The organism is Clostridium sp. UBA7339, from assembly GCF_002470865.1.
GTDB lineage: Bacteria > Bacillota > Clostridia > Clostridiales > Clostridiaceae > Clostridium_J > Clostridium_J sulfidigenes.
Genome location: NZ_DKPI01000012.1, coordinates 334,808 through 392,478 on the forward strand (window position 1 = coordinate 334,808; position 57,671 = coordinate 392,478).

At 31.2% G+C, this 57,671-nt stretch carries 48 protein-coding genes and 2 tRNA genes (2 of these 50 running past the window's edge); 28 read left to right on the forward strand and 22 right to left on the reverse strand.

Going from position 1 to position 57,671, the window contains the following annotated elements:
* Window positions 1-1,811, reverse strand: the 5' portion of a protein-coding gene (locus B2S02_RS13405; RefSeq protein ID WP_346920871.1) for a S8 family peptidase. The gene continues 49 nt to the left of window position 1, outside the view; the window shows 1,811 of its 1,860 coding nt (coding positions 1-1,811); it begins with the start codon at window positions 1,809-1,811; its stop codon lies beyond the left edge, outside the window.
* Window positions 1,812-1,935: 124 nt separating this feature from the next.
* Window positions 1,936-2,022: transfer RNA gene (locus B2S02_RS13410), tRNA-Leu, on the reverse strand.
* 158 nt (window positions 2,023-2,180) lie between these two features.
* Between B2S02_RS13410 and glsA the strand changes: the two genes are divergently transcribed.
* The 11 genes from glsA to B2S02_RS13460 all read left to right on the forward strand — a co-directional run bounded on the left by glsA (window position 2,181) and on the right by B2S02_RS13460 (window position 11,846).
* Window positions 2,181-3,095: a glutaminase A gene (glsA, locus tag B2S02_RS13415; RefSeq protein WP_346920872.1), complete on the forward strand. Its 915-nt coding sequence runs from the start codon at window positions 2,181-2,183 to the stop codon at window positions 3,093-3,095.
* Between the two features lie 35 nt (window positions 3,096-3,130).
* The gene (locus B2S02_RS18270) at window positions 3,131-3,238 is read left to right on the forward strand and encodes a DUF554 family protein (RefSeq protein WP_414632897.1); all 108 of its coding nucleotides are present in this window, start codon (window positions 3,131-3,133) and stop codon (window positions 3,236-3,238) included.
* A 345-nt stretch (window positions 3,239-3,583) separates the two neighbouring features.
* Window positions 3,584-6,217, forward strand: coding sequence for a DNA polymerase I (gene polA / locus B2S02_RS13420; protein ID WP_346920931.1), 2,634 nt, complete (start codon window positions 3,584-3,586; stop codon window positions 6,215-6,217).
* A complete protein-coding gene (gene coaE / locus B2S02_RS13425) occupies window positions 6,204-6,809 on the forward strand; it encodes a dephospho-CoA kinase (protein ID WP_084178163.1) in 606 nt (201 codons plus the stop codon). Before polA ends, coaE begins: the two co-directional genes overlap by 14 nt.
* A gap of 13 nt (window positions 6,810-6,822) precedes the next feature.
* Window positions 6,823-7,401 carry a lytic transglycosylase domain-containing protein gene (locus B2S02_RS13430; protein WP_346920873.1) on the forward strand — a complete coding sequence of 193 codons (579 nt, stop codon included), beginning with the start codon at window positions 6,823-6,825 and terminating at the stop codon, window positions 7,399-7,401.
* A 155-nt stretch (window positions 7,402-7,556) separates the two neighbouring features.
* Window positions 7,557-7,642, forward strand: a tRNA-Leu gene (locus B2S02_RS13435).
* Window positions 7,643-7,862: 220 nt separating this feature from the next.
* Window positions 7,863-9,230 carry a sodium:alanine symporter family protein gene (locus tag B2S02_RS13440; protein ID WP_346920874.1) on the forward strand — a complete coding sequence of 456 codons (1,368 nt, stop codon included), beginning with the start codon at window positions 7,863-7,865 and terminating at the stop codon, window positions 9,228-9,230.
* Window positions 9,231-9,436: 206 nt separating this feature from the next.
* Window positions 9,437-10,789 (forward strand): replication-associated recombination protein A, encoded by a 1,353-nt coding sequence (locus tag B2S02_RS13445; RefSeq protein WP_346920875.1) that lies wholly within the window; start codon window positions 9,437-9,439, stop codon window positions 10,787-10,789.
* Between the two features lie 149 nt (window positions 10,790-10,938).
* A complete protein-coding gene (locus B2S02_RS13450; protein ID WP_035133681.1) occupies window positions 10,939-11,178 on the forward strand; it encodes a DUF1292 domain-containing protein in 240 nt (79 codons plus the stop codon).
* Between the two features lie 53 nt (window positions 11,179-11,231).
* Window positions 11,232-11,429 (forward strand): hypothetical protein, encoded by a 198-nt coding sequence (locus tag B2S02_RS13455; RefSeq protein WP_035133679.1) that lies wholly within the window; start codon window positions 11,232-11,234, stop codon window positions 11,427-11,429.
* 159 nt (window positions 11,430-11,588) lie between these two features.
* A complete protein-coding gene (locus B2S02_RS13460) occupies window positions 11,589-11,846 on the forward strand; it encodes a DUF1292 domain-containing protein (RefSeq protein ID WP_035133677.1) in 258 nt (85 codons plus the stop codon).
* Between the two features lie 94 nt (window positions 11,847-11,940).
* On the opposite strand, the gene B2S02_RS13465 is transcribed toward B2S02_RS13460, so the two are convergent.
* The 11 genes from B2S02_RS13465 to rsxC all read right to left on the reverse strand — a co-directional run bounded on the left by B2S02_RS13465 (window position 11,941) and on the right by rsxC (window position 23,608).
* Entirely contained in the window at window positions 11,941-13,431 is a 1,491-nt protein-coding gene (locus tag B2S02_RS13465; protein ID WP_346920876.1) for a Na+/H+ antiporter NhaC family protein, read from the reverse strand.
* A gap of 322 nt (window positions 13,432-13,753) precedes the next feature.
* The gene (locus B2S02_RS13470) at window positions 13,754-15,244 is read right to left on the reverse strand and encodes a Na+/H+ antiporter NhaC family protein (RefSeq protein ID WP_346920877.1); all 1,491 of its coding nucleotides are present in this window, start codon (window positions 15,242-15,244) and stop codon (window positions 13,754-13,756) included.
* Between the two features lie 477 nt (window positions 15,245-15,721).
* Window positions 15,722-17,176, reverse strand: a complete 1,455-nt coding sequence (locus tag B2S02_RS13475) for a Na+/H+ antiporter NhaC family protein (protein WP_346920878.1) — start codon at window positions 17,174-17,176, stop codon at window positions 15,722-15,724.
* A 235-nt stretch (window positions 17,177-17,411) separates the two neighbouring features.
* Entirely contained in the window at window positions 17,412-18,080 is a 669-nt protein-coding gene (deoC, locus tag B2S02_RS13480) for a deoxyribose-phosphate aldolase (RefSeq protein WP_346920879.1), read from the reverse strand.
* Window positions 18,081-18,196: 116 nt separating this feature from the next.
* Window positions 18,197-18,613, reverse strand: a complete 417-nt coding sequence (locus B2S02_RS13485; protein ID WP_035133667.1) for a SoxR reducing system RseC family protein — start codon at window positions 18,611-18,613, stop codon at window positions 18,197-18,199.
* Window positions 18,614-18,681: 68 nt separating this feature from the next.
* Complete coding sequence (locus B2S02_RS13490) at window positions 18,682-19,569, reverse strand: RnfABCDGE type electron transport complex subunit B (RefSeq protein WP_346920880.1); 888 nt, start codon at window positions 19,567-19,569, stop codon at window positions 18,682-18,684.
* Window positions 19,570-19,583: 14 nt separating this feature from the next.
* Complete coding sequence (locus B2S02_RS13495; protein ID WP_343828112.1) at window positions 19,584-20,162, reverse strand: electron transport complex protein RnfA; 579 nt, start codon at window positions 20,160-20,162, stop codon at window positions 19,584-19,586.
* Between the two features lie 15 nt (window positions 20,163-20,177).
* Window positions 20,178-20,795 carry an electron transport complex subunit RsxE gene (gene rsxE, locus B2S02_RS13500; protein WP_035133661.1) on the reverse strand — a complete coding sequence of 206 codons (618 nt, stop codon included), beginning with the start codon at window positions 20,793-20,795 and terminating at the stop codon, window positions 20,178-20,180.
* Window position 20,796: 1 nt separating this feature from the next.
* Complete coding sequence (locus B2S02_RS13505; RefSeq protein ID WP_346846544.1) at window positions 20,797-21,342, reverse strand: RnfABCDGE type electron transport complex subunit G; 546 nt, start codon at window positions 21,340-21,342, stop codon at window positions 20,797-20,799.
* Window positions 21,342-22,277 carry an RnfABCDGE type electron transport complex subunit D gene (locus tag B2S02_RS13510; protein WP_346846545.1) on the reverse strand — a complete coding sequence of 312 codons (936 nt, stop codon included), beginning with the start codon at window positions 22,275-22,277 and terminating at the stop codon, window positions 21,342-21,344. Before B2S02_RS13510 ends, B2S02_RS13505 begins: the two co-directional genes overlap by 1 nt.
* 11 nt (window positions 22,278-22,288) lie before the next feature.
* Entirely contained in the window at window positions 22,289-23,608 is a 1,320-nt protein-coding gene (gene rsxC / locus B2S02_RS13515) for an electron transport complex subunit RsxC (protein WP_346876960.1), read from the reverse strand.
* A gap of 399 nt (window positions 23,609-24,007) precedes the next feature.
* Between rsxC and B2S02_RS13520 the strand changes: the two genes are divergently transcribed.
* Together B2S02_RS13520 and B2S02_RS13525 are read left to right on the forward strand one after the other, a co-directional pair.
* A complete protein-coding gene (locus B2S02_RS13520) occupies window positions 24,008-25,096 on the forward strand; it encodes a PfkB family carbohydrate kinase (protein WP_035133655.1) in 1,089 nt (362 codons plus the stop codon).
* The gene (locus tag B2S02_RS13525) at window positions 25,096-26,013 is read left to right on the forward strand and encodes a pseudouridine-5'-phosphate glycosidase (RefSeq protein WP_035133652.1); all 918 of its coding nucleotides are present in this window, start codon (window positions 25,096-25,098) and stop codon (window positions 26,011-26,013) included. The genes B2S02_RS13520 and B2S02_RS13525 overlap by 1 nt, the downstream gene beginning before the upstream one ends.
* 233 nt (window positions 26,014-26,246) lie before the next feature.
* On the opposite strand, the gene B2S02_RS13530 is transcribed toward B2S02_RS13525, so the two are convergent.
* From B2S02_RS13530 to B2S02_RS13540, 3 genes are all read right to left on the reverse strand, one after another.
* Window positions 26,247-27,998 (reverse strand): ATP-dependent metallopeptidase FtsH/Yme1/Tma family protein, encoded by a 1,752-nt coding sequence (locus B2S02_RS13530; protein ID WP_346920932.1) that lies wholly within the window; start codon window positions 27,996-27,998, stop codon window positions 26,247-26,249.
* Between the two features lie 336 nt (window positions 27,999-28,334).
* Window positions 28,335-29,501 (reverse strand): amidohydrolase, encoded by a 1,167-nt coding sequence (locus tag B2S02_RS13535; protein ID WP_346920881.1) that lies wholly within the window; start codon window positions 29,499-29,501, stop codon window positions 28,335-28,337.
* Between the two features lie 38 nt (window positions 29,502-29,539).
* Window positions 29,540-30,154, reverse strand: coding sequence for a 3'-5' exonuclease (locus B2S02_RS13540; RefSeq protein WP_346920882.1), 615 nt, complete (start codon window positions 30,152-30,154; stop codon window positions 29,540-29,542).
* Window positions 30,155-30,589: 435 nt separating this feature from the next.
* Here B2S02_RS13540 and B2S02_RS13545 point away from each other — a divergent pair, with 435 nt between their 5' ends.
* Window positions 30,590-32,482, forward strand: coding sequence for a glutamine synthetase (locus tag B2S02_RS13545; protein WP_035133645.1), 1,893 nt, complete (start codon window positions 30,590-30,592; stop codon window positions 32,480-32,482).
* Window positions 32,483-32,555: 73 nt separating this feature from the next.
* Here the strand turns inward: B2S02_RS13545 and B2S02_RS13550 are convergent, their stop codons facing one another.
* Both B2S02_RS13550 and B2S02_RS13555 read right to left on the reverse strand, forming a co-directional pair.
* On the reverse strand, window positions 32,556-33,908 hold the full coding sequence (locus B2S02_RS13550) for an NCS2 family permease (RefSeq protein WP_035133642.1): 1,353 nt from the start codon (window positions 33,906-33,908) through the stop codon (window positions 32,556-32,558).
* A gap of 77 nt (window positions 33,909-33,985) precedes the next feature.
* Window positions 33,986-34,801: a hypothetical protein gene (locus B2S02_RS13555; RefSeq protein WP_035133639.1), complete on the reverse strand. Its 816-nt coding sequence runs from the start codon at window positions 34,799-34,801 to the stop codon at window positions 33,986-33,988.
* Between the two features lie 188 nt (window positions 34,802-34,989).
* On the opposite strand from B2S02_RS13555, the gene B2S02_RS13560 reads away from it, so the two are divergent.
* Window positions 34,990-35,427: a LysO family transporter gene (locus B2S02_RS13560; RefSeq protein ID WP_346846553.1), complete on the forward strand. Its 438-nt coding sequence runs from the start codon at window positions 34,990-34,992 to the stop codon at window positions 35,425-35,427.
* A 1-nt stretch (window position 35,428) separates the two neighbouring features.
* Window positions 35,429-36,028: a lysine exporter LysO family protein gene (locus tag B2S02_RS13565; protein WP_035133637.1), complete on the forward strand. Its 600-nt coding sequence runs from the start codon at window positions 35,429-35,431 to the stop codon at window positions 36,026-36,028.
* Window positions 36,029-36,173: 145 nt separating this feature from the next.
* Here the strand turns inward: B2S02_RS13565 and B2S02_RS13570 are convergent, their stop codons facing one another.
* From B2S02_RS13570 to nuoE, 3 genes are read right to left on the reverse strand one after another with little or no spacing between them, the layout of a single operon-like run.
* Window positions 36,174-37,907: an NADH-dependent [FeFe] hydrogenase, group A6 gene (locus B2S02_RS13570; RefSeq protein WP_346876957.1), complete on the reverse strand. Its 1,734-nt coding sequence runs from the start codon at window positions 37,905-37,907 to the stop codon at window positions 36,174-36,176.
* Between the two features lie 22 nt (window positions 37,908-37,929).
* Window positions 37,930-39,825 carry an NADH-quinone oxidoreductase subunit NuoF gene (locus B2S02_RS13575; RefSeq protein WP_346920883.1) on the reverse strand — a complete coding sequence of 632 codons (1,896 nt, stop codon included), beginning with the start codon at window positions 39,823-39,825 and terminating at the stop codon, window positions 37,930-37,932.
* An 18-nt stretch (window positions 39,826-39,843) separates the two neighbouring features.
* Window positions 39,844-40,320 carry an NADH-quinone oxidoreductase subunit NuoE gene (gene nuoE, locus B2S02_RS13580; RefSeq protein WP_035133630.1) on the reverse strand — a complete coding sequence of 159 codons (477 nt, stop codon included), beginning with the start codon at window positions 40,318-40,320 and terminating at the stop codon, window positions 39,844-39,846.
* Between the two features lie 411 nt (window positions 40,321-40,731).
* On the opposite strand from nuoE, the gene B2S02_RS13585 reads away from it, so the two are divergent.
* The 4 genes from B2S02_RS13585 (at window position 40,732) to xdhC (ending at window position 45,893) form a co-directional block, all read left to right on the forward strand.
* Window positions 40,732-42,048 (forward strand): amidohydrolase family protein, encoded by a 1,317-nt coding sequence (locus B2S02_RS13585; protein WP_346846556.1) that lies wholly within the window; start codon window positions 40,732-40,734, stop codon window positions 42,046-42,048.
* 103 nt (window positions 42,049-42,151) lie between these two features.
* The gene (gene xdhA, locus B2S02_RS13590; protein ID WP_346920884.1) at window positions 42,152-44,443 is read left to right on the forward strand and encodes a xanthine dehydrogenase molybdenum-binding subunit XdhA; all 2,292 of its coding nucleotides are present in this window, start codon (window positions 42,152-42,154) and stop codon (window positions 44,441-44,443) included.
* A gap of 104 nt (window positions 44,444-44,547) precedes the next feature.
* Window positions 44,548-45,405, forward strand: a complete 858-nt coding sequence (xdhB, locus tag B2S02_RS13595) for a xanthine dehydrogenase subunit XdhB (RefSeq protein ID WP_346876955.1) — start codon at window positions 44,548-44,550, stop codon at window positions 45,403-45,405.
* Between the two features lie 14 nt (window positions 45,406-45,419).
* On the forward strand, window positions 45,420-45,893 hold the full coding sequence (xdhC, locus tag B2S02_RS13600; RefSeq protein WP_346879198.1) for a xanthine dehydrogenase subunit XdhC: 474 nt from the start codon (window positions 45,420-45,422) through the stop codon (window positions 45,891-45,893).
* Window positions 45,894-46,014: 121 nt separating this feature from the next.
* Here the strand turns inward: xdhC and B2S02_RS13605 are convergent, their stop codons facing one another.
* Complete coding sequence (locus B2S02_RS13605) at window positions 46,015-47,388, reverse strand: nucleobase:cation symporter-2 family protein (RefSeq protein ID WP_346846560.1); 1,374 nt, start codon at window positions 47,386-47,388, stop codon at window positions 46,015-46,017.
* Window positions 47,389-47,803: 415 nt separating this feature from the next.
* Between B2S02_RS13605 and ygeW the strand changes: the two genes are divergently transcribed.
* The 8 genes from ygeW to thrC all read left to right on the forward strand — a co-directional run.
* Window positions 47,804-49,000 carry a knotted carbamoyltransferase YgeW gene (gene ygeW / locus B2S02_RS13610; protein ID WP_346846561.1) on the forward strand — a complete coding sequence of 399 codons (1,197 nt, stop codon included), beginning with the start codon at window positions 47,804-47,806 and terminating at the stop codon, window positions 48,998-49,000.
* A gap of 86 nt (window positions 49,001-49,086) precedes the next feature.
* Window positions 49,087-52,119 (forward strand): putative selenate reductase subunit YgfK, encoded by a 3,033-nt coding sequence (gene ygfK, locus B2S02_RS13615; RefSeq protein WP_346920885.1) that lies wholly within the window; start codon window positions 49,087-49,089, stop codon window positions 52,117-52,119.
* 48 nt (window positions 52,120-52,167) lie between these two features.
* Window positions 52,168-53,496, forward strand: coding sequence for a putative aminohydrolase SsnA (ssnA, locus tag B2S02_RS13620; protein ID WP_346879197.1), 1,329 nt, complete (start codon window positions 52,168-52,170; stop codon window positions 53,494-53,496).
* Between the two features lie 16 nt (window positions 53,497-53,512).
* A complete protein-coding gene (gene yqeC / locus B2S02_RS13625; RefSeq protein ID WP_346846564.1) occupies window positions 53,513-54,337 on the forward strand; it encodes a selenium cofactor biosynthesis protein YqeC in 825 nt (274 codons plus the stop codon).
* A 12-nt stretch (window positions 54,338-54,349) separates the two neighbouring features.
* Entirely contained in the window at window positions 54,350-54,931 is a 582-nt protein-coding gene (gene mocA / locus B2S02_RS13630) for a molybdenum cofactor cytidylyltransferase (protein WP_346876950.1), read from the forward strand.
* A gap of 16 nt (window positions 54,932-54,947) precedes the next feature.
* Complete coding sequence (yqeB, locus tag B2S02_RS13635; RefSeq protein WP_346846566.1) at window positions 54,948-55,769, forward strand: selenium-dependent molybdenum cofactor biosynthesis protein YqeB; 822 nt, start codon at window positions 54,948-54,950, stop codon at window positions 55,767-55,769.
* A 195-nt stretch (window positions 55,770-55,964) separates the two neighbouring features.
* Window positions 55,965-57,227 carry a YgeY family selenium metabolism-linked hydrolase gene (locus B2S02_RS13640; protein ID WP_346920886.1) on the forward strand — a complete coding sequence of 421 codons (1,263 nt, stop codon included), beginning with the start codon at window positions 55,965-55,967 and terminating at the stop codon, window positions 57,225-57,227.
* A gap of 77 nt (window positions 57,228-57,304) precedes the next feature.
* Window positions 57,305-57,671 carry the 5' end (the start) of a threonine synthase gene (gene thrC, locus B2S02_RS13645; RefSeq protein WP_346846568.1) on the forward strand. It continues 872 nt past the right edge of the window, so the window shows 367 of its 1,239 coding nt (coding positions 1-367); the start codon lies at window positions 57,305-57,307; the stop codon falls past the right edge of the window.

Consider the following 57,671-nt stretch of genomic DNA (forward strand, 5'->3'; position numbering starts at 1 on the left):
TTAGTAGTATATACAATATAATCATCATTTTTATTACATTCATCGCAAGTGTTTGTTCTGTTAAGAGATATATCTGTAGAATAGGATCTACTTATAAAGTTAAAAACACCTAATAGGTCTAAATATCCATATCCTAATTCCTGATTAGGAAAACGGTAATAACTGCTCCTAGCAGCACCATGCATTAGATAACTTCTAATTTTTTGAGAATATATAGTTTGATCATTGCCATTAATAATTCCCCATTCTAATAATATTGCACAGGCTCCTGCAACTATAGCAGTTGCAGCAGAACTACCAGACATGGTGGTAGTACCACCAGTAACTTTGGTTGTTAAAATATTTGTGCCTAAAGTAGCTATATCAGGATTGATTAGGTTGTTGGTATTAAAACCTCTTCCAGAAGTGGAAATTAAAGCATTATCTTCACCGTAATAAGAAACAGTAACAACATTAACAGCTGTGGATGGTTCAGTTAGTGTATTTAATGGGTTAGGTTGAAGAAATTCGGTACCGTCAGGTAAAGTATTATGGGGTTGTAGCCAAATATCATATCGACCATCAATTAAATATTCTCCTATTAGTCTAAAAGTCCATATGCCAGGTTTTATGTCATAAAATTCTACATGGATAACTTCATGGCCAGTAAAATGTTCAGGATTAAAATATAGAACTCTTGATCTAGTGTTTAAGAATACGAATTTAGTATTCTGTTCATTAACATCCTTGGATTTTAATAGGCTAGAGCTTTCACCAGTAGGAGATACTATGACCAAAGAAGCTCTGTTTGGCTTTTTAACCCATATGTTAAATGTGAAAAATTTCATTTCTTTTGTTATTCTAAGCTCTAGGGATGATGGGTCAGTTTTGTTTTTGATATAACCAGTAGCATGGGTTTGAGCAGCTCCTTCATTTCCAACGCCTGAGACTAAACATATTCCTCTAATAGTACCTATAGAGGATACATATCTGGAAATCAAGCTAGTTCCATCGTGGCTACTTTCTGTAGAACCTAAGCCTAAATATATTACCATGGGTCTTTTAAGTTCAATAGCAACATTTTTTAAATATTCGATTCCAGATACGATTTCACTGGCATTATATACTGGGGTATACTCTACACCATTTTCTAATAAGGCTTTTCTAAAATTAGTAGATTCAAAGAGCTTTACAATTACAAAGTCACTGTCATTGGCTATACCTCTTACATCAGAGTTATTACCTCTGGCACCTATAATCCCTGCAACCTGTGTGCCATGCCCAATAGTATCTTTAGATGGCACAATGGTATAAGGATCTTCATTGTTTCTATAGGCTTTAATTGCTGCATTAATTTGTTCATTAGAATAAGTAGTACCCATATAGGTGCTAGAACTATTGTTTGAGATAGTTTGATCCCATAGGCTAACTATTCTTGAGGTATCATCTTCTCTAATAAATTCATTATTAAGATAATCTATACCAGTATCTACAATACCTATTAGAACTCCTCTGCCAGTTAAATTCAAATAAGGATTTATTAATATGGAATTTATATTACCCACGGAAGGAGGGGAAGTAGATTTTGAAGTTTCACCTAATACAAACATTTTTCTAAAGTCGAAAAAAATAATTTGGGGAACTTCTTTTAACAATCTATTCATTTCTAAATGGGACACTGCTACTACAGCTAGATTATCTGTAATTACATCACCACAAGCATAGGATATTTTATCTATTTGTTTTTTAAACTCATCTTTATTTTTATATTGAACAAGAAAATTAGATACATTTTCATCGTAATATAAACTACAATCTCTTGAATTAATCATAGATACTCCCAATAATAGTACTTTATATTATTATTATATTTCAGTTTAAATATTTCATGATATCATTTGCTAAAATAAGTTTATAATATAAAAAAACCTCTTGATTAATCAAGAGGTTTTTTACTGGTGCCGGTGACCGGGGTCGAACCGGTACGGTGTTGCCACCACGGGATTTTGAGTCCCGCACGTCTGCCAATTCCATCACACCGGCTAGTACATTTAGTATTTTACCACAATATCCTAAGGATTACAATAGTATTTTTATCTTAGATAAGGATAGTGTAGAAGTTGATACTTAAGTATTGAAAAATAGGTACTTGATTAATATAATAAAACTGTAAGTAATTAAATCAGAGGGGAGACATGATAATGAAGAGGATCTTGGAAAATATAATTGAAGATTGTAGAAAATGGACAAGTAAAGGTGAAGTGGCTTTATATATACCAGAACTTGCAAAAGCTAATCCAGAAGCTCTAGGTATTTGGGTTACCAATTTAGGTGGTGAAGAATATTTTGCAGGTGATTGGGATATTAAATTCACAATACAAAGTATGTCTAAAGTAATAACCCTAATGTTAGCAATCCTAGATAATGGTACAGAATACGTTTTCACTAAAGTGGGAATGGAGCCTACAGAATCAGGATTTAATTCTATAACTAACTTGGAAACTCATGAACAAAAACAACCATTGAATCCTATGATAAACGCAGGAGCAATTGCAACAGTGTCTTTAATTAATGGAGAAACAGCTGATGAAAAAATAAATAGAATACTTAACTTTACTAGAAAAATAACTGGAAATGATGAGATAGGTATAAATTACAATGTGTATGAGAGTGAAAAGAAAACAGGAAATAGAAACAGAGCATTAGCTTATTACATGAAGGGTAATGGTATAATAGAAGGAGATGTAGAGGAAATTTTAGATGTCTACTTTAAAGCTTGTTCTATGGAGATAACTTGCAAAGATATAGCTAGGATAGGAGCTATGCTTGCCAATGATGGAGTTCTTATAAATAATGAAAGAGTTATATCCAGAGAGGCATGCAGAATAGTTAAAACCATAATGGTTACTTGTGGCATGTATGATGCATCTGGAAAGTTTGCTGTACATATAGGAATTCCAGCAAAGAGTGGAGTTGGTGGAGGAATAATGGCTGCAGTACCTAGAAGGATGGGAATCGGAGTTGTAGGTCCTGCTCTTGATACTCAGGGAAATAGCATAGGTGGAATCAAGATTCTAGAAAAATTATCCCATGAATTAGATTTAAGTATATTTTAGAAGTTGAAAAACAATGTAAGGGTAAAAATACATCTATTGCAGAAATGACTTGTGCTGGTTCACTTTTAATTATTGAATTAGCCTTAAATATGATGAAGATATCAAGATTTAAAGTTAAGAATTATTTACCAGCAATTTTTTGATTAGTTATTATTTATTTGTTTATATAAATACTTAGTTGTATTTAGAAATATATTTTTGCATTTAATAAACCTTCTAAGATANNTATCTTAGAAGGTTTATTAAATTAGATTTTATTAAATAAAATCTATATTATACTTATAATGAAGATGAATGAAAACTTATATTTAAAAATTACAAGTTTTATTGTTAATAACATGAAGTAATGATATAATCATTTATCAAAAGAATCCTGTTTATTTACTTGACTTTAGGCTCAAAAAAGTAAAGAATAATATAGGGGATAATAAGAAAAAATGAAGGAATTCAATAAAAGTGATTAAATAATTTGAATGGATGTGATTAAAATTAATAGAGAAAGCTTAGCTGTTTTAGATGGAAATAGCTTACTATATAGAGCATTTTATGCTATACCAGAACTTACAACAAAAGAAGGCGTTTATACTAATGGAGTATATGGGTTTTTAAATATGCTTCTTAAAATTAAAGAAGATATAAATCCAGATTATATTGTAGCTGCCTTTGATAAATCTTCTAATACATTTAGACATAAGGAATATGAAGATTATAAAGCAGGAAGGAAGAAAACACCTCCAGAGCTTTCCATGCAATTTCCTATAATAAGAGAAATATTATCCAAGATGGGAATAAGCGTATTTGAGTTAGAGGGATATGAGGCAGATGATTTAATAGGTACTATATCTGTTTTAGCAGAAGAAGAAGGTATGGAAGTTTATGTGGTAACAGGAGATAAAGATGCTCTTCAACTAGCTACAGATAACGTTAATGTAGTTATAAATAAAAAAGGAATTACAGAAAAAGAGATATATAATAAAGAAAGATTTATTGAAGATTTTGGGGTAACACCTACTCAATATATAGATGTGAAGGGCCTAATGGGAGATAAATCAGATAATATTCCAGGAGTTCCGGGGATAGGTGAGAAGACTGCATTTAAGTTAATTAAGGAATATGGTAGCATAGAAGATGTTTTGATGAATATATCTAATATCAGTGGTAAAAAACTCAAAGAGTCTCTTCAAGAGTATAGTGAACAAGCAATTTTTAGTAAAAAGTTAGCTACAATTATTACTAAAGTTCCTGTAGAAATACCTATGGAGCAGTTAAGAACTAAAGGAAACTTTAACAATTGTGAAGTTAGAGATATGTGTCTAAAATTACAATTTAAATCTCTTCTTAATAAATTTGAAAATCTTTCACAAGATAGTTCTGAAACTCCTGAAAATCAAAGATTAGAAGTTGTTGATTATAAAGTTATAAATGAAATTAAAGATTTGAATGATGTTATACCTAATATAAAAAATAGGGTTTTTGTAAAGTTATATGTGGAGGATACAAGTAATTTTGCCAAAATTATGGTAAAGACCATAGGAATATTGTCAGAAGGTCAGGTGTATCTACTTTATTGTGATAAATTGCTAGAAGAAGATAGAAAAGGCTTTATAAATGCAATGAAGATAATTTTTCATAATTCTAGCCTTGAAAAAATTACCCATGGTATTAAATATGGATATACTGCTTTTTTAAAGCTTGGTATTGATTTAGACCTAGTAAATTTTGATGTGGAAATAGCAGCTTACTTATTAGATTCATCAAAATCAGAGTATTCCATAAAAACACTTTACGAAGAAAGGCTAGGAAAGACATTTGACGGAGATGAAGACTCCCTTAAAGCCAATGAAATTGTAGCTCTTGAGAAAATATATACAATCCTAAAAGAGGAAATTAAAAAAGAAGATATGGAAGAACTACTGTTTAAAGTAGAACAACCGCTTACTAAGGTTATATCATATATGGAATATGAAGGGTTTAATATCAATAGAAAAGAATTGGAGAATCTAGGAACTAAATTTAGTGGAGAGATTGATACTCTTACAAAAGAGGTATACCATTTGGCAGGGGAAGAATTTAATATAAATTCTCCTAAGCAGCTTGGAAAAATATTATTTGAAAAACTAGACCTACCAGTAATAAAGAAAACTAAAACAGGTTATTCCACCAATGCGGAAGTACTCGATGCTTTAAAGGATAAACATGAGATAATAAATAAAATTTTATATTTTAGACAAATTACAAAACTATACTCTACCTATATAGAGGGACTTAAAAATGTAATAGATGAAGATGGAAGGATACATTCCAACTTTACTCAAACTGTAACTACTACTGGCAGATTATCTAGTACAGAACCTAACCTTCAGAATATACCAATCAAAAATGAGAATGGAAGATCAATAAGAAAAGTTTTCATACCACACAATGAAGATTCAGTAATTTTGTCGGCGGATTATTCACAAATTGAACTTAGAGTTCTTGCGCATATTTCTGAAGATGAAAATATGATAAAAGCTTTTAGAAATAGTTTAGATATCCATACTTCTACAGCATCAGAAGTATTCAATGTGCCAATTGAAAATGTAACTAAGACAATGAGAAGTAATGCAAAGGCTGTTAACTTTGGAATTGTTTACGGAATAGGTGATTTCAGCTTGGCTCAAGATTTAGGGATAACACGAGGAGAGGCTAAAAAGTATATTGATACATACCTTGAGAGATATGGGAATGTACAAAAGTATATGGATAGAGTAATTGAAGAAGCAGAAGAAAATTCTTATGTAACAACACTTCTTCATAGAAAAAGATATATTCCAGAAGTAAAATCTTCTAATAAAATTGTAAAAGCTTTAGGAAAAAGATTAGCTATGAATGCACCTATTCAAGGTAGTGCAGCAGATATTATAAAGATTGCCATGGTGAATGTTGCTAATGAGCTTAAATTAAAACAACTTAGGAGTAGATTAATTTTACAAGTTCATGATGAACTTATACTTAATGTATATAAGGATGAACTTGACTTAGTAAAGGATATAGTTAAGAAGGAAATGGAGAATGTACTAGATCTTAAAGTTCCCCTAGATGTAGATATTTCTATAGGAGACACTTGGTATGAAGCAAAATAATATATTAAGAGTAGGTTTAACAGGGGGCATTGGTTGTGGAAAAAGTACCATAAGTATGATTTTTAGGGAAAATAATATTCCGGTTATTGATGCAGATAAAATTTCTAGAAAAGTACTTGTGAATCATCCTAATATTTTATTAGAAGTAAGAAGAGTTTTTGGTGATGAATATTTTGATGAAAATGGTGAGTTTCTAAGGCGTAAAATGGGAAATCTAATATTTTCTGATAAAAATAAAAAAGCTCAATATGAAAATATAATAATGCCTCATATTTTTCATGATATATTTAGTGAAATAAATAAATATAATGATATAGGAGAAGAAATGTGCATAGTTGATGCACCTACATTAATAGAAAGTAAACTTCATACTTATATGGATAAGATAATAGTTGTTATTGCCAGCGAAGAAATACAGTTAGAGAGAGTTATGAGACGAGATAATTTTTCAATGGAAGAAGCAACTATAAGAATAAATAATCAAATGAGTACAAAAGAAAAATGTAAGTTTGCAGACTTTATCATTGATAATAGTGGAAATCTGCAAGAAACTAGGATTAAAGTGATGAAAGTAATAAGCAAGCTTAAATAGATTAGGGGGAAAAATGACTTATAAATCTAATAAAAGGACCAGGAAGAATATATTGATAATAGTTATAGCTGTAATTATTATTGTTAATTTTAAAGTTATATTAAAAAGCTTTTTTCCATTAGAGTATGAAAAAAGTATTATTGAATATAGTGAGATGTACAATGTAGATCCGAATTTAGTAGCAGCAGTAATTAATACAGAAAGTAAATTTGCAGTAGATGCAAGCTCATCAAAGGGAGCAATAGGATTAATGCAGATAATGCCAGATACGGGAAAGTGGATTGCAGAAAAACTAGAATTAAGTAACTTTAATGAAGAAATAATAGCAGATCCTGAGATTAATATAAGAATGGGAACTTGGTATTTGAAAAAATTGAGTGAGGATTTTAACGGGGATTATATTCTTGTATTAGCGGCTTACAATGGTGGTCCTGGAAATGTTACTAAGTGGCTTGAGGATGAGAAATATTCTAGCGATGGAAAAAAACTTCATAAGATTCCATTTAAGGAAACTAAAAGTTATGTTCAAAAGGTTAAATTTAATCATAGAATATATAAATATCTATACAATTTAGGTCAAAAGGCAGAGTAAAACATATATTGCAATAATTATAGTAATAAACCCAATTTAATTTATTATAAATTAAATTGGGTTTATTTATTAAATTGATTTAAACTAAGTTGATTTTAGTTGTTGAATCTAGTAATAGATGATGATATAATAATTAAGTAAAATTATATTATTATGCAGATGTGGTGGAACGGCAGACACGCTATCTTGAGGGGGTAGTGAGAGAATTCTCGTGCGGGTTCAAATCCCGCCATCTGCACCAAAAAAAACAATGGGAAGGAGCCTAATGCTTTTCATTGTTTTTTTATTTATTTTTAATATTTTATAAGATTATATGATAATTTAAATCTTATCTATTTAAATATCAAATAGTATCATTACATATTCCAATATACAAGGTTGTTCGAAATTGTTGAAAAATTCACAAAATAAACTTACAATGAATATAAGGTAGTAAACTGTAACATCATGGGGAGGATATTATGGATAATTTACTAGAGATAGTTAAGAGTATCAACGGAGTTATTTGGAACTATGTATTGATTTTTTTACTATGTGGAACAGGAATTTATTTTACATTTAAATTAAAGTTTGTTCAAGTTGTAAAATTTGGTGAAAGCGTTAAACTTGTTTTTGGTAAAATAAAATTTGGCAAAAAAGCAGGAGCAGATGGAATGTCTTCATTTCAAGCTTTAGCTACTTCAATCGCTGCGCAAGTAGGTACAGGAAATTTAGCCGGAGCTGCTACAGCTATTGCAATGGGTGGACCTGGAGCAATTTTTTGGATGTGGGTTAGTGCATTCTTCGGAATGGGAACTATATTCGCAGAAGCAACTTTAGCTCAGCAATACAAGACTGTAGTAAATGGACAAGTTACTGGTGGTCCAGCTTATTACATTAAAAATGGATTAAAGAATAAAAAAATAGCAAAGGTACTATCTGTGTTTTTTGCAATAACTATTATACTTGCTCTTGGTTTTATTGGAAATATGGTACAAGCAAACTCCATAGGAAGTGCTTTTAAAGAATCCTTTGGTGTTGATGCTAGAATAGTAGGTGTGGTAGTCGCTGTATTAGCTGGTGTTATTTTTATAGGTGGTGTTTCTCGTATAGCATCCTTTACAGAAAAAATTGTTCCAGTAATGGCACTATTATATATTATAGGTAGTTTATTTATAATAGTAATGAACTATGCAAATATATTACCTGCTTTAAAAATGATTGTAGTTGGAGCATTTAATCCTCAAGCTATAGCTGGTGGAGTTGTAGGAGTAACTATTAAACAAGCAGTTAGATATGGTGTTGCTAGGGGATTATTTTCAAATGAAGCAGGAATGGGGTCAACTCCACATGCTCATGCAGTAGCAAAGGTTAATCATCCGTCAGAGCAAGGATTAGTTGCCATGATGGGAGTATTTATAGATACTTTCATTATATTAACTTTAACAGCTTTTGTAATATTGACTACTGGAGCATTAGATAGTGGAGAGACTGGAATTATATTAACTCAAAAGGCGTTTGCTGCAGGGATGGGTGGAGAAGTTGGAGGAATATTTATATCAGTAGCATTATTCTTCTTTGCCTTCTCTACAATTATTGGATGGTATTTCTTTGGGGAAGCTAATATAAAATTCTTATTTGGTGATAAAGGAATAACCCCTTATAGAATATTAGTAATGATATTTATATTCTTAGGTGCTGGTATGAAAGTTGATTTAGTTTGGGAGCTTGCAGATACTTTTAATGGATTAATGGTATTCCCTAACTTACTTGCCCTTTTAGCGTTATCTGCAGGGGTTAAAAAGTGTTTAGATGATTACAATGAAAAGAAAAGCAAAAACTTACTATAATTAATAATTAGTATTATAATTATTAATTATAATACTAGATTACTATATCAAATATGCAGATTATTACCTTAATGACTTTTAATAGAGATAATAGCCTTCCAGAGTTAAAGATTTTATTCTGGAAGGCTTTATGTTATATTTAATATATTATAGAATGAATTTTAGTTTTAAATGATATGATAAGTATTTATTGAAGGATGATGTAAATGGAAAGAGAATATAATATCTCATTATTTGATTTAGAAGAAACAAAAGAAAAAAAAAATAATATAGATTTAAATAGTAATGAACCTTTAGCACAAAGACTTAAACCTAGTAATTTAGATGAATTTGTAGGGCAAGACCATATATTAGCCAAGGATAAACTATTATATAGAAGCATTAAAGGTGATAGAATTACATCTTTAATATTTTATGGACCTCCTGGAGTTGGAAAAACAAGTCTAGCAAAAATTATTGCTAAAACTACAAAGTGTAACTATGTTGAGTTAAATGCGGTAACTTCTGGAATTAAAGATATAAAGAATGTAATAGATGAAGCAACAAGAGAAATTTCTATGAGTGGAAAGAAAACTATACTTTTCATAGACGAAATACATAGGTTTAATAAAACCCAACAAGATAGTTTATTACCTCATGTAGAAAAGGGAATAGTAACCTTAGTTGGTGCTACAACAGAAAACCCCTTTTTCGAAGTTAATAAAGCACTTTTATCTAGATCAATGATTTTTAAATTAGAGCTTTTATCAAAGGAAAATATAGTGTCATTATTAAATAGAGCACTTAAAGATAAAAAGTTTGGCTATGGAAGTATTAATATAAAGTTATATAAAGAAGCAGAAGAGTTTATATGTAATAATGCTGGTGGTGATGGGAGAAGAGCATTAAATGCTTTAGAATTAGCTGTTTTAACTACTAATAAAAGGGAAGATGGTATAATACATATAACTCAAGATGTAGTAGAAGAATGTATGCAAAAAAAACAAGTTACTTATGATAAAAGTGGAGATTATCATTATGATATAATATCTGCCTTTATAAAGAGTATTAGAGGAAGTGATCCTGATGCTTCAGTGCATTATCTTACTCGAATGCTATCAGGTGGTGAAGATCCTGAATTCATAGCTAGAAGACTTGTAATATCAGCATCAGAAGATATAGGCAATGCAGATCCATATGCGCTTTTAATAGCTAATGCGGCTCTAAATGCAGTGAAGTTTATAGGAATGCCAGAAGCTAGAATACCTCTAGCTCAGGCAACTATATATTTAGCTGGAGCACCTAAAAGTAATGCATCTTATAATGCTATTAATTTAGCTCTTGAAGACATTGAAAAGGAAGAGATAGGCAGAGTTCCTTTACATCTTCGAGGTAGTAATTATAGCGGATCTAATGTTTTAAATGAAGGATCAAGATATAAGTATCCTCATGATTATGAAAATCATTATGTTAGACAGCAATATATGCCTAAGGAGTTACTTAAGAAAAAATATTATACTCCAACATCAATGGGGTATGAAAAACGTATAAAGGATAGATTAGATACCTTAAAAAAATAAAATTTAAAACATAAATAATTTTTTGTATTATGCACATCTTATAGATAGGTAATATATTTTAAAAATAAACTGGGGTTAAAAGCTAAAAATGTATAACTTAAAATTTATATATTTTTACTAAAGATTTAAAAATAGTTGGAGGTTATAAGATGAGCAATAATAAGTGTATAAAAGTTTCAGGGGAAGATGGAAGAATAGTAGAATTAGAATTTATTGATGTGGTTAATGTAGGTAAAAATGAATATGTAATTGCAGGTCCCAAGGATTCAGATGAAGCTTGTGCATATAAGGTTGTAAGTAGAGAAAATGGTATGGTTGAATATGCTTCTATAGGAGCAGGTAAAGAGTTCAATCAAGTTTTGACTGCCTATAATGCAAAAAATGATTAACCATCCTTTGTCTTAAATAATTTGTATTATATAAGAAAGGAAGGTGAAATAACATGAGTAAATCGAATAAGAAAAATAAAAAGAATAATGAAATTAAACCATCACAAAAGAGTACTATAGATCAAGTACAAATTTTAAATAGAGATGTGCAGGATGCCCACCATATTGAAAGTGCTACTTTAATAAATGGATTATTTGGTGTAGAAATAAAAGATAATCTCATAGACCCAGATACTAGATTTTATATTTAAAATTTATGTAAAAATAATATATACATGTCTACTAATAAATAGTACAAATTAGATAGTAATACGATTAAGTTTTATATTTTTAATATGGCATTGTTTTATAGGTTTATATGCTATATAATGAAATAAGATTTATTTGAAAGAATTTAGGAGGACATGAAAATGGAAGAAATGAATATAATAACACTTACTGACTCTGAAACAATGGAAAAGGTAGAACTAGAAATAGTTGAAGATTTAACTATAGATGGAGAGCACTATGTTATTTTAGCACCACTTGAAGAAGAAGAGGAAGCTTATGTATATAAGGTAATTGGAGAAGGTGCCACAGCTTCATATGAAATGGTTGAAGATGAAGCTGAATTTGATAAAGTTGTTGCAGAATATGATAAAATATTTGAAGAAGAGATGAGAAAGTAATAAGAGATAAATTATCTGTGATTATAAACATATATAATTTATAATTAAATGAAAAAAGATAACCTTAATTTATAAGGTTATCTTTTTAATTTATTTATATTGCTGCATTTTTATCAGCATTTAAATTGTTATTTCCTTTTTTAAGTCTAACAGCAGGTTCACTTGGTAGACCAAACTTAGGAATAAGTCTATCCAATCCAGTTAGAGTAAGTAGTAGGATTGAAAATACAGCTACAAAAGCCATAAAGTTATATTTAATTATATCTGTAGCTACAAATTTGTGTAATGGATATACTGAAGAAGCGATTCCTACATAGAAACCAATGTATACGTGCCAAGGAATTAATTGAGATCCAAATACTCCAAGAGCATCACCAAAGGTTGCATTTCTAAGATATAGTTTGTACATATCCTCTTGGCTTCCTTCAACGTTTTTATCAACTAATTCTTTAATGATAGGTCCGATAGTTACTATTTGAGCCATCTCATCAGCAAGGGCAGCGTTACCACCTATGCATAAAACACCATTCCAGAACATTAATTGTCTTACATTTCCAGATATTTTTAGAACAAGAGCTGATATTGGAGCAAAAGCATCCATTTTAGCCATTACACCACCGAAGGCACCAACCCACATCATCATTACAATAACCCAAGAACCAGCCTCACCAAATCCGCTTTCAACTAAACCTAAGAAAGAAGGTAAGCTTTCTACAGTTCCTGCAAATGTACCAAAGATAAATGAAGAAGCAATTCCTAAGAATAAGCAAAGTAAAGTAGGAACTCCCATAACAGCAACAATTATAACAAGTATTAGAGGAATTACCATATAGAAAGGTACTCCAGTTTTAACTTGATTTAAAAGTTCTACAGCTGCTGGTTTTTCAGCCTCAATAGCAGACCAAGCTTCTGGTGGAATAGCATCAATAGCTAATTTTGCATTAGCTACATCTGTAGGTAGTTTCATATATAAACTAACACCGAATATAATAATTGCAGTTATAATCGCACATGCTATTGACCAAATCCCTTGAGTTCTAATTCTATCAATAACTTCAACCTTTTGAATACCAGAACTTACAACTGTTGTATCAGAGATAAGACCGATATTATCACCAAAGCAAGCACCACCAGCTATAGAAGCTGTAGTAAGAAGAATATTTCCTCCAACTATATGGTTAAGCCATAAGAAAATAGGAGCACATGCAGCAAATGTTCCCCAAGAAGTTCCAGTAGCAACTGACAGTATGCAAGTTACTAAGAAGCCACATACAGCTACAGTTCTTGCATTTAATCCAAGAGTTAGGGCCATATTAACTATAGAAGCACCAACTCCTGTTGACATGAAAGCGTTTGCCATTGCATAGGCAAACATTAGTATAAAGAATACTAAAATAAGTTCCTTTACATTATCGACTGCTGCGTCAATAAGTTCACTGAATTTAACTTTTTCTGTGATGTAGGCTACAATACATGCAAATATAGTTGCAATTGGTGCAGCTGTAAGCACGTCTACCTTCATCATCATAAGTCCGGCCAATACAAATATTGGTACAAACTTAAAGGTTGCTTTTAAAAATTTCATTTTTATATCCCCCTATAAAAAATTTACTAGAAAAACTAGTTATTTATTTAACTAGTCTTACTATAAAATTAGTTTAAAACGTTTTCTCAAAAATATCAAGTATTTTTCAGAAAAAACGCATAAATTAAATAATTTAATGTAGAATGTTAGGAGTATTTGCTAATATATGTATTATAAAAGAATAATTGTTATTATGTGTAAAGGGTTTTATGGTTATTATTAGTAAATAAATATGAAGTTTTTGGAATGAACATTAATTTGTATAACTATGATATATAAAAAATCTCACAATAGTNNACTATTGTGAGATTTTTTATATTTATTATGCACAAATTTCTTTATCAGAATTGACCTCAGAAGTTTGATTCTTAAGTTTAACTTTAGGTTCTCTTGGTAAACCAAACTTAGGAATAAATCTATCCCATCCAGTAATAGTAAGAAGAAGTAATGAAATTACGGTTACAAAAGCCATGACATTATATTTAATAATATCTGTAGCTATAAATGTATGTAATGGATATACTGAAGAAAGTATTCCTACATAGAATCCTATGTATACATGCCAAGGAATTAATTGAGATCCAAAAACACCTAATGAACTTGAGAAGGTAGCATTTCTAAGACGAAGTTTATAAAGATCTTCTTCGCTTCCTTCAACATTTTTATCAACTAATTCTTTAATAATAGGTCCAATAGTTACTATTTGAGCCATTTCATCAGAAAGAGCAGCATTACCACCTATACTTAAAACACCATTCCAGAACATTAACTGTTTTACATTTTTAGATATTTTTAAAACAAGAGCTGATAGTGGAGCAAAGGCATCCATTTTAGCCATGATACCACCAAAGGCACCAACCCACATCATCATTACTATAACCCAAGAACCAGCCTCGCTAAATCCACTTTGAACTAATTCTAAGAAAACTGGTAGGCTTTCTACTGTTCCTGCAAAGGAACCAAGGATATAAGAAGAAATAATTCCTAGGAACAAACAAAGTAGAGTAGGTATACCCGTAACAGCGACACCTATAACAAGTAATAGCGGAATTACCATATAGACAGGTACTCCATTTTTAACTTGATTTAAAAGTTCAACAGCTGCAGGCTTTTGAGCTTCAATAGCAGACCATGCCTCTGCTGGAATAGACTCAATTGCTAGTGCAGTATTAGCAGCTTCTGTAGGCAGTTTCAGTGCTACACTCATACCATAAATAATAATTGCAGACACAACAAGACAAAGGACAGACCAAACAACTTGAGATTTTACTCTTTCAAGTATCTCAACCTTTTGAATACCAGAACTCACAACTGTAGTATCGGAAATAAGACCAATATTGTCTCCAAAGCAAGCACCACCAGCTATTGAAGCAGTAGTAAGAAGAATACTTCCTCCCAATATGTGGTTTAGCCACAAGAAGATAGGAGCACATGCTGCAAAGGTTCCCCAAGAGGTACCGGTAGCAACAGAAAGTATAGCAGTTACTAAGAAACCGCATACAGCAACACTTCTTGCATTTACTCCAAGAGATAGTGCTATATTAACTATAGAAGCACCCACTCCAGTTGACATAAATGCATTTGCCATTGCGTAGGCAAACATTAGTATAAAGAATACTAAAATAAGTTCCTTTACATTTTCGATGGAAGCATCGATAAGTTCATTCAGTTTAATTTTTTCTGTGATGTAGGCTACAAGGCAAGCAACTATTGTTGCTATAGGTGCTGCCGTAAGTACATTAACCTTAAGCATCATTAGACCTGCCAATACAAAGATTGGTACAAATTTTAAAAATCCTTTAAAAATTTTCATTTAAGATCCCCCTATAAATAAATTAAAATGAAAATATAGTTATTTTTTTAACCATTATTTTCACATTACTAGTTTAAAACCTTTTCAAAAAAATATCAAGTGTTTTTCCAGAAAAAATACATAAATTTTAGAACTTTTTATAAAAAAATTAAAAATATTGAGTTAATTAATGAAAACGATAAATTAAAAAGTAGAAATAGGTAGAAATAATATTGAAGATAAAAATATTTGCATATATTCCATGTAAATGTTTACTAAAAATAATTTCAAAAAATTTAGTATATAAATAATATTATAAATAAAATTTACATTTTAGTATTTATAACTTGAAGTATTATAGAATATTTAGATATGTGTGTTAAAAAAATAACAAATATTATGAAAAAAACATGCTATTAATATCTTATGATATCAATAGCATGTTTTAAGAATTATTTACTTATAATATAGAATTACTTCATTATCAGTGTTATATATTTATTTCTTTTTTAATCTAACAGCAGGTTCTGTTGGTAGACCAAATTTAGGAATAAATCTGTCCCATCCAGTAAGGGTAAGTAATAGGATTGATCCTACAGCTACAAAAGCCATAAAGTTGTATTTAATTATATCTGTAGCTACAAATTTGTGTAATGGATATACCGAAGAAGCAATTCCTACATAAAAACCAATGTATACGTGCCAAGGAATTAATTGAGATCCAAATACTCCAAGAGCATCACCAAAGGTTGCATTTCTAAGATATAGTTTGTACATATCCTCTTGGCTTCCTTCAACGTTTTTATCAACTAATTCTTTAATGATAGGTCCGATAGTTACTATTTGAGCCATTTCATCAGAAAGAGCAGCGTTACCACCTAAACATAAAACACCATTCCAGAACATTAGTTGTCTTACGTTTCCAGAAATTTTTAAAACAAGAGCTGATAGTGGGGCAAAAGCATCCATTTTAGCCATTACACCACCGAAGGCACCAACCCACATCATCATTACAATAACCCAAGAACCAGCTTCGCCAAATCCATCTTGAACTAAAGATAAGAAAGCAGGTAAGCTTTCTACAGTTCCTGCAAAGGAACCGAAGATGTATGATGAACCAATTCCTAAGAATAGGCAAAGTAGAGTAGGAATACCCATAACAGCAGCAACTATAACAAGTATTAGAGGAATTACCATGTATACAGGAACTCCGGTTTTAACTTGATTTAAAAGTTCAACAGCTGCTGGTTTTTGAGCCTCAATAGCAGACCAAGCTTCTGGTGGAATAGCATCAATAGCTAACTTTGCATTAGCTACATCAGTAGGTAATTTCATTGCTAGGCTTACTACAAAGATAATAATTGCAGTGATTATCATACAAGCAAGAGACCAAACACCTTGAGTTCTAACTCTGTCTATAACCTCTACATCTTGAATACCAGAGCTTACAACTGTTGTATCAGAGATAAGACCAATATTATCACCAAAACAAGCACCACCAGCGATAGCAGATGTAGTAAGAAGGATATCTCCTCCAACTATATGGTTAAGCCATAAGAAAATAGGTGCACATGCTGCGAAAGTTCCCCAAGAAGTTCCAGTAGCAACTGATAGTACGCAAGTTACTAAGAAACCGGTTACAGCAACAGTCCTTGCATTCAACCCAAGAGATAGAGCTACATTAACGATAGAAGCACCAACTCCTGTTGACATAAAGGCACTTGCCATTGCATAAGCGAACATTAATATAAAGAATACAAGTATGAGCTCCTTTACATTGTTTACAGCAGCATCAATTAGTTCATTCATTTTAATTTTTTCTGTGATGTAGGCTACAAAGCAAGCAACTATTGTTGCAATTGGAGCTGCCGTAAGTACGTTGACCTTCATCATCATTAGACCTGCCAATACAAAGATTGGTAAAAATTTGAATAGTCCTGTTAAAAATTTCATTTTTATATCCCCCTATAAAAATATTTGATAGAATTGATTAAATTTTCTATCATGTCTTAATTTTAAACATTTTGTGACTAATTTCAATATATACGACAAAGCTTTAACAAAATTAATTTTCTTAACAAGAACTTAACAAAAAAGTCGAAAAATAAATAGATAAACTTCTAGAATTTACAGAAGTTTACCTATTTATAAAATGTATTTTAATTAATTTGTAAAATGAAAATAAATTCTAATAGTCAGAATCTGAATTACATAAATTATTTACGATTGCGATAGATGCACTGGCACCAAGTCTATTTGCACCAGCATTTATAACCTTCAGGGCATCTTCGGTAGTACGAACACCACCAGAGGCTTTTACTCCCATATTAGGTCCAACAACCTTTCTCATTAGAGCAATATCTTCAGGAGTTGCTCCACCTGTACTAAATCCAGTTGAAGTTTTTACAAAGTCTGCACCTGCTTCTTGTGATAATTCACAAGCCTTGATTTTTTCTTCTTCAGTTAATAGGCAAGTTTCTAAAATAACTTTAACTATAGCCTTTCCTTTAGCCGTATCAACAATTTCCTTTATATCATTTCTCACAAAATCGTAATCCCTATCCTTTAAAGCTCCTACATTGATAACCATGTCTATTTCATTTGCTCCAAGTTCGATAGCTCTAGCTGTTTCGAAAGCCTTAGATTTAGTATCCATAGCTCCTAGAGGGAAACCTACCACTGTGCACACAAGTACTCCAGAGTCCTTTAGTTCCTTTGCTACTAACTCAGTATAACAAGAGTTTACACATACTGACTTGAATTTATATTCCTTTGCTTCTTTGCAAATTTTTATAACCTGATCCTTGGTTGTTTCAGCTTTTAAAATAGTATGATCAATCATTGATGCTATGTTCATTTTTATACCTCCTAATTGGTTATAATTGATTTTGTATGGTCTATATGTGAATATTATTAACTTTATATAGTAAAATATATCTTTATTAATATAACTTTCATCACATTTTAAAAAGTTTAATTTAACTTTTTAATCATCTTAAAAGAATACTTATCTTGTTTTTTATTTAGTTTAGAACTAAGTACATAAGAAATTACCATGGCTACTAAAGCCAGTAGCACTGAATATACTTCAGAATTAGCTAAATTAAGCTTATTAAATATGTATAGACATATTATAAGAGTAATTACTGTAATAATGGTAGGGAAGGCATAGGCCCAAAATGTCATGTTGCTAAAAACCTTATTATCCATTGATACTAAAACTCTTTCACCAACAGTAGCGTGTTCTGTATTTTTTAATTCTACCAATATAGTATCTTTAGGACATCCAGATTTACAAGAGGAACATCCACCACCACAACCACCTTTTTTTACAAAAGCAACAGTAGCTATATCTCCATTAATTTTCTTTATAATACCTTCTTCTTGCACGAAATCACCTCCAAATAAATATAGAAGGCTAAAAAGCCTTCTATATTATAACATAAAATTAAATTTATTTATACTGTAGCATTGTTATTTTCAGAAGAAGTAGCTTCACTAGCTGGCTTAGCAGGAGATGGTACTGCTTCTTTTTTTAATACAGGTTTTCTAAGGTTTAATATGGAGTTCTTTGGACATTTATTTGCACATATTCCACAACTAACACATTTTGTGTAATCAAATACTGGAATATTATTTACTATCTCGATTGCATCTTTAGGGCAGTTTTTCATACAGATACCACAACCGATACATCCTACATCACAAACATCCATAACTTCTTTACCTTTATTTTTGTTATTACAGTCTATTCTAACCTTAGATTTTTTAGGTACAAGATGAATTAATGTTTTTGGACAAGCTGATATACAAGCACCACAAGCTACACATTTTTCTTCATCTATAGAAGCTACACCATTAACTATGGATAGTGCACCGAATTCACAAGCCTTCACACAAGAACCTAGACCTAAGCATCCGAATTCACAAGCTTTAGAACCACCACCAGGGGCTACGGAAGCTTGGTTACAATCTAGAATTCCTACATAGTTATATTTTTCTCTTGCAACATCAGAAGTTCCTTTGCATCTTACAAAAGCTACCATTGGTTCAGCTGTTGATGCTTCAACTCCAAGAATTGAAGATATCTTTTCAACTGCCTCAGCACCTCCAGGGCTACATTTGTTAGTTGCAGCTGTACCCATAACTACAGCTTCTGCATAAGCATCACATCCAGCGAATCCACATCCACCACAGTTTGCACCAGGTAAACATTCTCTTACTAGAGGGATTCTTTCATCAACTTCTACTTTAAATTTGTTGCTTGCATATCCTAATAGTGCTCCAAATACTAATCCAAGACCACCAAGGCTGACTACAGGAGCCACTAAATTTGATAAATCCATTTAAATTCCCTCCTTTAAACTAGACCACTGAATCCGTAGAAAGCAATAGCCATTAATCCAGCTGTTATTAGAGAAATTGGTAATCCTCTAAAAGCAGCTGGCATATCAGTATTATCTTCCATTCTCTCTCTTAAACCTGCAAGGATTACTATAGCAAGTACATATCCAAGAGCTGATCCAATAGTATTAGATAGTGATTGAGCTAATCCATAACCTTTATCTATATTTGTAACAGCAACACCAAGTACTGCACAGTTAGTTGTGATAAGAGGTAAGAAGATACCTAGAGATCTATAAAGACCTGGTTGGATTTTCTTAATAACAGTCTCAACAAATTGTACTAATGCTGCTATAACAAGAATAAAAGCTAATGTTGATAGATATTCCATATGGAAAGGAATTAAAATTAACTTATTTACCACGAAGGTAATAAGAGTAGCTAGTAACATTACAAAGGTAACAGCTGCACCCATACCTTTAGCAGTTTCTGTTTTTTGAGAAACTCCAAGGAAGGAACATATACCTAGAAACTGCCCTAATATTACGTTGTTAACTAAAAGGGCTCCTATAAATATAGTAAATAATTCTTTCATTAAACTTCACCTTCCTTATTTTGTAGTTTCAGATTTTTTAGCTTTTGAAATCTTATATTGATTCAAGCATGCTAAAAGTATACCAAGAGTTATGAAAGCTCCAGGAGCAGATGTCATAACCATAGCTGGAACATAAGATTTTGGTAGGAATTGCATTCCGTAGAATGTTCCATTACCAAGAACTTCTCTAAAGGTTGCTAATACAACTATAGCAAGTCCAAACCCAAGTCCCATTCCAATAGCATCAAAAATTGAAGGTATTACTTTATTTTTTGATGCATATGCTTCAGCTCTACCTAAGATAACACAGTTAACTACTATAAGAGGTAAGAATATTCCAAGAGATTTATATAAATCAGGAATATAAGCCTGTAATAAGAACTGTATTAAAGTAACGAAGGTAGCGATAACTACGATATAAGCTGGTATTCTGATTTTATCAGGAACGAGTTTTCTAATCAAAGAGATAACAGCATTTGAGCCTATTAATACTACTGTTGCAGCAAGAGCCATACCTGCCGCATTCTTTACACTACTTGTAACAGCAAGAGTAGGACACATAGCTAGTACTTGTATGAAAACTGGATTTTCGGTAATAATACCTGTTTTTAATCTATTAACTAATTCTTTCATTCTACTTTGCTCCTTTCAAGTTAGTATTGTAGTAATTTATAGCAGTATTTACACCAGTAGTTACTGCTTTAGAAGTAATTGTTGCACCAGTAATTGCTTGAATATCTGAACCGACAGTAAGTTCCTTTTCAGAAGAAAGACCTTTATATTGTGCTGCGAAAGAAGGATCATCCTTTGCTTTAGAACCAAGTCCAGGAGTTTCAGTATGACTTAAAATTGTAATACCAGAAACAGCTCCTTCAGCATCGATACCAACCATTAATTCAATTTTTCCACCATAGCCTGATGAGTTAACTTGAAATACATAACCAGCATCAGTTCCACTAGTCTTAGCTTGAAATATACCTGTTACGTTTTCATCGGCAATACCATCTGTTAATTCTGAAAATTCTTCTGCTTCTAAGACAACTTTCATAGCAGCAGCTTGGTCCTCTTTAGCTTTAGCTTCAATTGGTGCTCTAGTAATATCATAAGCAAAGGCAAGGATTAGACCAGCAATTGCAGTAATTGCAAGCAGAATTCCTCCTAATTTTAAATTTTCTTTCATTATTTTGCACCTCCGAACACACGTGGATTCGTCCATTTATCAATCATTGGAACTAATAAGTTCATTATTAAGATTGAGTAAGAAACACCTTCTGCATAACCACCGTATAAACGAATTAATGATGTTAATAAACCACAACCAACACCAAATATGATTTGACCTTTTCTAGTCATAGGAGATGTAGTATAATCAGTAGCCATGAATATAGCACCAAGCATTAATCCACCTATAAATATTTCATATATTCCATTTCCCTGCATAAATCCATCTCTACCTAATACTGTAGTGATTACAAAAACTGTACCAATATACGTAGCAGGAATGTGCCATGTTATAACTTTTCTATATAATAGATAAGCTCCACCAATAAGTAGGGCAAAAGCAGAAACTTCTCCGATACATCCAGCTAAGTTAGTTCCAAGGAATGCATCTAGAGTATCAGGAAGTAATCCACCACCATTACGAAGTATAGCAAGTGGAGTAGCTTTAGTTACACCATCTATAGTCCATTCAGTCATTTGACTTGGGTATGCAGCAAGTAAGAATGCTCTTCCAGCAAGGGCTGGGTTCATAATATTTTGACCAAGACCGCCAAAAAAACATTTAACAACAATGATAGCAAATGCACTACCAACAGCAACCATCCAAAGAGGAAGTGTAGGAGGCAAGTTAAAAGCAAGTAGTAATCCAGTAATAACTGCACTTAAATCTTTTAATGAATTTGGTCTTTTAGTTATTTTATTAAATAAGTATTCGCTTAGCATTGCAGAAACAATAGCTGTTATCATAACTAAGGCTGCTTCTTTCCCAAAGAAATAAATACCTGCTACAGTAGCTGGTACTAAAGCGATTAGTACATCTCTCATTACAGTTGATACTGTTTCCTTAGATTTGATATGTGGCGATACCGATACGTTATATAAATTTCCAGACATTATGTTCACCTCTACTTTTTCTTTTTATTAGCTATAACTCTTTTTTTACCCTCTTTGCAAGTTTGAGTTAAATTTCTCTTAGCAGGGCAAGAATAGCTACAAGCACCACATTCAATGCAGTTAAGTCCACCAAACTTTTCAAAGTTCTCATAATCGCCTCTTACAACTTGAGCATTAAGTTTATTTGGAAGCAAGAACATTGGACATGCATTAACGCATTTTCCACATCTGATACAGTTTGATTCAACAGTAGGCACAGCCTCTGATTTTGTTAAGCAAAGTATACCAGAAGTACCTTTTATTGCAGGAATGTCTAAAGTAAATAGTGCAGTTCCCATCATTGGACCACCGCTAAGAACTTTAACAGGCTCTTCGTTAAATCCATCACAATAATCAACAAGTTCTCTCAAGCTTGTACCAAATTTAACTCTTAGGTTTTTTGGAGTTTTTATTGCACCTCCAGTAACAGTAACTATTCTTTCAGTAAGTGGTTTGCCAAGAATAACTGCTTCTCTTATAGCAAAAATAGTAGCTACGTTTTGAACTATGCAACCAGCATCTGCAGGTAGTTTTCCTGTTGGAACTTCTCTTTTAGTAACAGAATAGATTAACTGTTTTTCTGCACCCTGTGGATACTTAGTTTTAAGTTCTGCTATTTCAACATTTTTAATAGGTTCTACAACTGCTTTCATTATTGTTATAGCATCACTTTTGTTGTTCTCAATACCTAAGAAGATTTTTACTTCAGGAAACATTTGAGAAAGGATTTCTAAACCTTCAGCTATCTCATTAGAATATTGTAGCATTAACTGATGGTCACAAGTTAAGTAAGGTTCACATTCAGCTGCATTGATAACAATAGTATCAATATTGCATTCTTTTGGTGGATTTAGCTTTACATGAGTTGGAAAGCATGCACCTCCAAGACCTACAATACCAGCTTCTTGAATTATATCTAATAGCTCATTTTTAGATAAATTCTTATAATTTTCGTGTGGTGTATAGGCTATTTCTTCATAGGTATTATCGTTTTCAATAATAACACTCATAGCCTTTGAACCATTTGATGTAAGCATAGGTGTTACATTTTTAACTATTCCAGATACACTAGAATAGATATTAGATGAAACAAAAGATGTGCTTGCACCAATTTTTTGTCCAACTACAACTTTATCTCCCTTTTTTACAATAGGTTCACATGGAGCCCCTATATGTTGGCTCATAGGGAACACTAAATCACCCTTTGGAAGATAGGTTTCAATTTCTTTTTTTTCTGAAAAATGTTTTCCGTGAGGCGGATGAATGCCTCGTTTAAAAGTTAATAGTCCCATAATATTCCTCCATTCCTATAGTATAAATTATAAAGACATTGTATTAATGACTCCTATAGTACAAACTTTATTATAACTCGAAAATCTTTATGGTGCAATATATTGAATTGTTTATATGATTTAAGAATAATTAAAACTATAGGGGATAAATTAAAAATTAAATAGAAAATAATGCATACATTGTCTAATATTAAGGTATTACTTACATAATTTTAGATAATATAATTCCATACTCGTAATAAATTACAAATTTTAAGGAATATTATAGTGAGAAAAAATAAATATAAATTTATTGCATTAAAATTTTTGGATAAAATATTATTGCATTAATTTTTATAGTATGCTAAAATTAAGTAAGCAAATCTTTATAAAATAAGCAAATATTAAGAGGAGAAAATGATGACAAATAGAGAAGAAGAAATATTAAATCTTATAAAGGATAACCCCTTAATATCTCAAAATGAAATAGCAGATATTCTTAAGATTACTAGGTCATCTGTAGGAGTACATATAGGAAACCTTATAAAAAAAGGATATATCTCAGGTAGAGGATATGTAATGAGTAAAGAAAATTTTGTGTCTATAATAGGAGGAACTAATATAGATATAGTAGGATTTTCTAATGATGAGTTAAGACTTAATGATTCTAACCCTGGAAATATAAAATTTTCTTTAGGTGGGGTTGGTAGGAATATAGGTGAAAATTTGTGTAGATTAGAAGTTTCTACAAAACTAATTTCTGTTATTGGTAATGATATTTATGGTCGTAAGATTATAGATGAAGGCAGAGAAATTGGTTTAGATTTAGAACATAGCCTTAAATTAGATGGAGAATCTACATCTGTATATATGTCTGTTCTTGATTATTCTGGAGATATGAAGGTAGCAATTTCATCCATGGATATCTATGATAAGATGACCATAGAATTTATTAAAACTAAAAAATCAGTAATTGAAAGTTCTAGAATATGTATTATAGACACTAATATTCCTAAGGAAGTAATAGAGTATGTAGTTAATAACTTTAAAAATACAAAATTTTTCTTAGATACAGTATCATCATCTAAGGCAGTTAAGGTAAAGGACATCATTCATAAGTTTCATACAATAAAACCTAATAAAATTGAAGCTGAGATTTTATCTGGAATGAAAATTAGTACTATGGATGAGGTAGAAAAAGTTAGTGATTACTTTTTAAACTTAGGTGTAAAAAATGTATTTATAAGTCTAGGTGAAGAAGGAGTATATTATAATGATGGGATAAGTAAAGGATTATTTACTCCACCCAAAGTTAAAGTTGTCAATGCTAATGGTGCAGGAGATGCTTTTGTTGCTGGATTAGTATACTCAAGTATGAATAATTTTGATTTAATACATACTTTGAAGGTTGCTTCAGCTTGTTCTTCACTGGCAATTACTCATAAAGATACTATTAATCCAAATATGTCTTTGGAAAATATAAATAAAAAATTGGAGGAGATTAAATAATGTTAGAAAAATATTTAGATATAAACCCAGAGGTAAAAGCAGCATTAATGGAAGGAAAGCCAGTAGTTGCTTTAGAATCAACTATAATTTCTCATGGAATGCCTTACCCTAAAAATGTAGAAACTGCATTAAAAGTGGAAAGCATAATTAGAGAAAATGGAGCAATCCCAGCAACTATAGCTATTCTTGAAGGAAAATTAAAAGTTGGATTAACAACTGAAGAAGTTGAATTTTTAGGAAAAACTTCTGGAGTAATAAAAACTAGCAGAAGGGATATACCTTTTATAGTTGCTAATAAACTAAATGGAGCTACTACAGTTGCATCTACAATGATTATTGCAGCACTTGCTGGAATTAAGGTATTTGCTACAGGTGGAATTGGAGGAGTTCATAGAGGTGCTGCACAGACTATGGATATATCAGCTGACCTTGAAGAATTAGCTATGACTGACGTAGCTGTAGTATGTGCTGGATGTAAATCTATTCTTGATATAGGGTTAACTCGTGAATACCTAGAAACTAAGGGAGTACCTGTAGTAGGATTCCAAACAGAAGAATTACCGGCATTCTACACAAGAAAATCTGGATTTAAAGTAGACTATAAAGTGGATAGTGAAGAAATCCTTGCAAAAGCATTAAAGGCTAAATGGGATTTAGGTTTAGAGGGTGGTATGGTTGTTGCAAACCCAATACCAGAAGAATTTGAAATGGATTATGATACAATTAATAATGCTATAGAAACAGCTGTTAAGGAAGCGGAAGAGAAAGGAATAGTAGGAAAAGAGAGTACACCATTCTTACTTTCTAAGGTTAAAGAGATTACAGGTGGATCAAGTTTAGAATCTAACATTCAATTAGTATTTAATAATGCTAAGGTTGGAGCAAAACTTGCAGTAGAACTATCTAAGCTACAATAGCATTTTAAACGATATATAACTAAATAAGCTTTAATTTCAGGTAAAACTTATCTAGTATATAACATGTAATATTACCTATATAAAATATAAAAAGGTATGAAACCTAAAAAATTAAAATGGTTTCATGCCTTTTTATATATATAAGTACAAGTATTCTAATGATACACCAATAATTAGAATTAAAATAAAAACCTAAGGAAATACCCCTAGGTTCAAAGAATATTGTACATAGATTAGCTTGTTTTACCATATATTAGATTAAGAATGTCATCAGTATATAGAGTTTCTTTTAAAAGTAATTCTTCAGATAGCTTAACTAATAAATCTAAATTATTATTTAAGGTGTTTTTAACTTCTTCATACAATTCATCCAGTACAGATTTACACTCTTCTAGTACTACTGTAGTATAATAATCAGTAGGTATTCCTTGCATTTCTGAAAGTCTTAAAAGACCTAGAGATTTTCCCATACCATATTCACATACCATATTATTAACTATATTGGTAGTTTTCTTTAAATCATTGAAGGCTCCAGTAGTTATTTTTTCTTCGCCAAAGATAATTTCTTCGGCAGCTCTTCCACCCAATAAAACCATGATTTTTCTTTTTAAATAATCTAGATTATGGTAGGTGTTATCTTCACCTATAGTTAAAGTGTATCCACCTGCACCCTTAGAGGTAGGGATTATAGTTATTTTAGAGATTTTTTCTTCTGGAACTTTTAAGTGGGAAATCAATGCATGTCCAACTTCATGATAAGCAGTAATTTTCATATCTTCTTCTTTAAGAGATTCTTTATCTAATTTTTCATGACCAGCTACTACTATTGAAAAGGCTTTATCCATATGTTCACCAGTGATATATGGAGCATCTTCTTTGCATGCAATTATAGCAGCTTCATTCACTAAATTTTCCAATTTAGCACCAGAAAAATAGGCTGTATTATGTGCGATATCTCTTATATTCATATCACTTACTGGTTTATTTTTAAAGTGAAGATTTAATATTTTTTCTCTTGCATTAATATCTGGAAGAGATACCTCTATATGCCTATCGAATCTACCAGGTCTTAAAAGAGCTTCATCTAATATATCAAGTCTATTAGTAGCTGCTATAACTACAATACCTTCACTTTCTTTAAATCCCGACATCTCAGTTAGAAGAGCATTTAAGGTTTGATCCTTTTCATCAGAATTACCAGATTTATTAGAACTACGTTGTTTACCTATAGCATCGATTTCATCAATAAAAATAACAGCTTTACCATGAGTTTTAGCTTTCTTGAATAAATTTCTAATTCTACTTGCACCTACTCCAACATACATCTGAACAAAGTCTGAACCAGATACAGCATAGAAAGGAACATTAGCTTCACCAGCTATAGCTTTTGCTAATAGAGTTTTCCCAGTTCCGGGATCTCCATAAAGAATTACACCTTTAGGCATTCTTGCGCCGTAAGAAGCATATTTTTCTGGATTTTTAAGAAAATCTACTATATCCTTTAAACTTTCTTTAGCTTCATCATTACCGGCTACAGAATTAAAGCTAAATTTATCCTTAGAAACACTTTGTCCATCAATTGCAGAAATAGAAGTCATTGTTCCACCAGAACTATTCCTTTTTATAGTCATAAATATAGTAGTTACAGCAGAAAGACTGAGGAATATAACTGCTATACGTTGATTTGTTGGTAAAGTGGAAGAACTTTCAACTGTAATACCTTCTTTTAAAAGAGTTTCTTTAAGAGTATTACTATTAGGATTATCTGTAGAATATTTATTTCCAAATTTATCTATAACAGTAATTTTAGGTGTTTGAGACATGGATACTTTAGATATATTATTACTTTCTAAGTCCAGTAAAAAATCTGAATATGTTTTATAGGGGATTGTAGCTGCACCTATATTTAATAAAATTAAAGCTACAATTGATAATACTAAAATACTTAAAGGAATAATAATTAAATTCTTTTTAATGTTATCTATCAATAATCTTACCTCCTTAAAATTTGTATATATTTTTTTATAAAATAGAATTTAATATATACAATATAAAATGATTAAAGAATAAGGTTTTATCTATAAAAAGATTGTTTCATGCTGTAATTAGTATTATACAAAATTTAAGACTAAAGTCCACAAATTAACCTAAGATTTGTAAATGTAAGTTATGGTAGAATTGTAAAGATAAGTGGAATAATATGTAATAATAGAATATACCTAGCTACATATCAATGTAACTAGGTATATTCTAAATAAGGAATCCCCCTAATAATATTCTGTTATATTTTATTTATATACTTAAATTAATGATTAATTAAATTAAAGTTGATTTTTAACTACTTTACCATCAATCATTACAAGTTTAACAGTATTTCTAAGATCAAAAGGATGTCCATTATATATTATAATGTCTGCATCTTTTCCTATTTCAATACTACCAACTCTATGATCAGCATTTATTGCACGAGCTGGATTTATGGTAATAGATCTTAAAGCCTCTTCTTCATCCATTCCTTCTCTAGCAGCAAGGGCAGCACATAGAGATATATATTGAAGTGGAATTACAGGGTGATCTGTCATAATGGAAACTTTTATTCCAGCTTTGTTTAAAATCATAGGAGTTTTAAATGTTAAATTTTTCAGTTCCACTTTACTTCTATCAGATAAGCTTGGACCTATAATTATAGATTTTATATGTTCATCTTTAAGGCTTTCGGTTATTAAATGTCCTTCAGTACAATGTTCCAAAGAAAGGTCTAAATCAAATTCTTTAGCTATTCTAATAGCAGTAAGAATATCATCAGCTCTATGAGCATGAGATTTCAATGGAATTTCCTTTCTAATGACCTTTGCTAAGGCTTCTAACTTCATATCAAAGTCTGGAGCTTTAGCATTACCATTTTTGAAGGCTTCTTGTTTTTCTACATAATTTTTAGCTTTTATTAAATTTTCACGAAGGATAGCTGCAGTAGCCATTCTAGTACTTGGAGTAACTTTTTTACCACTATAAACTCGCTTAGGGTTTTCTCCAAAAGCAGATTTCATAGCGGTACACTCATTAATAACCATATCATCTATAGTTTTCCCATAAGTTTTCATAGTTGCGAAGGTTCCACCTATTACATTAGCACTTCCAGGACCAGTTGCTACAGTTGTAATACCAGCCTCTAATGCTTCTTGAAAACATTTGTCCACAGGATTTATTGCATCTATAGCTCTAAGATGAGGCGTAACTGGATCAGTAGTTTCATTTCCATCACTACCTTCAAATCCTAATCCATCTTCCCACATTCCAATATGACAATGAGCATCAATAATACCTGGCATTAAAAAGCCATTTTTTCCATCGATAATTTCTATGTTTTCAGGAATTGCTATGTTTGAACCAAGGTTGCATATTTTGCCATTATCAATTAGTATAACACCATTTTTGATAATTTCATCTTCCGTCATAGTGTGGATAGTAACATTTTTAATAGCTATCATTTAAATCACTCCTAAAATAAAAGTTTTACTTCACAGTATTACTTAAATTGTAACATATTAGTAAAAAATTTTGGAGGAATTAATCCAGTTTTTATTCCTTGAATTACTAACATATAAGTACAAGTTGTATCAAATCTTGCATCATGATAGCCAGATGTCTCACCAAATAGAGAAGTACATTTATTTTGAAGAAAATCTTCCTTAAGGTTTAAAAAGTTTATCACTTCTCCAAGAGAAGGATTTTTTAATAATCCTCTAGAATTAGTAGCTTTACATATTTCTTTATAATATGACATAGTACAAAATGAACCTTTAGGATTAAAAGGAATATCTAAAAATTCTAGTTCGCTTTTTAAAAATTTAATATCAAATTGAACATTGTGTCCAATAATTATATCACTATTGATAAAATCATCTATAAATTCCTCATAAGTATCTTCGAAATATTTTCCATTACTCAGTTCGTAGAGTTTTTCTAAAGAAAAGCCATGTATAGCTTGAGCACTTTCACTCATTTCTTCTACAGTAAAGAAATAATTTTTACCTACTGTTGTTTGAGGTTTTGTGCTAGTATCAACAGTAATATATGATAATTGACATATATTACCAGGTTTTATACTAGTAGTTTCAGTATCGAAAAATAATAATTTCATAAATGTATTCTCCTTAATTTCTAATATAAACTATATATTTACTAAATTTAGTCAACTTTAGCCAATAAATTAATAGTATAATTCTATTAAAGTTATGTCAATATACTGAGTAATTTTAGAGTTCTATAATTTATATAAATTGTATAATTAATAGAAAGAATAATTTGAATGAAAAAAAATATTATAAACATTAAAATATTTAGGTAAATTTTATACTGGGTTAATTATATATTTTACGTAAAGTGAAAAGGTTTAACTTGCGATGTAAAGGATTATATATTAACAAAAAGTAAAAAATTAATATATTTTTAATAAAAGGTCGAAAAAAAACTATATATATTAACTTATTGTTAACAAAATTAATTATATTCAATGTTTTTATATTATGCTATAATGCAAATATTGAACACAATTATAAAAGGGGGCTTATATTATATGAGTTTATTATTTGTAATACCTACTAATAAACAAAATAAAGAGGAGTTACTAAAAATACTTCAGCAGCATAAGGAAATAAGATTTGTTTCTCTAGTTGGTATTGACTTTTTAGGTAATGATACAGACGAAAAAATTCCTGTTAAAAATTTCATAGAAGATATTGAGACATTTTTACATGGTACAGCTGTCCAGACTGATGGATCATCTGTAATATTACCGGGAATAGCTACCCTTAATAATGCAAAGGTAGATATGAAGGTTGATTTAACTTGTAATTGGTATGTAGATTATAATTATGATTATATAGATGAAGAAACAAATAAACCAGTAGGAACTATTAGAATGCCATGTCACTTATACCATGAAGATGTTGCCGTAGATTCTAGGTACATACTAAAAAATTCTGTAGATCACTTTAGAGCTTCTATGATGAAGTTATTTGAAGAAAATCCACAATTTTTAACTAACTTTGACATAAACTATGATGAAATAGAGGACGTAAGTATTACAGCAGCTACAGAATTAGAGTTTTGGGTAAATACTCCAAATGAATTAGCTGAAATAGAAGAATTATCCACTTCCCAAGTATTAAAGGAGCAGTACTGGAAGAGAACTAAGGGTCCTGTAAGAACAGCACTGGAAAAATCTTTAGATTTATTAGCTAAATATGGACTAGAACCAGAAATGGGTCATAAAGAAGTAGGGGGAGTTAAAGCTAAACTATCTGAGTCTGGAGTTCTAACTCACATAATGGAACAATTAGAAGTGGATTGGAAGTTTTCTACAGCCCTTCAAACTTGTGATAATGAACTTTTGGTAAGAGGTTTAATAAAAGAAACTTTTAGAAAAAATGGTCTTGAAGTCACATTCCAAGCTAAACCAATTGAAGAGGTAGCAGGAAATGGAGAACATTTACATGTAGGCGTTACTTTAAAGCTTAAAAATGGTAAGATGATGAATTTGTTCCACAGTTATGCTGAAAAAGACTTTTTAAGTGAAGTAGGATATGGAGCAATAATGGGAGTATTAAAGAATTATGAAGTAATAAACCCCTTTGTTTCTTCAAATTATGATGCATTACAAAGATTAAAACCAGGCTTTGAAGCACCAGTATGTATAGTAACTTCCTTAGGATTTACTAAAGATGTGCCTTCAAGAAATAGAACTATTCTTGTTGGACTAGTGAGAGATGCAATTAATCCAATGGCTACTAGGTTTGAGTTGAGATCACCAAATCCTAATACAAATATTTATTTAGTATTATCTTCAGTTATAATATCTATGGTAGATGGAATAAGCTATGTAGTTACAAATAATAAAAGTAGAGAAGAACTTTTAGCAGAACTTTCTAAAAAACCAGGGGAAAAAACTTCTTACCTAGAGGAAGGCAGATGTTATAGAAGTGAAGAAGATGTATTTGAATTCTATACAGAGGAAGAAAGAGAAGAGTATTTTGGTAAGGCTCCAAGTACTGTATATGAAAATTTATTAGCTTTTGATGATGAATCGAGAGTACATGTTTTAACTAAAGATGGAGTAATAACTAATAAAGTAATTAAAGGATATAAGGAAGCTGTACTTGAAAGATGGACTACTGAGTTAGAGCATAGAATTCTTCCAAACTATTCTAATGAAATTAGAAACATTAGAAGATCTAATGGCGATGATTTTATGGAGTATGATCTTGAAAAATGGAGTGAAATAAATAAGCTAAGAGAAAAACTTATGAAAGATAATTATGTAAGTAGAAGCTTATTTACTCAAATGAGAGAAGCAATTAATGATAAAAATTATAAGGAATTATCTGAGTTACAATTAATTGTAGATGAAGATATGAGAATCCTAAGAAGATTATATATGAATTATAGAAGAAATCTTATGGATATATAGATATAAACAAAAGGTAATCACTGAAAAATTTTCGGTGATTACCTTTTTAAATTAATGATAACTAAAACATAAATTACATAAATATAAGTTTTAGTATAAATATGATGGATAGAATATACATTACTATTGAGATTGGTTTTTTAGTTTCTTTCTTACCAAATATGTTATTTAATAAGTTTATTAATGTATATGAAAGAATTCCAAGGGTAAGACCATCACCGATACTATAACATAATGGCATTGAGGCTATAGTAATGAATGCAGGGAAGCCTTGAGTAAAATCGGTAAAGTCTATTTTCATAACACTTTCTAGCATCATAAAACCAATCCAAATTAAGCAAGGAGCTGTAGCACAACCTGGTATAGCTATAAATATTGGAGATAGAAACATTGCCAATAAGAATAGAATACCTGTAGTAACAGCTGTTAACCCAGTTCTTCCACCTTCACTAACTCCAGCTGCGCTTTCTACATAAGTAGTAACGGTTGAAACTCCAACTAAAGAACCAAAGGTGGTTCCTATAGCATCTACAAGTAGAGCTTTCTTTGCCATCGGCACATTACCATCTTTATCTAGCATATTAGCCTTAGAACATACTCCAACTAATGTACCAACAGTATCAAAGAAGTCTACGAATAAGAAAGTAAGACAAATTGTTATAAAATTAAGAATAGCTGAGCTATTAGTGAATACAGAGAAGTCAAGCTTGAAGGCAATTGATTTGATAGATTCATATTTGAATAATCCATTTGGAAGATATATGCCAGCGGCGGTAGCTCCTTCAGGATTTATAACTGCATATATCCAACCAATTATAGAACAAATCAGAATGGACCAAAGCATAGCTCCTTTGATATTTTTAGAGTTCAAAATAGCTATAATAAGAATGCCAATAACTGCGATTATAGCACCAGGAGCTATCATAGAACCTAGAGATACAAGGGTAGCTTCATTAGACACTACAATACCGGCACCTGTTAAACCTATAAAAGCAATAAAAAGTCCAATACCAGCAGTAACAGCGTACTTCATTGTAAGTGGGATACAATTAACTACAGCTTCACGCACTCTAGTTACAGAAAGTATAATGAAAATTATACCTTCTACAAAAACAGCAGTAAGTGCCACTTGCCATGGAACACCCATGGCACCGCATACTGTAAATGCGAAGAAGGCGTTAAGTCCCATACCAGATGCCAGTGCAAAAGGTGCATTAGCATATAGTCCCATGAGTATAGTAGTAAGTCCCGCAGCTAGACATGTAGCAGTTACAAGTGCTCCAGCAGTACCATCACCCATAGCTGTACTAAGGAAATTAGGATTTACAGCAATAATGTAAGCCATTGTTAGAAAAGTGGTAATTCCAGCAACAATTTCACGCTTTACGTTAGTTCCGTTTTCAGTAAGTTTAAAATACTTGTCCATATAAATCCCCCTAATATTAATAGATATAATTATTAATATTAGTATAATCTACAAATATTACTAAAACAAGATATTTATTACATATAAATTATAAAAGGTACAATTTCCAACACTTTCTTATCAGAAGGAAATTCATTATTATAGTTTAAATGAGAAACAAAGTCTTTATAGTTGCTATGAGATGTAATAAAATCCCATAATAATTTAGATACTAAAGGGTTACTATCAATAATATTATGATTTGACTGGGGATAGTCATAACTTGCTATTTCACCAACAATTGTGCAAGGTCTACCAATATAACACTCTATGTCCATAGATGCATGTTTACTACAAACAGAAGTAATGACTAAAGAATTAGAATCAAAAGGAAGGGAGGCAGGATATTTTAATACTTTATCTTCTGTTAAAGATTTTATATTTCTTTTTATCCAATTAATCATAGAGGTATTATCTATATCAGAAGTTATTTGTTGAAACTCAAGTAATTCTAGTGTATTTCTTAAAAGTTCTAAAGTGCTATCTGATTTTTCTATAGTACACTGTAATTCTACAATATCTCCAGGAGAAATTGTATTCAGGTCACTATATATTTTTAAAGATTTGATTGCATTGTTTCGATTTAATAAAGTTTCTAGATTTATAAATAGATTAATAGATGAATTCTCTATTTCATCTATTGATTTTCTTTGAGTACTTTTAGATAAAGTCACTGTAGCTGAACCTTGAATGATTTTTCCACAAGTTAGTTCGGACAATGGTAGAGTAGCTTGAATTGTAGTTTCTTCTCTTTTTCCACTTATTTCAATGTTTTCATATCGATTTATAGCAATTTTATACATATCTCTAATAGTATCACCGTTAATATAGTAGGGCATAAAGATGTTCTTCATATTATAACTCCTTATTTATCAATTTTTAATATATTCCTATATATATTCAAGATTAAATATATTTATCATTATTATTACAAATAATTTCATGTATAAAGGTATAAAGTTAAATATAATAAAAATAATCTAAATATAATGTAACTGTTTCCAAATCTATGATATAATAACGTGGTAGAGGAGGGGGACATATGGAAATTTTAATTGCATTAATACTCGGTGCCATTGTAGGGTACTTTCTAAAATTAGGTGAGAAGGGGAAAATTATAAATGGTAAATTACAACAACTTGGTGTAATATTCTTATTATTTTCTATGGGAGCTTCTATAGGAGCTGATAAGGGCATAATAAAAAATCTTCCGACCATAGGGTTAAAGTCTTTTTTATTTGCAGTAGCTACAATAGGTGTAAGTATAGTACTTGTGTACATTTTATCAGAAAAGTTTATGCCTAAAGAAAATCAATTACCCAAGGAAGAATCAATCTTAAATGCGGAAATAATAGAAAATGAAAAAGTGGTTACTGAATTTCATAGTGAAATTTTAAATGCAGAGATTGTAGAAGATGAAAATGTTGTAATTGAAGAGTGTAGTGAGCTTTTAAATGAGGCATGTGGGGAGGACAAGTAATATGACGTACATAATAATAGTATCTATATTAGTTGGAATGGGTTGTGGTTATTTTGTGTTTCCACCAGAAATAATGAGTAGTATTGATAATCTTGCATCCATTTCATTATTTGTTTTAATCTTTTTAGTTGGTATAGATGTAGGTGGCAACAAGACCATATTTAAAGATCTAAAAAAGGCAGGATTTAAGGTTTTGTTAGTACCATTTGGAGGAATTGTAGGTAGTTTACTAGGAGGACTTTTAGTAGGATTCCTATTTAATATGGCTCTTAATGAGAGCTTAGCTATAGGTTCAGGATTTGGATGGTATAGCTTATCAGGAGTAATGCTTAAAGAAATGGGTGGAGATACTTTAGGAGCTATAGCATTTTTAACAAATGTATTCCGTGAGATGATAACAGTTATTTTAATTCCAATATTAGCTAAAAAGCTGAATGGCTACACAGCCATAGCACCTGCAGGAGCTACTTCTATGGATACAACATTACCACTTATAGCTAAAGCAACAAATCCAGAGATAGCTGTAATAGCATTTATAAATGGAGTTATATTAAGTTCTTTAGTTCCAGTATTTGTAACATTCTTTTATAACTTAGGATAATATTACTTTATATGTTTTTAATTTTTATAATTGTAAATAAGGAACTATATAAAAATGATGGTATAAATAAGTTATTTATACCATCATTTTTATGTTTATATTTATATTAGTTAGGGACTAATAACTAATAACTAAATTAAGGTGTTTATCTATTTATATAGTGAGTATGAAGTAAATGGTGAGATTTTTCTCCATTAGGTTTTCCAAGGAATTCATCATAAAGCTTTATTATCTCAGGGTTTTCATGAGATTTTCTTATAACCTTATTAGCATCCTCACTATAAAGAGCATTCATTCTTTTTTCTATTAATGAATATTGCTCATTAGAATATGGTTGACCACCACCGTTTATACATCCTCCTGGACATGCCATAACTTCAATGAAGTGATATTTTTTAGATGTATCTTCTATATTATCTAACAAATTCTTTGCATTTGCAAGTCCATTTACAATAGCTATATTAATTTTGTTACCATCAATAATTAATGAAGCTTCTTTGATTCCTTCAAGGCCTCTAACAGATTTAAAATCAAGTTCTTCTAAAGTGCTATTTGTAATCCATTCATAAGCAGTACGTAAAGCAGCCTCCATAACGCCACCACTAGTTCCGAAAATAACTCCAGCACCAGTAGATTCACCCATAATAGTATCAAAATCAGAGGAAGGTAGAGAAGCAAATTCTAATCCAGAGCGTTTAATCATTTTAGCTAATTCTCTTGTAGTTATAACTACATCGATATCTGGATTATTATTTTCATTGACAAATTCTTCTCTATTAGCTTCGGATTTTTTGGCAACACATGGCATTACAGATACAACATAAAGTTTTTCCGATGGTATACCCAGTTTTTCAGCAAGGTATGTTTTTGCAATAGCGCCCCACATTTGTTGAGGAGATTTGCATGTTGATGGAAGATTTAATAGGTTTCCATAATGTTTTTCTATGAAATTAATCCATCCAGGACAACAACTAGTAATCATAGGAAGATTTTCACCACTCTTATACCTTCCTAGAAATTCTGTAGCTTCTTCCATAATAGTTAAATCTGCAGCAAAATCAGTATCATAAACCTTATCAAAACCAAGTTCTCTTAGTGCTTCAACCATCTTGCCAGTAACAGCACCTTCTTTAATACCAAATTCTTCTCCAAGTGCTGCACGAACAGCCGGAGCAGTTTGAACTACTACCAATTTATCTTTATTTCCTATAGCGTTTAATACATCTATAGTATTATCTTTTTCCATTAATGCCCCAGTAGGACAAACATTTATACATTGACCACATAAAGTACAAGCGCTATTATTTAGCTCTTCAAAGAATGCAGTGCTTATAGTGGTATTAAAACCTCTATTTATTGGTCCAATTGCACCAACATTTTGAACTTGGCTACAAACAGCTTCGCATCTTCTACATAAAATACATTTAGAAGTATCTCTTACTATAGATGGATTTTTAAGTTCTTTTACAGCTACAGATTTTGAACCAGTATATTTTAAATTAGTTACTCCATAAGTACTAGCAAGCTCTTGGAGTTCACAATTTAAATTTTTTTGACAGGTTAAGCAATCCATAGAATGGTCTGATAATAAAAGTTCAATTATAGTTTTTCTTGCTGCTATTACTCTTGGAGTACTAGTATTAACAACCATACCTGGAGCAACAGCTGTACAACAAGATGGTGCTAAATTTTTTCTTCCTTCTACTTCAACTACACAAACTCTACAAGAACCAGGTTTATTAGTTGTCTTTTTATCATGAAGATTTAGGTAGCAAAGGGTAGGAATTTTTATATTAAGCTTACGTGCAGCATCAAGAATTGTGGTTCCTTGCTCCACTGATATTTCTTTATTATTTATTTTAAGTGTAACTAAACTCAATACTTTCACCTCTTTTAAATTATTAAACTAGATCTATTGCATCAACTGGACAGCTAGATTTACATGCACCACATTTAATACATTTGCTATGGTCAATTACATGCTTAGTTTTAACTTTCCCTTCGATACAGCCAACTGGACATTGTCTTGCACATTTAGTACAGCCAATACATCTATCAGTAACAACAAATTTCATAAGGTCCTTACAAACTCCTGCTGGACAAATCTTATCTACAACGTGACTTCTATATTCATCATAGAAATATTTCATTGTACTAAGAATAGGGTTAGGAGAAGTTTGTCCTAAAGCACAAAGTGAAGTATCTTTTATAGTGTTACTAAGCTCTTGAAGCTTATCCAGATCACTTAAATCACCTTCGCCCTTTGATATTCTTTCAAGAATTTCAAGTAATCGAGTGTTACCAATCCTACAAGGTGTACATTTACCACAAGACTCCTCTTTTGTAAATTCTAAATAGAATTTAGCTATATCAACCATACAGTTATCTTCATCCATTACTATCATTCCACCAGATCCCATCATAGAACCGATAGCACTTAAAGAATCAAAGTCAATAGGAGTATCTAAAAATTCTTTAGGAATACATCCACCAGAAGGTCCTCCTGTTTGAACAGCTTTGAATTCTTTATCAAATTTAATTCCTCCACCTACTTCAAAAAGAATTTCTCTTAAAGTTGTTCCCATAGGCACTTCTACAAGACCAACGTTATTAATTTTACCAGCAAGAGCAAAAACCTTAGTACCAGCGGAAGATTTAGTGCCGATTGAACTAAACCAATCTGCACCATTATTAATAATAGCTGGAATATTCGCTAAAGTTTCAACGTTATTAACGCAAGTTGGCTTATTCCAAAGTCCAGATTCAGCAGGGAATGGTGGTTTATTTGTTGGTTCTCCACGGTTACCTTCTATTGAATGAATAAGAGCAGTTTCTTCACCACATACAAAGGCACCAGCTCCGTATTTAATTTCAATATCAAAATCAAAGCCTGAATTTAGTATATTTTCACCAAGGAGTCCATATTCTCTAGCTTGATTTATAGCAATTCTAAGTCTTTGAATTGCTAGTGGATACTCAGCTCTAATATATATATTACCTTTAGTAGCACCTATAGCATAACCAGCTATAGCCATAGCTTCAAGAACACTATTTGGATCTCCTTCTAAAATCGAACGATCCATGAATGCACCTGGATCACCTTCATCGGCATTACAAATAATATATTTTTGATCAGCATCATAGCCTTTTGCAAATTGCCACTTCTTTCCGGTAGGAAAGCCGCCGCCGCCTCTTCCTCTTAGTCCAGATTTCAATATAACATTTATTACGTCATCAGGAGTGCATTCTGTTAGACATTTTCCAAGAGCTAGATATCCCTTTTCGGCAATATATTCATCAATATTTTCAGGGTTTATTAATCCACAATTTCTTAGAGCTATTCTAACTTGCTTCTTATAGAAAGTCATTTCATCTTGAGTCTTAACTTTTTCTTTTATAGTTGGCTCTTCGTAAAGTAATCTTTGTACAACATTTCCATTAACAATATGTTCATTTATGATTTCTTCAGCATCCTCAGGAGTTACGTGAACATAAAACACATCATCTGGAGTAACTTTTACTATAGGACCTTTTTCACAGAAACCAAAACAACCAGTTATGGAAACGTATACTTCATCTTCCAAATCTAACTTACTAATTTCTTTTTCAAGGTTATCTTTAATTAAATCACTTTGTGCAGACTTACACCCAGTTCCTCCGCAAATAAGTATTTCTTTTTTATAGTTATTTTTTTCACAAACAAAGCCATCGATACCAGTTGCTTTTCTAATATCAAGGGATGATTTGTATTCCTGATAAATTTTGTTTAATTCTTCAAAGGAATTTATTTTATTCAACTTTGTTACCTCCTAATTCTACTCATATTCAGCTAATATACTTTTTACTTGGTCTGGAGTACAGTGACCGTAAACCTTATCATTTACAGTTAAAACAGGAGCTAGACCACAAGCACCAACACATCTTAAAGAACCTAGTGTAAATTTCATGTCTTCTGTAGTTTGTCCAGATTTAATACCTAGTTCTTTTTCAAATTCTTTAAGAACATCTCCAGCACCACGAACAAAACATGCAGTACCCATGCACACATTTATTACATTCTTACCACGAGGTTCAGTAGTGAAAAATGAGTAAAATGTTACAACACCATAAACTTTAGATATAGGTAAATTTAGTTTATCAGCGACGAAAGTTTGAACTTCCTTAGGTAGATATCCAAAGATATGCTGAGCTTTATGCAAAACCTCTATTAAAGCTCCATCTTTGACAGGTAAGGAATTAATAAAGTCTTCTAATTCCTTAAACATTTGATTTTTTTCTAAGTTACAACACACTTAAAAAATACCCCCTTACTAAATAAGTTTAACATTGAAAATATACAAAATATTTTCAATAATTCATCAAATCACTAACAGTATAATACTTTTTTAAAGATTTGTATAGTGGGATTTTAAAAAAATGTAATCTATTACAATAAATATTTATCCGATGACTACCAGCTCTAATACTCCATCTTCTTCGAGGCGGTAGCAAAGAGCTGCTACGTCCCTGGATAACGAGTTCTAAGCTTCCGTGGGAGGAATACTTCCTCTGAAGCTTAGAACTCTGTTTATCAAGAGCCATATTAGAGAATTTAATTTAATATTTCATATCAATAATTTCTATTAGTACAATAATATTTTATGGTAAATAAAAGAAAATAATGGTAAAATATTATTATAAAGCAAATATGTGGGGTTGATATTGTGAATTGTTATGATTTAGCCATAGTCAATGGGAATATATATGTGGAAGGGGAATTTATTAGAGGAAATTTGTACATTGATAATGGAATTATTAAAAACCTGTCAAAGGATATTTTCTTATCAAAAGATATTTATGATGCAAAAGGAAATTATGTATTACCAGGATTTATAGATCCTCATGTACATTTTCAGCTTAGGGTGGGTAATGAGGTTTCTGCTGATGATTTTTACAATGGTTCTATAGTAGCTGCATATGGTGGAATTACTACATTTATAGATTTTTTAGATCCAGTAAAAAATATTGAAGAGTTAGAAAAAGCTTTTGTAGACAGAAAAAGAAAAGCAAAGGTTTCTGTTGTAGATTATGGATTTCATAGTACTATTGCAAATTTTCAGGATAATGAAGAACTATTTATTGAGGAGATTAAAAAGAGGGGAATTTGTAGCATAAAATTCTTTACTACTTATAGTTCCAGTAATAGAAAAACTGGATTAAGAACTATCAGTAATTTACTGAAAATTTCGAAAAGAATGAAGGTTATACTTATGTCTCATAGTGAAAATGAAGAGCTAATCAGAGAGGGAAAGTTTCCAGTAAGATCCCATGAAGAAAATAGACCCACATTATGTGAGACTACAGAAGTTTTAACTTTAGCTGAAATGACTAAGAATATGGATGGGTATATGTATATTGTGCACCTTAGTTCAGGAGAATCTTTAAGACGAATTACGGACTTATATAAAAGTTTAATAAATAAAAATTTATTTATAGAAAGCTGCCCTCAATATTTTTATTTATCTAAAGATAATTATTTATTAAAGGATGGTTTTCTATATACCTTAACACCACCTCTTAGGTCTTTAGAAGAAATTGATGAATTAAGAAAAAATATAGATCATGTTAGTGTAATAGGTACTGATCATTGTCCATTTAAATCTAATGAAAAAGCAAGAGCAACTTTAGATTTAATTCCTATGGGAATAGGTGGAATAGAATATTCTTTTAATTTATTGTATACAATGTTTGGTGATAAAATAATTGATAAATTTACAAAGAATCCAGCAAAGATTCATGGTTTATATCCTAAAAAAGGAACGTTACTCCCAGGATCAGATGCTGATGTTGTAATATTTGACCCTTTAGATAGACATAAAATAAAATACTCTCATTCCAATTGTGACTACAATTTATATGAAGGACTAGATGTAAAAGGTAAAGTAATTACGACTATTTCAAGGGGAAGATTTATTATAAAGGATGGAAAATTGGTAGGTAATGAAAAAGGAAATTACGTAGGTAGAGAGTTAAAGTTATAGAAAACACTAAAAAGCTTGTATAGTTATATATTTTTGTGACTAATTAATCAGTAAGAATAAAGGGAGGTGCTTTAGTAGGATTATAATCTTGCTAAAGAGAATTATGAATTATAAGGTAATAGGTAGTAGTGTATCTAGATTAGATGGTGTGGCAAAGGTTACAGGGAAGGCTAAGTATGCTGATGACTATTTTGAAAGGGAAATGCTAATAGGAAAGGTGCTTAGAAGTCCTTATGCCCATGCAAAAATAAGAAGTATTGATGTTTCTAAAGCAAAAAATTTAGATGGTGTTGAAGCAGTAATTACTTATCAAGATTTACCAAAAATAAAATTTGCAACGGCTGGACATCCTTGGACCTTTGATGAAGCACATAGAGATGTAGAAGATAGATTAATCATTACTGATAAAGTTCGCTTTTGTGGAGAACCAGTGGCGGCAGTTGTGGCCATAGATGAAATAATAGCTCTAAAAGCTATAAAACTTATAGATGTAGAATATGAAGTGTTGCCATTTGTAATGGATCAGGAAGAAGCTATAAAAGAAGGTGCCCCAATAATACATGAAGAAAGACAAAATAATATTATTAGCTCTTTTGGCAATGAAGTAGGAGACGTAGAAATAGAGTTAAAAGAAGCTGACAAAGTATTTACATGTAAATTTAATACTAGTACTGTACAACATTGTCATCTGGAAAATCATAGTGCGTATGCTTATATGGAGTCAGATGGAAGAATTGTAATAGTAACTTCTACTCAAATACCACATATTGTAAGAAGGATAGTAGGACAGGCACTAGGGATGCCATGGGGAAGAATAAGGGTTATAAAGCCATATATAGGTGGTGGATTTGGAAATAAGCAAGATGTTGTTATAGAGCCATTAACTGCAGCAATGACACTTGCGGTTAATGGAAGACCAGTTAGATATGCATTAACTAGAGAAGAATGTTTTATAGACACAAGGGTTCGTCATGCTATGCGATTTACATTTAAAACTGGAGTTACTAAGGAAGGTAAGTTACTAGCAATAGATATAAAGAACTTAGTAAATAATGGAGCATATGCATCTCATGGACATTCAGTGACCATGAGCTGTGGGAGTAAATTTAGACCATTATATAATTTTAATGCTATAAAATATGAGCCTAAAACTGTATATACTAATATGCCGGTAGCAGGAGCTATGAGAGGATATGGAGTTCCACAAATTTCATTTGCTCTAGAAAGTCATTTAGATGATATTGCTAGAGAACTAAATATAGATCCTGTGGAATTCAGATTGAAAAATTTGGTGAAGCAAAATCATGTAGATCCATCCTCCAAAAATGTGGTGCGCTCCATGGGACTATCACAGTGTCTTGAAAAGGGAATGGAATTAATAAATTGGAATGAAAAGAAAAAGCTATATAAAAATCAAATAGGTAGTTTAAGACATGGAGTGGGAATGGCTTGTTTTAGTTATTTTGCAGGTACCTATCCCGTAGCTCTAGAAGCAGCAGGTGCAAGGATTGTGATGAATCAAGATGGTTCAGTACAGTTGCAAATCGGGGCTACAGAAATTGGTCAAGGTAGTGATACTATATTTGCACAAATGACTTCAGAGGTTTTAGGCATTCCAATTGATATGGTTCATGTAATTTCAAATCAAGATACTGATATTACTCCATTTGATACAGGTGCTTATGCATCAAGACAAACTTTTGTTACAGGTGCTGCAGTTAAAAAAGCTGCTATGGAGGTAAAGAGTAAAGTTCTTCAGTTTGCTAGCAGAAAAAATGGCCTCAATCCAGAGGTAATGGATATAGTTGATTGTAATGTAGTTGAAAAAACAACGGGTATAGTTGTCTGTTCTCTTGAGCATATAGCGTTAGAATCATTTTATGATAGGATTTACAGTTCTCCTATAACTAGTGACACTTCTGTTAATATAAGGACTAATGTAGTTGCTTATGGAGCAACCTTTGCAGAGGTTGAAGTAGACATAAAAACTGGTCAAATAACCGTAGTAGAAATATATAATATTCATGATTCTGGAACTATAATTAATCCAATGCTAGCAGAAGGGCAAGTTCACGGTGGTGTAAGTATGGCACTAGGATATGCTTTATCAGAGCAAATGATATTTGATGAGAAGACTGGAAGAGCTCTTAATAACAATCTTTTAGACTATAAATTACAAACTATTTTAGACACGCCTAATATTGGTTCAGCATTTGTAGAAATTCCAGATGATGCAGGAAGTTTTGGACAAAAATCTCTAGGCGAAAATACAACACTTTCTCCAGCCCCAGCTATAAGAAATGCAGTTTTAGATGCAACTGGTGTTGCTTTTAATAGAATACCAATGAATCCACAAAGAGTATTTGAAAAGTTTAAGGAAGAGGGCTTAATATAGGATTTACCTTAAATTTAAGAGTGCAGATTGTATAGTTAGTAGACTATATAAATATAGAAGGAGGTGAATTTTAGTAGAGTGTTAAATCTCTATTAAAGATAAAAATGTTTGATATTAAGAATATACAAGAGCCTAGAAGTGTAGAAGAGGCAGTAAAAATTCTTCATGAAAATAATAATCTAAAAATAATATCTGGTGGAACTGATGTTTTAATTAAATTGCATCATGGTGATATGGAAGAAGTAGAACTTTTAAGTCTAAAAAATTTAAAAGAATTAGACTTCATAAAGGTTCTAGAAAATGACACCATAGAAATTGGCTCCACTACTTGCTTTACTAATATATATAGAAATAAAATTATAAAAGATTTTATTCCTGCTTTAGGGCAAGGTGCTGTATCTATGGGAGGACCACAAATAAGAAATATGGCCACTATTGGAGGGAATGTATGTAATGGAGCTGTTTCAGCAGATAGTGCACCAAGTTTATTTGCATTTAATGCTAAATTAAGACTTAGAAGTTTTAAGGGGGAGAGAATAGTTCCAATAGAGGAATTCTACGAAGGTCCTGGAAAGGTTAATATAAGAAAAGATGAAATTCTAATAAGCATTTTTATTGAAAAAAAAGACTATGAGGGAGTAAGAGGAACATATATTAAGTATAGTAATCGAAAGGCAATGGATATTTCTATGCTAGGTGTATGCGTTGTAGCTAGTAAGAAGGAAAATAAATTTAAAGATTTAAGAATAGCGTTAGGGGTAGCTGCGCCTACTCCTATAAGATGTAAGGATGCAGAGAAGTATGCCCTTGGTTTAGAATATTCAGAAAAAAATATTAATAATATTGCACAATATGCAGTAAAATCAGCAAGTGCTAGAGACTCATGGAGAGCATCAAAGGCTTATAGGGAGCATTTAATAAAAGAATTAACAGTACGAGGTATTTATGAAGTAACTAAATAAGGTGGGATTTTATTATGATTGATAAGAATTATAAAAAGATATCAGTAAAAGTAAATGGAAAAAATTATAATTTAGAAGTAGATGTACGAGAATCGTTGTTAGATGTATTGAGAAATAGACTTCAATTTACAGGGGTAAAGCAAGGATGTTCAGTTGGAGAATGTGGAGCTTGTACAGTACTAGTGGATGGAATACCTATAGATTCATGTATTTATATGGCTATTTGGGCTGATAAAAAAGAAATTTTAACTATAGAGGGGGTATCAGAAAATGGAAACTTATCAAAGGTGCAAAAGGCATTTATAGAAGAGGGTGCAATTCAATGTGGATTCTGTACTCCAGGATTAGTACTTACAACTACAGCATTGGTAAATAGTGGTAAGGATTATACTGATGAAGAAATAAAAAGAGAAATATCTGGACATTTATGTAGATGTACAGGATATCAAAAAATATTTAATGCTACAAAAAAATCCCTTAAGAAATAAATTGAATAGAAAAAATTCCAGTTGATATTTAGGCTGGAATTTTTTGTGGAAAAATAAGAGATATAAAGAGTCGTGATCAACCTTCTATATCTCTTATATAGATTTGGGGAATACAAAGTAGTTATTTGCTTAAAGATATACCAGATTTAGTTTTAATAACAGGTTTTTGAGACTTATCGCTAGGTAAGATTAAGTTTAATATTACAGCAAATATAGTTGCAGTTGTTACACCAGAACCAAAGATTATTTGTAAGGATTCTGGGAACATACTAAGAGCTTCAGGTCTAACAATGACACCTACACCTAAAGCAAAAGATATCCCAATTACAAAAATGTTCCTTCTAGTCATATCAACTTTGCCTAGAATTTTAATACCAGAACAAGCAATAGAACCGAACATAACTATACCAGCAGCTCCAAGAACTGGACTAGGCATAATTGATATTAAAGAAGCAAATTTTGGTATCAGACCCATTATAGATAATATTATTCCAGCTATAATTATAACAAACCTACTAGCAACTCCTGTAACATTTATAAGGCCAGTACATTGGCTAAAGGATGTATTTGCAGTAGAGTTAAAAAATCCAGCTAGAATTGATCCAAGACCATCACAAAGTACACCTCCAGAAAGTTGGTTGTCAGAAACCTCAATTTCACATGCCTCTCCAATAGCTAGAGTATCACCTACAGTTTCTACAGTAGTTGCTAGATAAACAGCTAAAAAACTAATAATCGCTGGTATAGAGAATTTAATTCCGAATTTAAGAGGTCTAGGAATAGAAATCCAGGATGCAGCAGATATTGGAGTAGTGTCTAATAAGTTGAGAGGTATAGCTAATAAATATCCACATAATATACCTATAAATATTGAGCAAGAACTTATAAAAGTATTTTTAGATTGATTGGTAATTATAATAATAATTAGGACAATAGCACCAAGCAATAAAAATTTAGGATCTCCATAGTTTGGGTTTCCAGAGCCTCCAGCTAACCAATCAATTCCAACAGGAATGATAGTGATGCCTATCATAGTAACAACAGTACCAGTAACAAGTGGTGGAAAAATTTTTTTAACATGGTTAATAAAAAAGCTTAGAATTACTTCTAGTAAGGCACCTACCATTGTAGCTGTACATATGGTAGCAATACCTAAAGTCATATTGCCGTTATAAGTGCTACCGATGGCAATAGCCGGACTTACAAAAGCAAAGGAGGTACCCATGATAAATGGAAGCTTGCTTCCTATGGGTCCAATACCTTTAGCTTGAATAAGTGTTGTAAGACCAGAAGCAAATAGGGCACATGAAACCAGAAATGATGTATCAGATATTTTTAATCCTAGTGCACCAGCTACTACTAGTGGAACTGCTACTATACCACTGAAACATGCAAAAATTGCTTGAAATGCAAGAATTAAAGTTTGTTTCATAGGTGGTTTGTCATCTAGTTTAATTCTAAGAAGCGATTTCTTTGGAGCGTTAGTTGTTTGCAATTTAATTCCCCCTCTAAATTTATAATTATATCTTATGCATAATGCGTGAAGTGCTATAAATATTTTACTAACCAGTTAATATAAAAAATAAAGAAAAAATATATACTTAACTATAGTTTATGAATAAGTATAATAAGGATATGAATAAATATTAAGATAATAAAATAATTTAAGCTTGAAATGAATAAATTTAAATTATTTAAATTTTACCAATCAAGAGGATGAAATGCAATAAATTTACATAAAATAAATAGAATAGAATAGTTTGAATTATCTGATTTGAATATTGACATTAAATGTAATGAGAGTTATAATTTGATTAATTAGTCAGTAAATGGAAGTTATGACGAATTTCAAAAATATAAGTATAAATTTATTTTGGAATAGGAGATTAATAAATTGAGGAGTGGATTTTGTGGAGAATATTAAAACCCTTATGGAGAGACTTAAAAAACTAGATTTCAGGGAGATGTACAATAATGATTTTTTCTTAACATGGGAAAAAAGTAACGAAGAATTAGAATCAGTATTTGTTGTTGCTGATATTCTTCGTACAATGAGAGAAAATAATATATCGACGAAAATATTTGATAGTGGATTAGGTATTTCGGTATTTAGAGACAATTCTACTAGAACTAGATTTAGTTTTGCTAGTGCGTGTAACTTATTAGGGCTAGAGGTACAAGATCTCGATGAAGGAAAATCTCAAATAGCTCATGGAGAAACTGTCCGTGAAACTGCAAATATGATTTCTTTTATGGCAGACATAATTGGAATTAGAGATGATATGTTTATAGGAAAGGGTAATGCTTATATGAAAGAAGTTTCTAATGCTGTTCAGGAAGGTTATGCTGATGAAGTATTAGAACAACGTCCAACTCTGATTAATTTACAATGTGATATAGACCATCCAACTCAATGTATGGCGGATTTATTACACTTGATTCACTATTTTGGTGGAGTGGAAAATTTAAAAGGTAAAAAATTAGCTATGACTTGGGCTTATTCACCTTCTTATGGAAAACCACTCTCGGTTCCGCAAGGAGTTATTGGACTTATGACAAGAATGGGAATGGAAGTTGTATTAGCACATCCAGAAGGATATGATGTACTTCCTGAAGTAGAGGAAGTTGCTAAGGCAAATGTAGAGAAAAATGGTGGAAGCTTTACAAAGACTAATTCTATGAAAGAAGCCTTCGAAAACGCAGATATAGTTTATCCAAAGAGCTGGGCACCATTTGAAGCTATGGAAAAACGTACAGAACTATATTCAAAGAGGGATATAGCAGGTATTGATGAACTTGAAAAAGAATTGTTGAAAGAAAATGCTAGATATAAGGATTGGGAATGCAATGAAAAAATGATGGAGCTTACTAAGGATGGTAAAGCATTATATCTTCATTGTTTACCAGCGGATATAACAGGTGTAAGTTGTGAAATTGGAGAAGTAGGAGAATCTGTATTTAATCGTTACCGTGAATTACTATATCGTGAAGCTGGATATAAACCATATATTATTGCTGCCATGATGTTCTTAAGTAAAGTTAAGGATCCTATATCTGTTTTTGAGAAATTGCTGGAAGAAGATAAGCCGAGATTTATAGAAAAATAAAGAGTAAATAGATTAATTAAATTATGTATTTACTTAAGGGTATATAATGCTTTTAAGTAACTTATGAATTATAGGGGGGAGTAAATATGAGTGACAAAATACGCCCAATAAGTTTTGAAAAACTCATTAACTGGATTTTTACTGAACTAAAAACTAAAGATAGTATTTTTGGAATTCATAAAGATAAGTTTTACTATGGAATCCCTAATAACACTATCTCTTTTTTAGGAGAGAAGTTAGGCCTACCAATTGGACCAGCAGCAGGTCCTAGTTCACAATTAGCTCAAAATATTATAGCAGCATATCTTACTGGTAGTAGATTTATTGAGTTAAAGACAGTCCAGATTATTGATGGAGAAGATCTTCCAGTGTTAAAGCCATGTATTAATGCTGAGGATGAATGCTATAACGTAGAGTGGTCTACAGAACTAACTGTAGAAGAAGCTTTTGAGGAATATGTGAAAGCTTGGATTATATTACATGTTTTAATGAAGGAACTTAACTTAAGTGTAGACAGAGACTTTGTTTTTAACATGAGTGTAGGATATGATTTTGATGGAATAAAATCAGATAAAATAGATTCCTACATAGAAAATTTGAAAAATTCACAAAATACAAAAATATGGAAGGAATCTATTCAAGTGTTGGAGAATAATATAGAAAAATTTTATAGATTTTCAATTGAAGATTTATATAAAATTCCTTCAAGGGTGTGCAATTCAATTACCCTATCAACTCTACATGGATGTCCTCCACAAGAAATAGAAAGAATTGCTATTTATTTATTAAAAGAAAAACATCTTCATACCTTTGTAAAGATGAATCCTACATTGCTTGGTGAAGCATTTGTAAGAAAAATTCTTAATAAAATGGGTTATGAATATATAAAACTAAATTCACATTATTTTAAAAATGATCTGCAATACAATGATGGAATAAAAATGATAAAAAAATTAAAAGCCGTAGCTGAAATGGAAAGTATGGAGATTGGAGTAAAACTTACAAATACTCTTCCAGTAAGGATATTAAATGAAGAACTACCAGGAGAAGAGATGTACATGTCAGGTAGATCTTTATATCCTTTAGCTATTAATTTGGCAAGTAATCTTTCAGAGGAATTTGAAGGGAAATTATATATTTCATATTCTGGTGGAGCTGAATTCTTTAATGTAGATAAGATATTTAAAACAGGAATATGTCCAATAACTTTTGCTACTACAATATTAAAACCAGGTGGTTATGAAAGAGTTAAACAGATAGCTGAAAAGGTAGAACCACTTATTTCTAATAGAAAGTCAACAATTGACATGCAATTGCTAAAAATATTAGCAAAGGAATCAATTGATGATAAGCATCACCTTAAGAAAGCAAGGGTAGTTAAAAGTAGAAAACTATATAAGGACTTACCAATATATGATTGTACAATTGCACCTTGTAGTGAAGGCTGTCCAATTGAACAACAGATTCCAAAGTATATAGAGCTTGTGGGAGAAGGAAAATATGATGAAGCTTTTCAAGTAATAGTTAGAGATAATGCAGCCCCAGCTATAACAGGAACTTTATGTAATCATAACTGTCAAAATAAATGTACTAGACTAGATTATGATAGTTCCTTAGAAATTAGAAGAATGAAAAAAATAGCTGTGGATAATGCTGAAGAATTATATATAAAGAATATAAAGCCATGCGCAATTAAAAGTCATAAAAAGGTAGCTATCATAGGAGCTGGGGTAGCAGGTTTATCTACAGCGATGTACCTTAGAAGAAATGGTATTAGTGTAGAAGTATTTGAAAAAAGAGATAAACCATATGGGATTATAAATTATGTAATTCCAAGTTTTAGAATAAATAATTTAGCTTTAGAACAGGATTTTAAAATGGTAAAAAGCCATGGAGTTAAGATAAATTTTAATGTAGCTGAACAGGTTGATCTAAATGTTCTAAGGAAAAATTTTCATTATGTTGTCCTAGCAACTGGAGCTTGGAAGCCAGCAAGTATTTCACTTAAAAGAGGTACTGATAAAGTCTTAAATGCTATTGAATTCTTAGAGGATTTTAAAGAAAACAGTGAGGATATAAAACTAGGAACCCATGTATGTGTTATTGGTGGAGGGGACGTAGCCATGGATGTATCTCGTGCTGCCAAAAGAGTTAATGGAGTTGAAAAGGTAACTATTATATATAGGAGAACTAAAGATTTAATGCCTGCTAGTAGAGAAGAAATTAAATTAGCTATTGAAGAAGGTATTGAATTTAAAGAGTTATTATCCCCTGTAGCGTTAGAAGATAATATTCTTGTTTGTGAAAGAATGATTTTAGGAGAACAAGATAAATCAGGTAGAAAAAGTCCAATTTCCTTAGGAAAATATGAAAGTATAAATGCAACTACAGTTATAGCAGCTGTTGGAGAAAAAATAGATTCAAAATTATTTAAAAGTCTTGGTATAGATATAAATTCTAAAGAACTTCCTGAAGTAAACAGTAAATGTGAAACTAATATATCTAACGTATATATAGCCGGAGATGCTAAAAGTGGTCCAGGTACTATAGTAGAAGCATTGTCTCATGGGAAAATTATAACTAGGGACATTTTAAAAAAAGAAAATATGCCTTGTGATCTCATTAGGGCTGAGGAAAATACTTGTGGATATGAACTTAAGAAATCTTATGAAAGAAAAGGTGTACTACTTGAATCAATACCTTCTAAGGAAGAGGCTATAAGATGTCTTAAATGCAATAATATTTGTGAAATATGCGTAGATGTTTGTCCTAATAGAGCAAATGCGTTTATCCATATTAAAGAAGGTCCTATAGTAGGTCATCAAATTATACATTTAGATGGTATGTGTAATGAATGCGGAAATTGTAGAGTATTTTGTCCATATAAAGGTAATCCTTACAAAGATAAAATTACTATATTTTGGAGTGAGGAAGATTTTGAAAACAGTAGCAATTCAGGTTTCTGTGTAATAGATTCTATTAAAGGTATTTTTAAAGTTAGGGATGAAAAAGGTGAAATTTATAATTGGTGTATTGAAGAAAATAACTCAGAATCAATCTCCAAGGAAATGAAATCTATTATTAAAACTTGTGTAAACAGGTATGAATATATAATCTAGAGGTATATAAATACGGTTATAATATTTAATCTATAGGGGGGAGTGTGAATGCTACTAGTAGGTAATGGGATAGTGGTAACCAGAGATGATTTAAACACAATTATAGATGATGGATGTATAGTTATAGAAAAAGATAAAATTGTAGAAGTAGGAATTACAAAAAATTTAAAAGAAAAATATCTAGACTATAAATTCATTGATGCAAGAGGGAAATTAATAATGCCGGGTTTTATAAATACACATATGCATTATTACAGTACCTTTGCTAGAGGAATTGCTAATGATAGTCCTCCAGCAAAATGTTTTTTAGATATATTGAAGGGATTATGGTGGAGATTAGACAAAAAGTTAACTCTAGAGGATGTATATTATAGTGCAATAGTTCCAATGATAGATCAAATTAAGAATGGTGTAACAACTTCCTTTGATCATCATTCCAGTCCAGATGGTTTAAGGGGGAGTTTATTTACTATTGCAGATGCAGCTAAGGAAGTAGGTATTAGAAGTAACCTGAGTTATGAAACTTCTGATAGAGATGGGGAGAACGTAATAAAACAAAGTATTGAAGAAAATATTGAATTTATAAAGTATTGTAATAGAGAAAAGAATGATATGATAAAAGGATTATTTGGACTTCATGCATCCATGACTATTAGTGAAAATACTGTAGAGAGATGCCTAACAGCCATAGAGGGTTTAAATACAGGATTCCATGTACACTGTGCTGAAGGAATTGAAGATGTACAAGATTCTATGGAAAAGTATGGTATAGGCGTAATTGAAAGATGGTATAAAAGAGGTGTTCTTTCTGATAAAACTATGGCTATTCATTGTGTACACATAACTGATGAGGAAATGGATATGCTGAAAGAAAAGAATTCCATAGTAGTTAATAATCCTCAATCTAATATGGGAAATGCAGTGGGAACATCGCAAATCTTAAAAATGGCTAAAAAACAAATATTGTTGGGGTTAGGAACAGATGGATACACCTCTGATATTTTAGAGTCTTATAAAACCGGAAGTACTATTCAAAGGCATGAAGCTAAAGACTCAACAGTAGCTTGGGTAGAATTACCACAAATGCTTTTCAAAGGAAATAGAGTTATAACTGAAAGATTTATAGATAATTCCATAGGAATTATAAAAGAAGGTGCATTAGCTGACGTTATAATTGTTGACTATAATTCTCCAACACCTATATATAAAGATAATATAGATAGTCACATTCTATTTGGAATAAGTGGGAGACATGTTGAAACCACTATTGTAAATGGGAAGATTATAATGATGAATAGAAAACTGGTTAATTTAGATGAGGAAAGAATTAGGGCTAGAAGTAGAGAACTAGCAACTGAGGTTTGGAAGAGGTTTTAAAAAGGAGTGAAAAAGGGTGGACATTTTAAATGTTCTTACTGTTAATAAAGGAGAAAAAATATCTATAGTAGGAGCTGGAGGAAAGACCACTCTTATGTTTATCCTAGCAGAAGAGTTGAAAAAAAGAGGAAGAGTTCTTATAACAACAACAACTAAAATATATCTACCTAAAAGAAATCAATACAATTGTTTAATTCTAAAGGACAGCTTTGGAGCTTATATTAATGAAGAAAGTAAGTATATTCTAAATGGAAATATAGTATGTGTATACTGTGGAAATATAAGTAAAACAAAGGAACCAGATAGTGAAATTCATGTTTATGGTTCTAGTGTTAATGGAGAAAATAAAGTCATTGGAATTGATGATAAAAGTATTTCTAATATACTTAACAATTATGATTATATTTTAATAGAATCTGATGGAGCAAAAGAAAAAGCTTTAAAAGCTTGGAAGGAAGATGAGCCAGTAGTAAGTAATTTTACTAGTACAACAATAGGAGTTTTAAGCGGAGAAGCCTTAAATTTAAAAATCCATGATGGAAATATTCATAGGATTGATGAGTTTTTAAAACTTATAAATAAAAGTGTAGGAGATAGTATAAATGAAGAAGATTTGCTAGCTTTAATATTTAAAAAAGAAGGATTATTTAAAAACTCCAAAGGTAGAAGAATTTTATTTATAAATAAGGTAGAAGAAGAGGACTTTAAGAAGTTAGAAAATCTAATAGAATATATAACAGTAAAAAATAAAGAATTAAAGTTATTAGACGGAATACTTATTGGAAGTTTATTAAATAAAACATATAGGGTTATATATGAAGAATCTACAGAAAAGCTTTAAGGGGGATTCAATGTGGTAACTGGGATTGTTATGGCATCAGGCCGTAGTACTAGGATGGGAAGGTATAAATTACTATTAAAGTATAAGGGTAAATATCTAATAGAATATGTTTTAGATGCAGTAAGTAGAAGTAATTTAGAAGATAAAATTGTAGTAACTGGCAATGAAACAATAGCAGAGTTAGCTCAGACTAGAGATTTAAAAGTAGTTAAAAACTCCCAGACATATATGGGACAAAGTCAATCTATAAAACTTGGGTTGAAAGCTGCATCTAAAATATCTGGATATGCTTTTATTACAGGGGATCAACCTTTTTTAAATGAGAGTCTTATAAATAAACTTATCGAAAAATTTGAAAAAAATCAAGATAAGTTTATTGTACCAATTTATAAAGGTAGAAGAGGAAATCCTGTAATATTTCCATGGAAGTATCGAAATGAGCTTTTAGCACTTAATGGAGATTTGGGCGGAAAAACTATTTTAAAAAATCATGAGGATAATATATTTTTTGTGGAAGTAGACGAAGAATATTTTCTTTGGGATATTGATACAGAAAAGGATTATATAGAATTATTACAATCAAATTATCATTAAGCAAGGGGACGATTTGGTGATAAATAATAGAATAATTGTAAGAGGTGGAGGCGATATTGCCTCAGGTACTATACAAAAACTTCATAGAAGTGGATTTAAAGTTCTAGTACTTGAGATAGAGATACCTTCTAGTATTAGAAGAAATGTATCTTTTAGTGAGGCAGTATTTGATGGTGAAACAACAATTGAAGGTATGAAGGGTGTTCTTGTTAGAACCTATGATGAAATACTAGAAGCTTGGGATATGGGATATATTCCGGTAGCTGTTGATAGATATGGAAAGCTCATTGAAACGGTTAGGCCTATTGCTGTAGTTGATGCAATTTTAGCGAAAAAAAATATAGGTACCACTATAGATATGGCACCTATAACCATTGCATTAGGTCCTGGATTTAAAGCAGGTATAGATGTAAATGTAGTAATAGAGACAATGAGAGGACATAGTTTGGGAAGATTAATATTTGATGGATATGCTTTAGAGGATACAGGAGTACCAGGATCTATATGTGGTTATGCAAAGGAAAGAGTAATTTATAGTTCTTATGAAGGAAAAATTAAGAATATAAGACAAATAGGAGATATAGTTAAATCTAATGAAACTATAGCACTAATAGATGATTTAGAAGTAAAAGCTAAAATTGATGGAGTGCTAAGAGGCATTATTAGAGATAACACTTATGTTACAAAGGGGTTAAAAATTGCAGATGTAGATCCAAGGCATGATGAGATCAGTAATTGCAATACTATTTCTGATAAGTCAAGAACTATAGGTGGATCAGTTCTAGAAGGAATATTATACTTTCAATCTATTAAACCCTTTTTATCTGTAGCAAACTAAATAAAATTTTCTAGTTTATTGGTATTACTAAACTTATTTAGTAATACCAATAAATTAGATTATAATGCAGGTTAATTGTATTGAATTATATAGGTTTTTATTTGAATTAACTAATTAATTAGTTAGTAAGTATTTAAATTATTGAAATAATGGTTGAAAAATAAAATATATTTATATTTAAAGGGGGATTTAAATATGTCAGAAATTACATGCCAGGAAGAAATACTGAAGTTAGCAAAAAACTATAAGGCTGATATGACAAGGTTCTTAAGAGACATGATAGCTATTCCTAGTGAAAGTTGTGATGAAAAGAGAGTAGTTTTAAGAATCAAAGAGGAAATGGAAAAAGTAGGTTTTGACAAAGTAGAAATAGACAAGATGGGAAATATACTAGGTTATATAGGACATGGCAAACGTGTAATTGCTATGGATGCTCATATTGATACTGTTGGAATTGGAGATATAAATAATTGGACTAATGATCCATATGAGGGTTATGAAGATGATGAAGTTATTTATGGTAGAGGTGGTTCTGATCAAGAAGGTGGAATGGCTTCAATGGTTTATGCAGGTAAGATAATCAAAGATTTAAATTTAGAAGATGATTACACGCTAATAGTTACAGGTACTGTACAGGAAGAAGATTGTGATGGATTATGCTGGCAATATATTATAAATGAAGACAAGATAAAACCAGAATTTGTAGTAATAACTGAACCAACTTCAACTAATATTTATAGAGGGCACAGAGGGCGAATGGAAATAAAAGTGACAACTCATGGAATTAGTTGTCATGGTTCAGCACCAGAAAGAGGAGATAATGCGATATTCAAAATGGGTCCTATTCTTAATGAATTAAAAGAGTTAAATAAAAGATTAATAGATGATCCATTCTTAGGAAAAGGAACTTTAACAGTTTCAGAAATATTCTTTTCTTCACCTTCTAGATGTGCAGTAGCTGATGGTTGTACTGTTTCCATAGACAGAAGACTTACTAATGGGGAGACTTGGGAATACGCTTTAGATCAAATAAGAGAATTACCTTCAGTAAAAGAGGCTAAGGCTAAAGTAGAAATGTATACCTATGAAAGACCTGCCTATACAGGACTTATCTATCCAACAGAGTGCTATTTTCCAACTTGGGTTCTTGAAGAATCACATCCAGCTTGTAAAACTTTAATAGATTCTTATAAAGGGTTGTTTAAGGAAGATCCATTAGTAGATAAGTGGACATTTTCGACTAATGCAGTATCTATAATGGGAAGGTATGGTATACCTTGTGTTGGCTTTGGTCCAGGCCATGAAGATCAAGCTCATGCACCAAATGAATTAACCTGGAAAGATGAACTTGTAAAATGTGCAGCTATGTATGCTTTAATTCCAATTACCTACGTAAAAGAATACTGTAAGTTCGACGAAGTAGAAGGAGTTTCATTTAAAACAACTTCAAATCTATGATTTGGTTAGTCGCACTTACTCATTCGACGGAGGAGAAGGATTTTTAAAGGTTAAATCAATAAAACTGAGGTGAAATTATGGAAAAAGTTAAGGGATTAGTATGTTCTAAATGTGGTAAGAAAGTTGGAGAAGAAGTAATGTATCACTGTCCAGACTGTGGCATAGAAGGAACACTAGATGTAATTTATAATATGGACTCAGTTAAAAAGGAATTAACTAAGGAACATCTAAAGGAAAATGAAGATAAGAATGTTTGGAGATATATTCCTATTCTTCCTCTGGAATCTAGAGAAGGTATGGCACCTTTACAAATAGGAGGAACACCACTTTATAAAGCCAATAGATTAGAAAAATTATTAAATATAAAGAATGTATATGTAAAGGATGAAGGTAGGAATCCTACAGCATCTTTTAAGGATAGAGCTACAGCTATTGGTGTGGCCA

What these genes read in the sequence shown, in the direction of transcription:
- glsA (WP_346920872.1), top strand. Translation starts at nt 2,181, where the DNA reads ATGAAGAGGATCTTGGAAAATATAATTGAAGATTGTAGAAAATGGACA.
- coaE (WP_084178163.1), top strand. Translation starts at nt 6,204, where the DNA reads ATGAAGCAAAATAATATATTAAGAGTAGGTTTAACAGGGGGCATTGGT.
- B2S02_RS13430 (WP_346920873.1), top strand. Translation starts at nt 6,823, where the DNA reads ATGACTTATAAATCTAATAAAAGGACCAGGAAGAATATATTGATAATA.
- B2S02_RS13440 (WP_346920874.1), top strand. Translation starts at nt 7,863, where the DNA reads ATGGATAATTTACTAGAGATAGTTAAGAGTATCAACGGAGTTATTTGG.
- B2S02_RS13445 (WP_346920875.1), top strand. Translation starts at nt 9,437, where the DNA reads ATGGAAAGAGAATATAATATCTCATTATTTGATTTAGAAGAAACAAAA.
- B2S02_RS13450 (WP_035133681.1), top strand. Translation starts at nt 10,939, where the DNA reads ATGAGCAATAATAAGTGTATAAAAGTTTCAGGGGAAGATGGAAGAATA.
- B2S02_RS13455 (WP_035133679.1), top strand. Translation starts at nt 11,232, where the DNA reads ATGAGTAAATCGAATAAGAAAAATAAAAAGAATAATGAAATTAAACCA.
- B2S02_RS13460 (WP_035133677.1), top strand. Translation starts at nt 11,589, where the DNA reads ATGGAAGAAATGAATATAATAACACTTACTGACTCTGAAACAATGGAA.
- B2S02_RS13465 (WP_346920876.1), bottom strand. Translation starts at nt 13,431, where the DNA reads ATGAAATTTTTAAAAGCAACCTTTAAGTTTGTACCAATATTTGTATTG.
- B2S02_RS13470 (WP_346920877.1), bottom strand. Translation starts at nt 15,244, where the DNA reads ATGAAAATTTTTAAAGGATTTTTAAAATTTGTACCAATCTTTGTATTG.
- B2S02_RS13475 (WP_346920878.1), bottom strand. Translation starts at nt 17,176, where the DNA reads ATGAAATTTTTAACAGGACTATTCAAATTTTTACCAATCTTTGTATTG.
- deoC (WP_346920879.1), bottom strand. Translation starts at nt 18,080, where the DNA reads ATGAACATAGCATCAATGATTGATCATACTATTTTAAAAGCTGAAACA.
- B2S02_RS13490 (WP_346920880.1), bottom strand. Translation starts at nt 19,569, where the DNA reads ATGGATTTATCAAATTTAGTGGCTCCTGTAGTCAGCCTTGGTGGTCTT.
- B2S02_RS13495 (WP_343828112.1), bottom strand. Translation starts at nt 20,162, where the DNA reads ATGAAAGAATTATTTACTATATTTATAGGAGCCCTTTTAGTTAACAAC.
- rsxE (WP_035133661.1), bottom strand. Translation starts at nt 20,795, where the DNA reads ATGAAAGAATTAGTTAATAGATTAAAAACAGGTATTATTACCGAAAAT.
- B2S02_RS13505 (WP_346846544.1), bottom strand. Translation starts at nt 21,342, where the DNA reads ATGAAAGAAAATTTAAAATTAGGAGGAATTCTGCTTGCAATTACTGCA.
- B2S02_RS13510 (WP_346846545.1), bottom strand. Translation starts at nt 22,277, where the DNA reads ATGTCTGGAAATTTATATAACGTATCGGTATCGCCACATATCAAATCT.
- rsxC (WP_346876960.1), bottom strand. Translation starts at nt 23,608, where the DNA reads ATGGGACTATTAACTTTTAAACGAGGCATTCATCCGCCTCACGGAAAA.
- B2S02_RS13520 (WP_035133655.1), top strand. Translation starts at nt 24,008, where the DNA reads ATGACAAATAGAGAAGAAGAAATATTAAATCTTATAAAGGATAACCCC.
- B2S02_RS13525 (WP_035133652.1), top strand. Translation starts at nt 25,096, where the DNA reads ATGTTAGAAAAATATTTAGATATAAACCCAGAGGTAAAAGCAGCATTA.
- B2S02_RS13535 (WP_346920881.1), bottom strand. Translation starts at nt 29,501, where the DNA reads ATGATAGCTATTAAAAATGTTACTATCCACACTATGACGGAAGATGAA.
- B2S02_RS13540 (WP_346920882.1), bottom strand. Translation starts at nt 30,154, where the DNA reads ATGAAATTATTATTTTTCGATACTGAAACTACTAGTATAAAACCTGGT.
- B2S02_RS13545 (WP_035133645.1), top strand. Translation starts at nt 30,590, where the DNA reads ATGAGTTTATTATTTGTAATACCTACTAATAAACAAAATAAAGAGGAG.
- B2S02_RS13550 (WP_035133642.1), bottom strand. Translation starts at nt 33,908, where the DNA reads ATGGACAAGTATTTTAAACTTACTGAAAACGGAACTAACGTAAAGCGT.
- B2S02_RS13555 (WP_035133639.1), bottom strand. Translation starts at nt 34,801, where the DNA reads ATGAAGAACATCTTTATGCCCTACTATATTAACGGTGATACTATTAGA.
- B2S02_RS13560 (WP_346846553.1), top strand. Translation starts at nt 34,990, where the DNA reads ATGGAAATTTTAATTGCATTAATACTCGGTGCCATTGTAGGGTACTTT.
- B2S02_RS13565 (WP_035133637.1), top strand. Translation starts at nt 35,429, where the DNA reads ATGACGTACATAATAATAGTATCTATATTAGTTGGAATGGGTTGTGGT.
- xdhA (WP_346920884.1), top strand. Translation starts at nt 42,152, where the DNA reads ATGAATTATAAGGTAATAGGTAGTAGTGTATCTAGATTAGATGGTGTG.
- xdhB (WP_346876955.1), top strand. Translation starts at nt 44,548, where the DNA reads ATGTTTGATATTAAGAATATACAAGAGCCTAGAAGTGTAGAAGAGGCA.
- xdhC (WP_346879198.1), top strand. Translation starts at nt 45,420, where the DNA reads ATGATTGATAAGAATTATAAAAAGATATCAGTAAAAGTAAATGGAAAA.
- ygfK (WP_346920885.1), top strand. Translation starts at nt 49,087, where the DNA reads ATGAGTGACAAAATACGCCCAATAAGTTTTGAAAAACTCATTAACTGG.
- ssnA (WP_346879197.1), top strand. Translation starts at nt 52,168, where the DNA reads ATGCTACTAGTAGGTAATGGGATAGTGGTAACCAGAGATGATTTAAAC.
- B2S02_RS13640 (WP_346920886.1), top strand. Translation starts at nt 55,965, where the DNA reads ATGTCAGAAATTACATGCCAGGAAGAAATACTGAAGTTAGCAAAAAAC.